At 66.5% G+C, this 54,153-nt stretch carries 59 protein-coding genes (1 of these 59 cut by a window edge); 25 read left to right on the forward strand and 34 right to left on the reverse strand.

Annotated features, from left to right (window positions below; translation table 11 throughout):
• Positions 1–88: 88 nt before the first annotated feature.
• Positions 89–754, reverse strand: a complete 666-nt coding sequence (locus KZX42_RS09695; protein ID WP_248118999.1) for a glycine zipper 2TM domain-containing protein — start codon at positions 752–754, stop codon at positions 89–91.
• A 201-nt stretch (positions 755–955) separates the two neighbouring features.
• On the opposite strand from KZX42_RS09695, the gene KZX42_RS09700 reads away from it, so the two are divergent.
• Together KZX42_RS09700 and KZX42_RS09705 are read left to right on the forward strand one after the other, a co-directional pair.
• Positions 956–2,200: a class I SAM-dependent RNA methyltransferase gene (locus KZX42_RS09700; RefSeq protein ID WP_248119000.1), complete on the forward strand. Its 1,245-nt coding sequence runs from the start codon at positions 956–958 to the stop codon at positions 2,198–2,200.
• A 7-nt stretch (positions 2,201–2,207) separates the two neighbouring features.
• Positions 2,208–2,621 carry a hypothetical protein gene (locus KZX42_RS09705; RefSeq protein ID WP_248119001.1) on the forward strand — a complete coding sequence of 138 codons (414 nt, stop codon included), beginning with the start codon at positions 2,208–2,210 and terminating at the stop codon, positions 2,619–2,621.
• Positions 2,622–2,735: 114 nt separating this feature from the next.
• Here the strand turns inward: KZX42_RS09705 and KZX42_RS09710 are convergent, their stop codons facing one another.
• The 3 genes from KZX42_RS09710 to KZX42_RS09720 all read right to left on the reverse strand — a co-directional run bounded on the left by KZX42_RS09710 (position 2,736) and on the right by KZX42_RS09720 (position 6,257).
• Positions 2,736–3,569 (reverse strand): alpha/beta fold hydrolase, encoded by an 834-nt coding sequence (locus KZX42_RS09710; protein ID WP_248119002.1) that lies wholly within the window; start codon positions 3,567–3,569, stop codon positions 2,736–2,738.
• 43 nt (positions 3,570–3,612) lie between these two features.
• A complete protein-coding gene (locus KZX42_RS09715; RefSeq protein WP_248119003.1) occupies positions 3,613–4,710 on the reverse strand; it encodes a PA0069 family radical SAM protein in 1,098 nt (365 codons plus the stop codon).
• 65 nt (positions 4,711–4,775) lie between these two features.
• The gene (locus tag KZX42_RS09720) at positions 4,776–6,257 is read right to left on the reverse strand and encodes a D-alanyl-D-alanine carboxypeptidase (RefSeq protein ID WP_248119004.1); all 1,482 of its coding nucleotides are present in this window, start codon (positions 6,255–6,257) and stop codon (positions 4,776–4,778) included.
• A 305-nt stretch (positions 6,258–6,562) separates the two neighbouring features.
• Between KZX42_RS09720 and phaP the strand changes: the two genes are divergently transcribed.
• The 4 genes from phaP to KZX42_RS09740 all read left to right on the forward strand — a co-directional run bounded on the left by phaP (position 6,563) and on the right by KZX42_RS09740 (position 10,782).
• Positions 6,563–7,054: a TIGR01841 family phasin gene (gene phaP, locus KZX42_RS09725; protein WP_248119005.1), complete on the forward strand. Its 492-nt coding sequence runs from the start codon at positions 6,563–6,565 to the stop codon at positions 7,052–7,054.
• A 168-nt stretch (positions 7,055–7,222) separates the two neighbouring features.
• Positions 7,223–7,552, forward strand: a complete 330-nt coding sequence (gene clpS / locus KZX42_RS09730; protein WP_017504641.1) for an ATP-dependent Clp protease adapter ClpS — start codon at positions 7,223–7,225, stop codon at positions 7,550–7,552.
• 13 nt (positions 7,553–7,565) lie between these two features.
• Positions 7,566–9,872 (forward strand): ATP-dependent Clp protease ATP-binding subunit ClpA, encoded by a 2,307-nt coding sequence (gene clpA, locus KZX42_RS09735; protein WP_248119006.1) that lies wholly within the window; start codon positions 7,566–7,568, stop codon positions 9,870–9,872.
• A 103-nt stretch (positions 9,873–9,975) separates the two neighbouring features.
• A complete protein-coding gene (locus KZX42_RS09740) occupies positions 9,976–10,782 on the forward strand; it encodes a hypothetical protein (RefSeq protein WP_248119007.1) in 807 nt (268 codons plus the stop codon).
• A gap of 3 nt (positions 10,783–10,785) precedes the next feature.
• On the opposite strand, the gene KZX42_RS09745 is transcribed toward KZX42_RS09740, so the two are convergent.
• On the reverse strand, positions 10,786–11,931 hold the full coding sequence (locus KZX42_RS09745; RefSeq protein ID WP_248119144.1) for a GNAT family N-acetyltransferase: 1,146 nt from the start codon (positions 11,929–11,931) through the stop codon (positions 10,786–10,788).
• Positions 11,928–12,386, reverse strand: coding sequence for a RidA family protein (locus tag KZX42_RS09750; protein WP_248119008.1), 459 nt, complete (start codon positions 12,384–12,386; stop codon positions 11,928–11,930). The genes KZX42_RS09745 and KZX42_RS09750 overlap by 4 nt, the downstream gene beginning before the upstream one ends.
• Positions 12,387–12,492: 106 nt before the next feature.
• Here KZX42_RS09750 and KZX42_RS09755 point away from each other — a divergent pair, with 106 nt between their 5' ends.
• Both KZX42_RS09755 and KZX42_RS09760 read left to right on the forward strand, forming a co-directional pair.
• Positions 12,493–13,398, forward strand: coding sequence for a hypothetical protein (locus KZX42_RS09755; protein WP_248119009.1), 906 nt, complete (start codon positions 12,493–12,495; stop codon positions 13,396–13,398).
• Positions 13,326–13,721, forward strand: a complete 396-nt coding sequence (locus KZX42_RS09760; protein ID WP_248119010.1) for a hypothetical protein — start codon at positions 13,326–13,328, stop codon at positions 13,719–13,721. The genes KZX42_RS09755 and KZX42_RS09760 overlap by 73 nt, the downstream gene beginning before the upstream one ends.
• A gap of 31 nt (positions 13,722–13,752) precedes the next feature.
• Here KZX42_RS09760 and KZX42_RS09765 read toward each other — a convergent pair whose 3' ends face one another.
• The 3 genes from KZX42_RS09765 to KZX42_RS09775 all read right to left on the reverse strand — a co-directional run bounded on the left by KZX42_RS09765 (position 13,753) and on the right by KZX42_RS09775 (position 17,265).
• Entirely contained in the window at positions 13,753–14,493 is a 741-nt protein-coding gene (locus KZX42_RS09765; RefSeq protein WP_248119011.1) for a polysaccharide deacetylase family protein, read from the reverse strand.
• Between the two features lie 37 nt (positions 14,494–14,530).
• Positions 14,531–15,826 carry a nicotinate phosphoribosyltransferase gene (gene pncB / locus KZX42_RS09770; RefSeq protein ID WP_248119012.1) on the reverse strand — a complete coding sequence of 432 codons (1,296 nt, stop codon included), beginning with the start codon at positions 15,824–15,826 and terminating at the stop codon, positions 14,531–14,533.
• 176 nt (positions 15,827–16,002) lie between these two features.
• Complete coding sequence (locus KZX42_RS09775) at positions 16,003–17,265, reverse strand: DNA polymerase IV (RefSeq protein WP_248119013.1); 1,263 nt, start codon at positions 17,263–17,265, stop codon at positions 16,003–16,005.
• Positions 17,266–17,377: 112 nt separating this feature from the next.
• Between KZX42_RS09775 and KZX42_RS09780 the strand changes: the two genes are divergently transcribed.
• Entirely contained in the window at positions 17,378–17,743 is a 366-nt protein-coding gene (locus tag KZX42_RS09780) for a response regulator (RefSeq protein WP_166622562.1), read from the forward strand.
• Positions 17,740–19,101 (forward strand): PleD family two-component system response regulator, encoded by a 1,362-nt coding sequence (locus KZX42_RS09785; protein WP_248119014.1) that lies wholly within the window; start codon positions 17,740–17,742, stop codon positions 19,099–19,101. Before KZX42_RS09780 ends, KZX42_RS09785 begins: the two co-directional genes overlap by 4 nt.
• Before the next feature lie 74 nt (positions 19,102–19,175).
• Here the strand turns inward: KZX42_RS09785 and rpmG are convergent, their stop codons facing one another.
• Entirely contained in the window at positions 19,176–19,343 is a 168-nt protein-coding gene (rpmG, locus tag KZX42_RS09790) for a 50S ribosomal protein L33 (RefSeq protein WP_003164451.1), read from the reverse strand.
• 126 nt (positions 19,344–19,469) lie between these two features.
• Between rpmG and KZX42_RS09795 the strand changes: the two genes are divergently transcribed.
• Complete coding sequence (locus tag KZX42_RS09795) at positions 19,470–20,036, forward strand: hypothetical protein (RefSeq protein WP_248119017.1); 567 nt, start codon at positions 19,470–19,472, stop codon at positions 20,034–20,036.
• A gap of 2 nt (positions 20,037–20,038) precedes the next feature.
• Here KZX42_RS09795 and KZX42_RS09800 read toward each other — a convergent pair whose 3' ends face one another.
• From KZX42_RS09800 to rnr, 4 genes are all read right to left on the reverse strand, one after another.
• Positions 20,039–20,386, reverse strand: a complete 348-nt coding sequence (locus KZX42_RS09800) for a DUF5990 family protein (protein WP_282438905.1) — start codon at positions 20,384–20,386, stop codon at positions 20,039–20,041.
• A gap of 9 nt (positions 20,387–20,395) precedes the next feature.
• A complete protein-coding gene (locus tag KZX42_RS09805; RefSeq protein WP_248119022.1) occupies positions 20,396–21,106 on the reverse strand; it encodes an NUDIX domain-containing protein in 711 nt (236 codons plus the stop codon).
• A 58-nt stretch (positions 21,107–21,164) separates the two neighbouring features.
• Entirely contained in the window at positions 21,165–21,959 is a 795-nt protein-coding gene (locus KZX42_RS09810; RefSeq protein WP_248119024.1) for a hypothetical protein, read from the reverse strand.
• A 139-nt stretch (positions 21,960–22,098) separates the two neighbouring features.
• Entirely contained in the window at positions 22,099–24,408 is a 2,310-nt protein-coding gene (gene rnr, locus KZX42_RS09815) for a ribonuclease R (RefSeq protein WP_248119026.1), read from the reverse strand.
• A gap of 105 nt (positions 24,409–24,513) precedes the next feature.
• Between rnr and KZX42_RS09820 the strand changes: the two genes are divergently transcribed.
• Together KZX42_RS09820 and KZX42_RS09825 are read left to right on the forward strand one after the other, a co-directional pair.
• Positions 24,514–25,914 (forward strand): cystathionine beta-synthase, encoded by a 1,401-nt coding sequence (locus KZX42_RS09820; protein ID WP_248119028.1) that lies wholly within the window; start codon positions 24,514–24,516, stop codon positions 25,912–25,914.
• 4 nt (positions 25,915–25,918) lie between these two features.
• The gene (locus KZX42_RS09825; RefSeq protein WP_248119030.1) at positions 25,919–27,082 is read left to right on the forward strand and encodes a cystathionine gamma-synthase; all 1,164 of its coding nucleotides are present in this window, start codon (positions 25,919–25,921) and stop codon (positions 27,080–27,082) included.
• Here KZX42_RS09825 and KZX42_RS09830 read toward each other — a convergent pair.
• From KZX42_RS09830 to KZX42_RS09845, 5 genes are all read right to left on the reverse strand, one after another.
• Entirely contained in the window at positions 27,067–27,537 is a 471-nt protein-coding gene (locus KZX42_RS09830; RefSeq protein WP_248119031.1) for a thioesterase domain-containing protein, read from the reverse strand. The two genes, KZX42_RS09825 and KZX42_RS09830, sit on opposite strands and share 16 nt — an antisense overlap.
• A gap of 195 nt (positions 27,538–27,732) precedes the next feature.
• Positions 27,733–27,867, reverse strand: coding sequence for a hypothetical protein (locus KZX42_RS17235; protein ID WP_282438885.1), 135 nt, complete (start codon positions 27,865–27,867; stop codon positions 27,733–27,735).
• 227 nt (positions 27,868–28,094) lie between these two features.
• Complete coding sequence (locus KZX42_RS09835) at positions 28,095–28,805, reverse strand: TorF family putative porin (RefSeq protein ID WP_248119033.1); 711 nt, start codon at positions 28,803–28,805, stop codon at positions 28,095–28,097.
• Positions 28,806–28,840: 35 nt separating this feature from the next.
• Positions 28,841–29,773 (reverse strand): nitronate monooxygenase, encoded by a 933-nt coding sequence (locus KZX42_RS09840; RefSeq protein ID WP_248119035.1) that lies wholly within the window; start codon positions 29,771–29,773, stop codon positions 28,841–28,843.
• 60 nt (positions 29,774–29,833) lie between these two features.
• Complete coding sequence (locus tag KZX42_RS09845) at positions 29,834–29,971, reverse strand: hypothetical protein (protein ID WP_248119037.1); 138 nt, start codon at positions 29,969–29,971, stop codon at positions 29,834–29,836.
• A gap of 372 nt (positions 29,972–30,343) precedes the next feature.
• Here KZX42_RS09845 and queF point away from each other — a divergent pair, with 372 nt between their 5' ends.
• Positions 30,344–30,805 carry a preQ(1) synthase gene (queF, locus tag KZX42_RS09850; RefSeq protein WP_248119039.1) on the forward strand — a complete coding sequence of 154 codons (462 nt, stop codon included), beginning with the start codon at positions 30,344–30,346 and terminating at the stop codon, positions 30,803–30,805.
• 4 nt (positions 30,806–30,809) lie between these two features.
• Here queF and KZX42_RS09855 read toward each other — a convergent pair whose 3' ends face one another.
• The 3 genes from KZX42_RS09855 to KZX42_RS09865 form a co-directional block, all read right to left on the reverse strand.
• Positions 30,810–31,931 (reverse strand): sensor histidine kinase, encoded by a 1,122-nt coding sequence (locus KZX42_RS09855; protein ID WP_248119042.1) that lies wholly within the window; start codon positions 31,929–31,931, stop codon positions 30,810–30,812.
• A 67-nt stretch (positions 31,932–31,998) separates the two neighbouring features.
• Positions 31,999–32,661 carry a DedA family protein gene (locus KZX42_RS09860; RefSeq protein WP_248119044.1) on the reverse strand — a complete coding sequence of 221 codons (663 nt, stop codon included), beginning with the start codon at positions 32,659–32,661 and terminating at the stop codon, positions 31,999–32,001.
• Positions 32,662–32,735: 74 nt separating this feature from the next.
• Entirely contained in the window at positions 32,736–33,329 is a 594-nt protein-coding gene (locus tag KZX42_RS09865) for a nitroreductase (RefSeq protein ID WP_248119046.1), read from the reverse strand.
• A 45-nt stretch (positions 33,330–33,374) separates the two neighbouring features.
• Between KZX42_RS09865 and KZX42_RS09870 the strand changes: the two genes are divergently transcribed.
• Both KZX42_RS09870 and cysE read left to right on the forward strand, forming a co-directional pair.
• A complete protein-coding gene (locus tag KZX42_RS09870; protein WP_248119047.1) occupies positions 33,375–34,004 on the forward strand; it encodes an NUDIX hydrolase in 630 nt (209 codons plus the stop codon).
• Between the two features lie 17 nt (positions 34,005–34,021).
• A complete protein-coding gene (gene cysE, locus KZX42_RS09875) occupies positions 34,022–34,849 on the forward strand; it encodes a serine O-acetyltransferase (protein WP_248119049.1) in 828 nt (275 codons plus the stop codon).
• A 7-nt stretch (positions 34,850–34,856) separates the two neighbouring features.
• Here the strand turns inward: cysE and KZX42_RS09880 are convergent, their stop codons facing one another.
• Positions 34,857–35,000 (reverse strand): hypothetical protein, encoded by a 144-nt coding sequence (locus KZX42_RS09880; RefSeq protein WP_248119051.1) that lies wholly within the window; start codon positions 34,998–35,000, stop codon positions 34,857–34,859.
• Between the two features lie 191 nt (positions 35,001–35,191).
• On the opposite strand from KZX42_RS09880, the gene KZX42_RS09885 reads away from it, so the two are divergent.
• Positions 35,192–35,401 carry a DUF3126 family protein gene (locus KZX42_RS09885; RefSeq protein ID WP_248119054.1) on the forward strand — a complete coding sequence of 70 codons (210 nt, stop codon included), beginning with the start codon at positions 35,192–35,194 and terminating at the stop codon, positions 35,399–35,401.
• 24 nt (positions 35,402–35,425) lie between these two features.
• Here KZX42_RS09885 and KZX42_RS09890 read toward each other — a convergent pair whose 3' ends face one another.
• Positions 35,426–36,226 carry a DUF4198 domain-containing protein gene (locus tag KZX42_RS09890; protein ID WP_248119056.1) on the reverse strand — a complete coding sequence of 267 codons (801 nt, stop codon included), beginning with the start codon at positions 36,224–36,226 and terminating at the stop codon, positions 35,426–35,428.
• Between the two features lie 122 nt (positions 36,227–36,348).
• Here KZX42_RS09890 and KZX42_RS09895 point away from each other — a divergent pair, with 122 nt between their 5' ends.
• Positions 36,349–37,050, forward strand: coding sequence for an AIM24 family protein (locus KZX42_RS09895; RefSeq protein WP_248119057.1), 702 nt, complete (start codon positions 36,349–36,351; stop codon positions 37,048–37,050).
• 35 nt (positions 37,051–37,085) lie between these two features.
• On the opposite strand, the gene KZX42_RS09900 is transcribed toward KZX42_RS09895, so the two are convergent.
• Both KZX42_RS09900 and KZX42_RS09905 read right to left on the reverse strand, forming a co-directional pair.
• Entirely contained in the window at positions 37,086–37,328 is a 243-nt protein-coding gene (locus KZX42_RS09900; RefSeq protein WP_248119060.1) for a DUF2164 domain-containing protein, read from the reverse strand.
• Positions 37,325–39,247, reverse strand: a complete 1,923-nt coding sequence (locus KZX42_RS09905) for an ABC-F family ATP-binding cassette domain-containing protein (RefSeq protein WP_248119145.1) — start codon at positions 39,245–39,247, stop codon at positions 37,325–37,327. Before KZX42_RS09905 ends, KZX42_RS09900 begins: the two co-directional genes overlap by 4 nt.
• Positions 39,248–39,293: 46 nt before the next feature.
• On the opposite strand from KZX42_RS09905, the gene KZX42_RS09910 reads away from it, so the two are divergent.
• The 4 genes from KZX42_RS09910 (at position 39,294) to KZX42_RS09925 (ending at position 40,880) form a co-directional block, all read left to right on the forward strand.
• Positions 39,294–39,635 (forward strand): type II toxin-antitoxin system Phd/YefM family antitoxin, encoded by a 342-nt coding sequence (locus KZX42_RS09910; protein WP_248119062.1) that lies wholly within the window; start codon positions 39,294–39,296, stop codon positions 39,633–39,635.
• Positions 39,632–40,051, forward strand: coding sequence for a type II toxin-antitoxin system VapC family toxin (locus KZX42_RS09915; RefSeq protein WP_248119064.1), 420 nt, complete (start codon positions 39,632–39,634; stop codon positions 40,049–40,051). The genes KZX42_RS09910 and KZX42_RS09915 overlap by 4 nt, the downstream gene beginning before the upstream one ends.
• A 77-nt stretch (positions 40,052–40,128) precedes the next feature.
• Positions 40,129–40,548 carry a nucleoside-diphosphate kinase gene (ndk, locus tag KZX42_RS09920; protein ID WP_248119067.1) on the forward strand — a complete coding sequence of 140 codons (420 nt, stop codon included), beginning with the start codon at positions 40,129–40,131 and terminating at the stop codon, positions 40,546–40,548.
• Positions 40,549–40,679: 131 nt separating this feature from the next.
• The gene (locus tag KZX42_RS09925; protein ID WP_248119069.1) at positions 40,680–40,880 is read left to right on the forward strand and encodes a glycine zipper 2TM domain-containing protein; all 201 of its coding nucleotides are present in this window, start codon (positions 40,680–40,682) and stop codon (positions 40,878–40,880) included.
• Between the two features lie 80 nt (positions 40,881–40,960).
• Here KZX42_RS09925 and KZX42_RS09930 read toward each other — a convergent pair whose 3' ends face one another.
• Together KZX42_RS09930 and purN are read right to left on the reverse strand one after the other, a co-directional pair.
• Entirely contained in the window at positions 40,961–43,015 is a 2,055-nt protein-coding gene (locus tag KZX42_RS09930) for a M13-type metalloendopeptidase (RefSeq protein ID WP_248119071.1), read from the reverse strand.
• A gap of 164 nt (positions 43,016–43,179) precedes the next feature.
• Positions 43,180–43,782 (reverse strand): phosphoribosylglycinamide formyltransferase, encoded by a 603-nt coding sequence (gene purN / locus KZX42_RS09935; protein ID WP_248119073.1) that lies wholly within the window; start codon positions 43,780–43,782, stop codon positions 43,180–43,182.
• Positions 43,783–43,922: 140 nt separating this feature from the next.
• On the opposite strand from purN, the gene KZX42_RS09940 reads away from it, so the two are divergent.
• Entirely contained in the window at positions 43,923–45,536 is a 1,614-nt protein-coding gene (locus KZX42_RS09940; RefSeq protein WP_248119076.1) for a peptidase S10, read from the forward strand.
• A 22-nt stretch (positions 45,537–45,558) separates the two neighbouring features.
• Here KZX42_RS09940 and purM read toward each other — a convergent pair whose 3' ends face one another.
• A complete protein-coding gene (gene purM / locus KZX42_RS09945; protein ID WP_248119078.1) occupies positions 45,559–46,596 on the reverse strand; it encodes a phosphoribosylformylglycinamidine cyclo-ligase in 1,038 nt (345 codons plus the stop codon).
• 79 nt (positions 46,597–46,675) lie between these two features.
• Here purM and rnd point away from each other — a divergent pair, with 79 nt between their 5' ends.
• On the forward strand, positions 46,676–47,824 hold the full coding sequence (rnd, locus tag KZX42_RS09950) for a ribonuclease D (protein ID WP_248119080.1): 1,149 nt from the start codon (positions 46,676–46,678) through the stop codon (positions 47,822–47,824).
• Positions 47,825–47,985: 161 nt separating this feature from the next.
• Here the strand turns inward: rnd and KZX42_RS09955 are convergent, their stop codons facing one another.
• From KZX42_RS09955 to KZX42_RS09975, 5 genes are all read right to left on the reverse strand, one after another.
• On the reverse strand, positions 47,986–49,473 hold the full coding sequence (locus tag KZX42_RS09955) for a Ppx/GppA phosphatase family protein (RefSeq protein WP_248119082.1): 1,488 nt from the start codon (positions 49,471–49,473) through the stop codon (positions 47,986–47,988).
• Entirely contained in the window at positions 49,473–51,689 is a 2,217-nt protein-coding gene (locus KZX42_RS09960; RefSeq protein ID WP_248119084.1) for an RNA degradosome polyphosphate kinase, read from the reverse strand. The genes KZX42_RS09955 and KZX42_RS09960 overlap by 1 nt, the downstream gene beginning before the upstream one ends.
• A gap of 96 nt (positions 51,690–51,785) precedes the next feature.
• Positions 51,786–52,286, reverse strand: a complete 501-nt coding sequence (locus tag KZX42_RS09965) for a DUF3617 family protein (protein ID WP_248119087.1) — start codon at positions 52,284–52,286, stop codon at positions 51,786–51,788.
• A gap of 126 nt (positions 52,287–52,412) precedes the next feature.
• Positions 52,413–53,087, reverse strand: coding sequence for a DnaA/Hda family protein (locus KZX42_RS09970; RefSeq protein ID WP_248119090.1), 675 nt, complete (start codon positions 53,085–53,087; stop codon positions 52,413–52,415).
• Between the two features lie 87 nt (positions 53,088–53,174).
• Complete coding sequence (locus tag KZX42_RS09975; protein WP_248119093.1) at positions 53,175–53,462, reverse strand: YciI family protein; 288 nt, start codon at positions 53,460–53,462, stop codon at positions 53,175–53,177.
• Positions 53,463–53,626: 164 nt separating this feature from the next.
• Here KZX42_RS09975 and aspS point away from each other — a divergent pair, with 164 nt between their 5' ends.
• Positions 53,627–54,153 carry the 5' portion of an aspartate--tRNA ligase gene (gene aspS, locus KZX42_RS09980; RefSeq protein WP_248119094.1) on the forward strand. Its footprint extends 1,306 nt past the window's final position, so the window shows 527 of its 1,833 coding nt (coding positions 1–527); the start codon lies at positions 53,627–53,629; the stop codon falls past the right edge of the window.

The following is a 54,153-nucleotide window of genomic DNA, read 5'->3' on the forward strand; positions in this document are numbered from 1 at the left end:
ACGCGCGTTTCCCCCAGAAGAGAAACCGCCGGAGGACTGATCCTCCGGCGGCTCCCGTCACATCGTCGATCGACAGGGGGGCTGAAAATTAATCGACGACGCGATAGCGGCCATACTGGTCGGGGCAGGTGCGGACGTAGCGCGTGTCCGTGCGACCATCGGGCAGACGGATCTGGCTTTCGGCCAGGCGGCATCCGTCGGAGTTGCGATAGGAGTCGACCGGCCGAGAGCGGTCGTCGTAGTAGCCGCCGCTGTCATAGGCGTAGTCCGAACGACGGTCGTAGTCGTCGTAGCGATAGCCCTGATCGCCCGTATAGCGGTTGTCATAGTAGCCGTAGGTCGGTTGGCTGTACCCCTGGTTGTAATAGCCGCTGGAGCCATAGCTGCTTTGATAGGTGCGGCAGGCGTCGGAGCTGGAACGGCCGACCTGAGAGCCAACCACGGCTCCGAGCACGCCGCCCAGAATGCTGCCCTCAGTGCGACGACCGCGCGCGGCCAACTGCGACCCGATAACGGCGCCCGCGCCGCCGCCGATCACCGCCCCGGCGCCCGTGCGGCCCTGACGCTCACGCGAGCAGGGGTCGTAGGAGGGGTAGCCGCGCCCGTAGTTATACGAAGGCGCATAGGCGCCGGTGCCGTAGTTCTGGCTGTAGCCATAGCCATAATAATTCTGAGCCGAAGCCGCCATCGGGGCGGCGGTGACGCCGAGCGCCAGGGCGGCTGCGGCGGCGAGCGAAGACTTGGAGAGACGCATTTTTCAACCCTTCCGAGGACCGAACGATTTCCGTCAACGGTTAACGGCAAGCCTCGTGTCTCGTTGCAGTCCGATTTAAGACAGCAAAGCTGAACGGCATTTGAGCGGTCTGTTCATCTTCGTTCATCTTTCAGGCGAGTGGACGGGCGTTGATCCTGGCGCGACTTGAGCGGTCTTTCGGCGGCGGCTAGAAGCCCTGCGATGGAGACTTTCACGATCGACCGCGTCGGCGGCCAGGGCGACGGCGTCGCCCGCACGCCCGCGGGCCCCGTGTTCGCCAGCCTGGCCTTGCCCGGTGAGACGGTGCGCGGCCAACTCGTGGACGGTCGGTTGGAAGGCGTGGAGATCGTCACCCCCAGCCCGGATCGGATTGCGCCGGTCTCGCCCCAGTACGGCGACTGCGGCGGCTGTTCGCTGCAGCATTGGGCCGAACAGCCCTATCTGAACTGGAAGCGCGATCAGGTCCGGCTGGCCTTGGCCCGCGAACGGATCGAGACGGAGGTCGAGGCGACCATCGCCACGCCGCCGGGCAGCCGCCGCCGCGTGGCCCTGCACGCCCGTCGCGATGCGGATGGCCGCGTCGTGCTGGGGTTCAAGGCGCGGCGGTCCTGGCGACTGGTCGAGGTCATGGCCTGTCCCGTGGCGGACGCCCGCATCGTTCAGGCCATTCCCGCCCTGACGCAGGTGGCGGCGGCCTTCTTCGAACATCCCAAATCCGCCCCGACGCTGCACGTCACCTGGACCCTTGCCGGGCTGGACGTCGATGTGACGGGGGTGGAGCGGCGATCGGGCGGCGGCCTGTCCGCCGACGCGCGCGCCCAGGCGGTTCAGGCCGCGCACCGGGCCGACCTGGCGCGACTGAGCCTGGCGGGCGAAACCCTGGTGATGGCGCGCCAGCCGATGGTGGCTTTCGGACCGGCGACGGTCGCCCTGCCGGCCGGCGGTTTCCTGCAGGCGGCGCCGCCGGCCGAACTGGCCATGACATCGCGCGCGGTCGCGGCGGTGAAGGGGGCCAAGAAGGTCGCGGACCTGTTCTGCGGGGCGGGAACCTTCACCTTCCCCCTGGCGACGGTCGCCCCGGTGATCGCCGCCGATGCGTCAAGGCCCGGCATCGACGCCCTGAAGTCCGCCGTGGGTTCGGCCAAGGGCATGAAGGCGATCACGGCAGAGGCGCGCGATCTGTTCCGCCGCCCGATGACGCCCTATGACCTGAAGGGGTGCGACGCCATCGTGTTCGACCCGCCCCGCGCCGGCGCCGTCGAACAGACAGCCCAGATCGCCACGACCAAGGCGGCCGTCGTCGTGGGGGTGTCGTGCAATCCCCAGACCTTCGCGCGCGACGCCCGCGTCCTGATCGACGCCGGGTTCCGGCTGGAGACGGTCACGCCCATCGACCAGTTCCTGTGGTCCGCCCACGTTGAACTGGTCGGCGTTTTCACCCGATAGGACGATCATGACCGAGATGACCGACGACCTTGTAGAGGAAGATGGCGGCGGCTTCGACGCCGACGACTGGGGACGGTTGAAGGCCTTCACCGGGGCGGTCGCGACGCTGGAGGACGTGCAGGCGCGCCGCGCCATCTTTGCGCTGGGCGACACCGACGATCCACGCCCCATCGCCATGGACCTGCCGCAGCCGGTGATCTGGTGGGACGAGGACGGCGAACAGGCGGCCGTCGCGGTCCAGGCCGAAAGCCACCTGGGCGCCGACGGTGAAGAGATGGAGGTCTTGGGCCTGATCCTGCCGGACGGGGAGGGGGCGGTGGCCCTGATGGAGGATGTCGATCTGGTCGACGACAGCGATCCCACCTGGCGCGATCTGGTGACCCGCGCCATCGATCTCTCGGACGCCGACGACCACGGCTAGGCGATATTCGGCCCTAAACCGTCAGTCCGGGGCGTCCGTAGGACGAACCTGGAATCAGCGGGGCACGCTACGGCGCTGAACGTGTCGAGCAACGACTCTGTAGTCCTATTGAACCTAGTTCAAAGCGGCCGCGACCCGACCGGCGAAGTCGGGCTGGTCGGGAATGTCGCCATGGTCGGCGCGCGGGAAGACCAGGCGCCGGACATCCACACCGCGCGCCTCCAAATCCCTGGCCAGGTTGCGGCTCAGCGCGGGCGGCAGGGTCTGGTCGCGCCCGGCCTCCAGCACCACGACCCGCCCCAGATAGCCGTCCAGCGTGGCCGGCACGTCGATGGCGGCCAGGGTGTCGGCCATCTGGACGCGGATCAGGGGCCGCCACAGCCCCAGCATCTGGTCCACGGCCGCGCGGTCGGTCGGCGTCGTGGCCTCCAGCACGACGGCGTCGGCGCGAATGAGGCGTGCGGCATCCGCGCACACCGGACCGCCCAGCGAGTGGCCCCAGGCGATCAGCCGGCGTCCCTCCGCATCAGCCTGGGCGCGGGCGCTGGCCGCGATGACCTCTCCGGCGGCGCGGTAGCTGGCGAAATCGGCTTGACCCGGCGTGTCGCCCGATCCGGGATAGTCGAACATCAGCACGTCGCCGAACGGCGCAAGTTCGCGCGAGACCGCCGCCCCGTTGACGCCGCGCCGAAACAGGTTGCCGCCGCAGTACAGAATCAAGGGCGCATCCGGCCGGCCGGTCCTGACCCGCGTCGCGGCGACCGCCCCGCCGGAATAGGGCAGGGACAGGGTCTCGCCGCCCGCCACCGCGGGGCCGGGCGTCAGAACCATCTTCTCGGCCCTCACACGCGCGTCAGGATAGAAGAACTGGCCCTCGGGCACCTCCACGGTGACGCAGCCGGCAAGAAGAGCGGCCGTGCCGACGAGCGTCGATAGACGTTTGATCATGCCATTCCCCAAGGACGAGGGACGCTAAACCCAAGCGTGGCCTTTAGGCAATCCTGACTTCGGGGGCGGCCTGCGGCAGGTCGAACAAATCCATCTGCGGGCGGGCGTCGGCGGGCACACGGAACTGCGTCTCGTCCAGCAGACGGTGAGGCGTATCCAGACCATAGCGTTTGACCGCCGCCTTGAAGCGCGCGCCGATCAGTTCGGCGACCGGGCCCGTGCCCTTCATCCGCTGAGACCAGTCGGCGTCATAATCCTTTCCGCCCCGCGTCTGCCGGATCAGCGACATGACCCGCGCGGCCCGATCCGGGCGGGCGTCGGCCAGCCATTCGCGGAACAGATCCTTGATCTCGAGCGGGAGGCGCAGCGTCACATACATGGCGCGCGTCGCGCCCGCCTTGGCGGCAGCTTCGAGAATCGATTCCAATTCGTGGTCGTTCAGGCCGGGAATGACCGGAGCGAACCCCACGCCGACCGGACAGCCCGCCTCGGCCAATCTGGAAATGGCCTCCAGCCGTTTGGCGGGGGTGGAGGCGCGCGGCTCCATCGCGCGGGCCAGTCCGCGATCCAGGGTGGTGATGGAGACGAAGGCCGAGGCCAGGCCCGCCTTGCCCATCGGTCCCAGGATGTCGGCGTCGCGCCCGATCAGCACCGACTTGGTGATGATGCTGAACGGATGGTTGAACCGCTGCATCACCTCCAGGATCGAACGGGTCGATCCCAGTTCACGCTCGATCGGCTGATAGGGGTCTGTGTTGCCGCCTATGTGGATTCGCTTGCATCGGTATCGGGGTGCGAGGAAGGCCTGTTCCAGCAGACGTGCGGCCTGGGGCTTGAAGAAGATGCGGCTCTCGAAATCCAGGCCCGGGGATAGGCCCATCCAGGCATGGGACGGACGGGCGTAACAGTAGATGCAGCCATGTTCGCAACCTTTGTACGGGTTGATGGAGCGGTCGAATCCGATGTCCGGGCTGTCGTTCCGGGCGATGATCGTGCGAGCGTGTTCCGGCGTGAGGGTGGTGCGCAGGGGCGCGGCCTCGGCGTCGTCGCGCGTCCAGCCGTCGTCGAACGACAGGTGCTGCTCAGGTTCGTAGCGGCCGGTGGCATTCGAACGCGCGCCTCTTCCCTTGGCGGTTTCCATGGGAAGGATGATGCTTCATCAATCGGAACAAAGCAAGAACATTTGTCCCTGCTCGTTCGTATGGATCAGTCGGGGCCGATGACCATGCAGGTCACGCGCCGTTCGGCCAGGGCCTCGCAGGCGCCCTTGGCGGCCGTCTCCGTCAGGCCGGTGAAGCGCGAACGATACCAGTCGCCGGCGGTCTGGACGTTGCGCTCGGCGCTGGCGAACTGGGCGCGGAAGCGACGATTCAGCTCAGTCAGCCAGTCGTTGGCGACTTTCTCGTCGCGAAAGGCGCCGACCTGAACGGCCCAGCGTCCGGCGGGCGCGCGGGCGGCCGTGCGCGCCGATTCCCGTGCAGGCGCCGGGGGCGTGGCGCGACGCGGCGTGGTCGAAGGGGCGATGGTCGCGCTCGCCGGCGCGCCGTTCAAGGAGGCGGTGACGTTATGCGGCGCGCGCGCATTCGTCGCGGCGGCCTGACCGGCGGCCTGGACGGTCGCCGCCGCGCGCTGGCTGGCCGCGCGTTCGGACGGCGCCGGCGTTACGCGGGTCGGCGGAACGGCCGGCGCTGGGGCGGCCGTATAGGCGACGGCGGTGGAGCCTGGGGCCTCGCCATCCTCGTCGTCGCGGATCGAGGCGTAAGCGATGGGCGCGTCGCCGGTCGCGGACTCCCCGCCCACGCCGAAGCCGCGCTGCTCGAAGAATGTCTGGGCGACCTGGATCCGTTCGCCCTGCGCCCGCCGGCGCTCGACCTCGAATCCGGTGTCCATCAGTTCGGCGACATGGGCGTTGCGGCTGGCCGTCGAACGACCGCCCAGGACGATGGTGATGAGGCGACGCCCGTCGCGCACCGCCGAGGCCGCCAGATTGTAGCCCGAGGCGTTGGTGTAGCCGGTCTTCATCCCGTCATAGCCGCGTCCCGTCGGCAGCAGGCCGTTGGTGTTGCGATAGTTGCGGCCGTTATAGGCCCAGTCGTGCAGACCGAAGTAGCTGTAATACTGAGGGAAGTCGCGCATGATGGCCCGCGCCAGGATGGCTTGGTCACGCGCCGAGGTCAGCTGGCGCGCATCGGGCAGGCCGTTGGCGGTGACATAGCGGGTCTGGGTCATGCCCAGCTGTTCCGCCTTCATCGTCATCATATTGGTGAAGCGCGCCTCGGACCCGCCGATATGCTCCCCGATGGCCAAGGCCATGTCGTTGGCCGATCGGACGGCGGTGGCGCGCATGGCGTTGTCCAGGGTGATGGTCTGACCCGCCGCCAGACCCAGTTTCGATGGCGGCTGGGATGCAGCGCGCGGCGAGATGGTCAATACGTCGTTCAGGTTCGCCTTGCCCTGCGACAGCGCTTCGAACGTCAGATACAGGGTCATCATCTTGGTCAGGGACGCCGGGTAGCGACGGCTGTCGGCATGACGCGCGAACAGCACCTCTCCGGTCGCCGCATCGATCACGATGGCGGCATAGCGACTGCTTTCCTGAGACTGGGCCACGATCGGGCGGACATTGACGCCCAGCACCAGCGAGGCGGCCAGGAGGGCGAAAAGGCCGCGGCGGAGGAAGGCGATCATGGGTGATACAACCCTTTGGTAATCAAGCCCTTGGCGAGCAGGGTGCGGCAGGCCCCCCGGCCGACGCGACGAAAGGGTTAGCATAGGAACCTGGGGTTTCATGGTGGTTAACCGCCCGTCAACGCGAATTTGAACCGTCTATCGGGGTTATGCCTATCAGCTTATCGGCGATCACATTGTGCAGCGCACAATGCGGCCTTGCATTCCTTTCGCACTTGCAGCATATTGTGGTTCTGCGAGGGTTCGCCTCGCGTCAGATTTTCCGCACCGCCGCCCCCGGGCGGGCAAACACCGGAGAGACGATCATGGCCGACGCCGCCGAGACGATGAAGAAGACCGCCGATCAAGCCGCCGCCGCCACCGCTTCGGCCGGCGCCAGGGTCAAGGCCCAGGCCGAGACCCTGCAGGCCGCCGGAACCCAGGCCTTCCGCGAAGGCATCGACAAGTCGGTCGCCTCGCTGGGCGAGCTGAACGCCCACGGCAAGAAGAACCTGGACGCCATGGTCGAGTCGGCCACCGTCGCCCAAAAGGGCGCCGAGGCCCTGTCGCAACAGGCTCTGGGCTTCGCCAAGACCTCCTGGGAAGACGGCGTCGCCGCCTCCAAGGAACTGTCGACCGCCCGCTCGGTGCAGGAGTTCTTCGAACTGCAGACCGCCTGGGCCAAGAAGTCCATGGAACGCTACGTCGCCGAAATGACCAAGACGAACGAGATCGTCGCCGCCACGGTCAAGGACAGCCTGAAGCCGCTCAACGAGCGCGTCACCGCCTCGGTCGAAAGCTTCCAGGCCGCACGCTAAGTCGCAGCGACCCTGTAGATCGAAAAGGCCCCGGAGTTCGCTCCGGGGCCTTTTTTCGTTCGGCATCCGTGATTTGCCATTCACGCAATCCGTGACTGGACGCCGCTTCAAATCAGGCCATCATTCCCTATCTGTTAGCCAAGACGACTCCCCGATTACGGAACACGAATGCCCATACAAAGGCCCGGCGAGACGGGCGGCGGTCAAGGAACCGCCGTCGTCACCGAAACCAAGCCGAAACTTCAGAAGCCCTCGCTGTATCGGGTGCTGATCCTGAACGACGATTATTCGCCGATGGAGTTCGTCGTCTATGTGCTGGAGCGGTTCTTCCAGAAGAGCCGCGAGGAAGCGACCCGCATCATGCTGCATGTGCACCAGCATGGCGTGGGGGTCTGCGGCGTCTTCACCTATGAGGTCGCCGAGACCAAGGTCGCGCAGGTCATCGAGACGGCGCGTCGCCACCAGCACCCTCTGCAATGCACGATGGAAAAGGACTGAGAGGAGCCTCCCGATGCCTTCATTTTCCCGTCCTCTCGAAGAAACCCTGCACCGCGCGGTGGGATACGCCAATGCGCGCAGGCATGAATACGCCACGCTGGAGCATCTGCTGCTGGCGCTGATCGACGACCCGGATGCGTCCGGCGTCATGGGCGCCTGCAATGTCGATCTGAACGCGCTCAAGGCGGCCCTGACCCTCTATGTCGACAACGACCTGGCCGCCCTGGCCACGGCCGATGGCGAGGACGCAAAGCCGACCGCCGGCTTCCAGCGCGTGATCCAGCGCGCGGTGATCCACGTCCAGTCGTCGGGCCGCGAAGAGGTGTCCGGCGCGAACGTGCTGGTCGCCATCTTCTCCGAGCGGGAAAGCCACGCCGCCTATTTCCTGCAGGAGCAGGACATGACGCGCTATGACGCGGTCAACTTCATCGCCCACGGCATCGCCAAGAAGGCCGGCGCCTCCGAGGCCAAACCTGCCAAGGGGGCCTCGCCCGAAGAGGCCGAGGACCAGTCGGCCGTCAAACAGGGCGGCGAGGCGCTGGAAGCCTATTGCGTCGACCTCAACGAGAAGTCGCGTCAGGGCAAGGTCGATCCGCTGATCGGTCGCCAGGCCGAGGTCGAACGCTCGATCCAGATCCTGTGCCGCCGGACCAAGAACAATCCGCTGCTGGTCGGCGATCCTGGCGTCGGCAAGACCGCCATCGCCGAAGGCCTGGCCCGCAAGATCGTCAACGGCGAGGTGCCGGACGTCCTGAAGGACGCCACCATCTATTCGCTCGACATGGGCGCGCTGCTGGCCGGCACTCGCTATCGCGGCGACTTCGAGGAGCGGCTTAAGCAGGTCGTCAAGGAGCTGGAGAACCACGAGAACGCGGTCCTGTTCATCGACGAGATCCACACGGTGATCGGCGCGGGCGCGACCTCGGGCGGGGCGATGGATGCGTCCAACCTGCTGAAGCCGGCCCTGGCGTCGGGCACGCTGCGCTGCATGGGGTCAACGACCTACAAGGAGTATCGCCAGCACTTCGAGAAGGACCGCGCCCTGGTGCGTCGCTTCCAGAAGATCGACGTCAACGAGCCGACGGTCGAGGATACGGTGAAGATCTTGAAGGGTCTGAAGACCTATTACGAGCAGCACCACAAGGTCCGCTACACTGACAGCGCGATCCGCACGGCGGTCGAGCTGTCGGCCCGCTACATGACCGACCGCAAACTGCCGGACAAGGCGATCGACGTGATCGACGAGGCGGGCGCCGGCCAGATGCTGCTGACCGAATCCAAGCGCAAGAAGGTCATCGGCCAGAAGGAGGTCGAGGCCGTCATCGCCAAGATGGCCCGCATCCCCGCCAAGTCGGTGTCCAAGTCCGACACCGAAAGCCTGCGCGAGCTGGAGACCGATCTGAAGCGCGTCGTCTTCGGTCAGGAACAGGCCATCGAACAGGTTTCGGCGGCGATGAAGCTGGCGCGGGCGGGTCTGCGCGACCCGAACAAGCCGATCGGCAGCTTCCTGTTCAGCGGCCCGACCGGCGTGGGCAAGACCGAGGTGGCCAAGCAACTCGCCGCCACTTTGGGCATCGAGATGCAGCGGTTCGACATGTCCGAATATATGGAGCGTCACACGGTCAGCCGCCTGATCGGCGCGCCTCCGGGCTATGTCGGTCATGACCAGGGCGGCCTGCTGACGGACGCCGTGGACCAGCATCCGCACGCCGTCATCCTGCTGGATGAGATCGAGAAGGCGCACCCGGACGTCTACAACATCCTGCTGCAGGTGATGGACAACGGGATGCTGACCGATGCGGTCGGCAAGAAGGTCGATTTCAGGAACGTCATCTTGATCATGACCACCAACGCCGGCGCCGCCGACAACGCTCGCGCCTCCATCGGCTTCGGTCGGGGCAAGGTCGAGGGCGAGGACGACAAGGCCATCCAGCGCCTATTCGCGCCGGAGTTCAGGAACCGCCTGGACGCGATCGTGGCCTTCAAGTCGCTGGGCGCCGATACGATCCGCTCGGTGGTGACCAAGTTCGTGCTGCAGCTGGAAGCCCAGCTGGCGGACCGCAACATCACCATCGAACTGACTGACGAGGCCGCCGACTGGCTGGCCAAGAACGGCTTCGACGAACTGTACGGCGCTCGTCCGCTGGCGCGGGTCATCCAGGACTCGATCAAGAAGCCGCTGGCCGACGACATCCTGTTCGGCCGCCTGACGCGCGGCGGACACGTCAAGGTCCAGCTCAAAGACGGCAAGATCGACTTCGACATCGCCAGCCCCTCGGGCGCCCCGGCGAAGTCTGAGGAGGAAGAAGAAACGGCCTGATCGCCAGCAGGCAACGAAAGGACAGGCCCGGACGTCGCCGTCCGGGCTTTTTTTGTTTCCCAGATTGTTGTGGAACTTGGTGGGTGGGGGTGGGGGGTGTGCAATGAACCTGAAGGTCGTGAGGGCCTTGATCGTGGCAGCGTCGGTCTTGGCCGTTCTTGTCATCGTCATAGCCGTCTGGTTTCAGGGTTTCCGATTTAATGGCGACGTGATCTTCCTGGTCATCTTCGCGATCTGCCTTTTGGCGGCAGACCGGACCTACGACTGGGTTTCGAAGCGATCTCCCAGCCGCATAGGCGCCTATTCGTCGGCGGCGACAGTCCTGATGATCTGCGCCTTCGTGTCTGCGGAGTTGATGATTCGTCTGAATATCGACAACCGCGCCTCGATCTATCGATGGATGGCCGGCTTGGGGCTGGTGACGACTGTCGCCTGGGTGGCTTTCGATCTGATGTGGCGGGGAAGGCTTGATTCGTCCGACAGGTGGATCAAGCCCACGGCCATTGCAGCAGCGATCTTGGTGGTTTTTGCGTCGCTCTGGGCGGGTTTCACCGTCCCGGTCGTCAGGGTAGGCCGTGTCACGGCTGATGACTGCGCCTTGATGGCTCAGGCTTTGAAGGAATTTTCGCCGGAGGGCGTGGCCGGCGGCATGCGTCTGGAGGCGAAGGCGAACTGCGATTGGCGCTCTTTTGGACTTCCTGAGCCGGGCGTCGATCAGGGGTATCCTATCGGAGATTTTCACCCGTGGTTTTCTGTCGAACCCCCGACCTATTCGCTGTTCAGAACACGCGCAGCGCTGTCGGTCGGTCAGGAGTGGATCATGCTGGGCGGCGGGGGCCAGACCTGCTTCTATACTCGAACGCTCAAGGGATGGCGAAATAGCCGCTGCGAAGAGAGCTGGATCAGCTGACCGCTAGGCCTGTTTGAACGGCGACAATTCGGCCGTCATCGCGACCCTCTGTTCCTCGACCGCCGGACCTTCGCGCTCCAGATAGCGGGCGACGGGGTCGCGCAGGGCGGGGTCGGCGATGAAATGGGCGGAATAGACGGGGGAGGGCAGATAGCCGCGCGCGATCTTGTGTTCGCCTTGCGCGCCCGCCTCGACGCGGGACAGGCCCCGTGAAATGGCGAAGTCGATGGCCTGATAGTAGCACAGCTCGAAATGCAGGAAGGGCACGTCCTCAAGCGCTCCCCACTGACGGCCATAGAGGGCGTCGCGACCGATGAAGTTCAGGGCGCCGGCGATGGGCGCGCCGTCGCGAAACGCCATGACCAGGGCGATCCGGTCGGCCATCGTCGCCCCGATGCGGTCGAAGAAGTCGCGCGTCAGATAGGGCCGACCCCATTTTCGCGAGCCGGTGTCCATATAGAAGGCGAAGAAGGCGTCCCAATGGGCAGGTTCGATCTGGGCGCCGGTCAGGATGCGGATATCGAGACACGCCTGGGCCTCGCGCCGCTCGCGCCGGATCGACTTGCGGCGATTGGACGACAGGGCGGCCAGGAAGTCGTCGAAGGTTTGATAGCCCTCGTTGCGCCAGATGAACTGGATGTCCTGGCGCGGCAGCAGGCCGGCTTGGGTCATGGCCTCCCACTCCGGCGCGGTGGGGAAGTTGACGTGCAGGGACGAGACGCCCAGCCTTTCCACCAGCGTCAGGGCGCCTTGCAGCAGGGCCTGGCGCACGGTCGCGGCGTCGGCGTCCGGGTGGTTCAGGAAGCGCGGTCCGGTCGCGGGCGTGAACGGCACGGCGCACAGCAGCTTGGGATAGTAACGGCCGCCGGCCCGCTCATAGGCGTCGGCCCAGCTGTGGTCGAAGACATATTCGCCCTGGCTGTCGCCCTTCAGATAGAGGGGCGTCACGCCCAGCACCGCGTTGTCGCCATCGCGCAGCGCCAGATGTCGCGGGGCCCAGCCCTGGCGCGGCGTGGCGCTGTCGGACGCCTCGCAGGCGTGCAGGAAGTCGTAGGACACGAAAGGATCGCCGGTCGGACGCGCGCAGGCGTCCCAGGCCTCGCGGCCGATGTCGGCGATCCCGTCGTGAACCGAGATTTGAAAGATCAGCGGATCTCCACGATCGCGTCGATCTCGACAGCGAAGCCCAGCGGCAGCTTATAGACCCCCACGGCCGAACGAGCGTGTTTGCCGGCCTCGCCAAAGACCTGGACCATCAGGTCCGAGCAGCCGTTGATGACGGCGGGGATGGCTTCGAACTCAGGACCCGCCTGCACGAAGGCGCCCAGTTTGACGATGCGGACGACGCGCTCCAGGTCGCCATCGACGGCGGCCTTGATCTGGGCGATCAGGTTGATGCCGCACAGGCGGGCGGCCACGACAGCCTGTTCCGGGGTCACATCGACGCCGACCGTGCCCTTGATCCCGCCATTGGCGTCGTTCGACAGCTGGCCCGAAATGGTGATCTGGTTGCCGGAGCGGACGAAGGACACATAGCTGGCGACCGGCTTGGCCGGTTCCGGAAGGGTAATGCCGAGTTCGGCGATGCGGGCTTCAACGGTCATGGGGGCTCCTTTTATCTGGTCGCGGGTTTAGCGTGCGGCAAGGGCGGCGTCACCCGTTCGGCGGGCTTTAAAGGTTCGCCAACTGCTGTGTGCGACGTTGGCGAACATGGATATGCACCTGACGCCCGATGTCGCCGCCTTCCAGGCCGTGCTGGACAGGCTCTCTCCCGAGGACCACGCCCGTGTGGACGCGGCCTTGGCGCCCGCCGCCGCCAAGGCCGCGGAGGCCGCGCCGCACTGGGATTTCGAGGCGCCAGCCAAGGCGGTCGATCAGGTGCTGGGGGCGGATGCGTCCAACGACGTGCGACGCGGGCTGGTGGCGGCGTGGACGCTGCAACTGCCCGACCGTGTGCGGACGATGAGCCTGCCTGCCGAGGTGATGGCCCTCTATCCGTATTGGGTCGACCAGTTGGCGGCCTTCCTTAGCAAGGCCGAGGGCGATTATGAGTTCGATCACTGGTCCAAGGATGTGCGGTTCTCGCTGGCGCTCAGCGTGCCTGCGGCCAAAAGTCAGGTGATCGACCTGAGCTCGCCGGTTGGGCCGGGCCAGATCATCACCCATGTGCGCCAGGGCTGGGGTCTGAAGCCGCTGTTCCGATATCTTGCGGCGGGGGCGAAGAGGGAGGCGTGGCTGGAGGTGCATACCGAAAGCCGCTGGCTGCGCGGCTTCAACGAGGAGGGCTGGAATGCGGCCTGGGCCACGGCGGCCGAACTGTGCCGCGCGCGCCCCGAACTCGCGGGCATGATCGGCTCCAGCTGGTTCTACGATCCGCCCCTGACCGAGATCAGCCCGCGTCTGGCCCACCTGCGACTGAACCCTCTGAACGGCGGCGCCTTCATGGTGCATCAGGGCCCGGCGCCGATCCACACCGAACGGGCAGGTACAGCTTCGCCGTCGAGGAAGGCGCTGATCGACAGTGGCGAATACACCGCGCGGTCGTGGTTGATGATCTGGCCGAGGAAAGAGCTGATCGCCTGGGCGGATCGGCGCAAGGCCGGAGGCGTCGCCTGACCCTGAAGCCACGACGCCCCAAGGTCCTGTCGGCCAATCTCTGGCTTATCGGCCCGCTGTTCGTCGGCGTCCTGCTGAACGCCGTCATAAGGCCGGTGATGGCCGACCGATTAGGGGGTGAACAGGTCGTGACCGGGGCCGGCGTGCGGGGCCGAGACGTGCATTGGGTGTTCGATGCGCCGACCCAAGGCGAACACCCGCTGGCCACGGTGTTTCTGGGATGGTCACACGGCCAGATTGCCTTGGTCGCGCTGGCGGCCGCTGTGGTGCTCGGACTGGGGGAATGGTCCATCGGGCTGTTGAGAAGGCGAGGAAAAGGCTGACCGGCCTGCGGCGCGGCCTCAGTTCAGCGATTCAGGTCGTCGCCAGCCGCCATGCCGCCGCAACCGGCTGAATGTCCAGGTTTGCCGCCTTGGCCAGGCGGATCAGACGATCGATGTCCTCTAGCCGGCATCCATAGGGCGTCGGGGCGTCGCTGACGTCATGGCCATAGGCGATCAGCCAACTCTTTGACTCCGCCGTCTGCTCTATCAGTTTCTCCAGATCATAGCCCGGCAGGCGGCGGCTCTCGAGACCGATGGCCTGCAACAGATTACGGTCCGCAGTTCCTGTGTTGACGCCATCGCGCACCCCGCGTCCGCACAGGAACCGGCGGTCGATCACTGGCTTGGCCGTCCGCGCGCAGTCGCCGAACGGATAGGCGAAGGTCTGCATTTCATAACCATTCAGCCGCTCGGCCACCCAGGCGGCGTTGCGCGCCAGGCTGGCGTCCAGTTCGGCCGGCGACAGGGTCAGGGTCGAGACGTGTTCGTAGGTATGGCAGCCGACCTCATGCCCCGCCGCGTGCAGGGCCTGCAGATGCTCGACCTCGAACTGAGGCAGGTCCAGGTTCCGCCCGCCCGCCAGACCGCCGCACACATAATAGGTCGCCTTGACGCCATGCTGGGCCAGAATGGGTCCGGCCTCTGTCCAGGCGCTGGCGGGGATGTCATCGAACGACAGGCTCAGAACCCCGCGCGCCGGTCGGATATCGACGGGGCGGACGTCCAGATAGCGGCCGGCGCGGCGGCGCATCTTGTCGATGAAGGCTCTCATGACCGGCCTTATCCCACAGCCGCCTTAAGGTCGGGTTTCAGACGGTGACAGGTTGCGCCGTTACGCCGCGCACGCCGAAGACGCGGCGATAGCGTTCGATCTCGGCCGGATCGCCCACGGCTTTTTCAGGATTGTCCGACAGTTTGACAGCGGGTCGCCCCCCGGCCTCGGCCACCTTGCAGACCAGAGAAATAGGCTCCAGTTCAGGCGCGAAGGCGGGCGAGCAGTCGCGGAAGTCATTGGTCAGATTGGTGCCCCAGCCGAAGCTGAGACGGGCGCGACCGTGGAAGTGCGCGTGGGTCGCCTCGATGCTGTCGATGTCCATGCCGTCCGAGAAGATCAGCAGCTTCTCCTTCGGATCGCGCCCATGCGCTGTCCACCAGCCGATCAACCGCTCGCCGGCGGGAATGGGCGGGGCGGAATCGGGACGGAAGCCGGTCCAGTCGGCCACCCATTCCGGCGCCTGATCCAGAAAGGCCTCGGTGCCGAAGGCGTCGGGCAGGACGATCAGCAGATTGCCCGCATAATGTCTGCGCCACTCGTCCAGCACGGCGTAAGGGACCTGGGCCAAGGCCGCGTCGTCGGGCGCCAGGGCGGCCAGCACCATCGGCAGCTCGTGGCCATTGGTGCCGATGGCCTCCAGATCGTTCTCCATGGCGTGCAGCACGTTCGATGTGCCGATGAAGGACCGGCCCAGACCCTCCTTCAGGGCCTGAATGCACCAGCGTTGCCACAGGAAACCGTGCCGTCGCCGGGTGCCGAAGTCCGAAAGGGCAAGATCGGGCAGGAGCCGCAACCGCTCCACCTTGGACCAAAGCCGGGTCTTGGCGCGCGAATACAGGATGTCCAGTTCGAAGCGACCCAGCCGCTGCATCCCGACCCGGCAGCGCAACTCGTTCAGGATGGCCAGCGCCGGGATTTCCCACAGCGTCACCTCGGCCCAGGCGCCGGAGAAGGTCAGCACATACTGACCATCCTGAACCGACAGATCGTATTCCGGCAATTGGTAGTCGGTCAGCCATGCGATGAAATCCGGCGAGAAGATCTGCTTCACCCCATAGAAGCTGTTGCCCGCCAGCCAGACCAACTCCTTGTTGGTGAAGCGCAGGGTGCGGGCGTGATCCAACTGTTCGCGCAGGGCCGCGATGTCGACTTCTTCGGCCAGACGCACGGTCTTGGTGCGGTTGATGACCTGGAAGGTGACCGGCCCGTCGCGATGCTCGCGCCAGATCATCTGCAGCATCAGCAGCTTGTAGAAGTCGGTGTCCAGCAGGCTGCGGACGATCGGGTCCAGGCGAAAGCCGTGGTCATAGGCGCGTTTGGCGAGATCCATGACGGCATTTGAGCCGATGGGACCGGGGAGTGCACGTTTTTTCCGCCTCTTCCTCCGTCATCCTCGGGCTTGACCCGAGGATCGGATGTTGGACGGACTGTGCGTCAGTTCGGGCGCAATGCGGCGGAAACCCCGGTCCTCGGGTCAAGCCCGAGAATGACGAGGCGGGGATCTCTTCACCCCTTCAGCGCCCGCCCCGCCACCACGGCGTCCTTGCCGAACTTCTCACGCAGCACGTCGATGGCGCGTTCGGTCTTCAGGGCGCGGGTCTCGGGTGTCTGGAACAGGCCGGCGGGCGCGTCCTCCGCGTCCTGAACATCGGCCATGCCGATGCCGATCAGGCGATAGGGGCGGCCCAGTTCCGGTTTCAACAGGTCCCGCCCGGCGGCGAACAGGGCGCGCGCGGTCTGGACCGGATCGGGCAGGGTGATGCGGCGGGTCACGATCTTGAAATCCGCGCGCCGCAGCTTCAGCACCAGGACACGACTGGCCACCCCGTCGCGGCGGGCCTTGGACGCCAGCTTCTCGCACAGCGGCCACAGCTCGGCCTCCAGCGCCTCGGCCGACGTCAGGTCTTCGTTGAAGGTGGTCTCGGCGCTCATCCCCTTGCGGTCCCGCTCGGGGTTCACGGCGCGGGCGTCGCGGGCGTAGGCCAGGTCGTGCAGGCGCAAACCCGATTCGCCGTAGCGTTTGACCAGATCGCGCACGTCCGCCCGCGCCAGGTCGCCGATGGTGGAATAGCCGTCGCTGCGCAACGCCTTGCCGAACACCGGGCCGACGCCGGGCAGGGCGGTGACGGGGCGGGGCGCCAGCAGGCTTTGCGCATTCGCCGTCCCCACGACGGAGAAGCCGCGCGGCTTATCCATCTCCGACGCCATCTTGGCCAGGAAGCGGTTGGGCGCCAGGCCGATGGACACGGTCAGGCCGGTCGCCTCCTCAATCCGCTTCTGAAACCGGATCAACTGCAGCGCGGGCGGCCCGCCGTTCAGTCGTTCGGTTCCCGACAGATCGACCCAGGCCTCGTCCAGCGACAGCGGCTGGATCAGCGGCGTCAGTTGTCCCAAGGCGCCCAGGATACGTTGGGATTCGAAGACGTATTTCGTGAAGTCGGGCCGGATGACCACGGCCTCCGGGCAGGCCTTCAGCGCCTTGAACATCGGCATGGCCGAGCCGACGCCGTACTGGCGCGCGACATAGCAGGCGGTGGACACAACGCCGCGCTTGCCTCCGCCGACGATAACCGGCTTGTCACGCAGTTCCGGCCGGTCGCGCTTCTCGACCGAGGCGTAGAAGGCGTCGCAATCCATGTGGGCGATGGACAGCTGGTCCAGTTCGGGATCGGCGACAATCCGTCGCGATCCGCACGCCGGACATCGGCCATCCGGCGGCCCGGCGGGGTCTTCGCCGGTCCAAAGGCAGTCGCGACATATGGCCTTCATGGCCACGCTTAAGGTCTCCGTAAGTTTGGCTTCACCCCAACTTAAGACTGCCCGCCTACGAATGCGACCAACGAGGCGTCCCGCGTCAGAGGGGCGCGCAGGTCAGGTGATGATGTCCAAGAAAGTCCTCATCGTCGAGGATAACGAGCTGAACATGAAGCTGTTTCATGATCTGCTCGATTCCCAGGGCTATGAGACCCTGCAGACCCGTGAAGGGCTGCAGGCGCTCGCCCTGGCCCGCGCCCATCACCCCGACCTGATCCTGATGGACATCCAGCTGCCGGAAATCTCGGGGCTGGAAGTCACCAAATGGCTGAAGGACGACGAGGAACTGAACCACATCCCCGTCATCGCCGTGACCGCCTTCGCTATGAAGGGCGATGAGGAGCGGATCCGCCAGGGCGGCTGCGAGGCCTATATCTCCAAGCCGATCTCGGTCATGCATTTCCTCGACACAATCCGGCAGCACCTGGGATGAGCGCGCGCATCCTCGTGGTCGACGACGTGGACGTGAACGTCCGCCTGCTGGAAGCCAAGCTGACGGTTGAATATTACGACGCCCTGACCTGCAACGACGGGGTCACGGCCTTGGCTCTGGCGGCTGAGCATCAGCCGGACCTGATCCTGCTGGACGTCATGATGCCCGGCATGGACGGGTTCGAGACCTGCCGACGGCTGAAGGCTGAGGCTGCGACCCGCCACATCCCGGTCGTGCTGGTCACCGCCCTGGACGGGCGTCAGGACCGTATTCGCGGGCTGGAGGCGGGCGCCGACGACTTCCTGACCAAACCCATCGACGACGTGATCCTGTTCGCGCGGGTCAAGTCGCTGACCCGGCTGAAACAGGTGATGGACGAACTGCGCGAGCGCGAGGAAAGCGGCCGGCGCCTGGGCGTCGATTCTGACGGAGCGACCCGGCTGCGCAGCGAGGGCGGCCGCGTGCTGATCGTGGACGATGACCTGCGACAGGCCGAGAAGATCGCACATGAACTGGGTTCGGAACACCGCGTCACCATCGAATCCAACCCGGATGCGGCCCTGGCGGCGGCGCGCGGCGTGTTGGACCTGATCATCGTCAATGTGGCGGCGACCAGCTTCGACGGTCTGCGGATCGTGGCCCAGGCCAAGTCGGGCGACGCCCGCCGAGCGCCGATCCTGGCCATAGTCGATGCAGCCGAACGGCCGCGCATGGTCAAGGCGTTGGAGCTGGGCGCCGCCGACATCCTGCCGCGCCCAATCGACACCGAGGAACTGTCGGCGCGGGTCCGCACCCAGATCCGCCGCAAACGCTACACCGACTTCCTGCGTCATAAGCTGGACAGCAGCATGGAGATGGCCGTCACGGACGCCCTGACCGGCCTGCATAACCGGCGCTACATGACCGGCCAGCTGCAGGCCCTGGTAGGCCGTGCGGCCCAGGGCGGCGCCCAGGTGGCGGTGCTGGTCCTGGACATCGACCACTTCAAGTCGGTCAACGACGGCTTCGGCCACGATGCCGGCGACGAGGTGCTGGTCGAGTTCGCCGTGCGCCTGGCCACCAACGTCCGCGCCGTGGATCTGCCGTGCCGCATGGGCGGCGAGGAGTTCGTCGTCGTCATGCCGGGCGCTAGTCTGGAGGACGCGGGCCGTGTCGCCGAACGCATCCGCCGCGATGTCGCCTCCGCCCCGTTCCGGGTCATGGGCGGCAAGGAGCAGATCACCATCACCATCTCGATCGGCGTGGCCGCCACGGTCGGCGACGGCGACACGCCCGAAGGTCTGCTGAAACGCGCCGATGAAGGGGTCTATGAGGCCAAGGCCGCCGGCCGCAATCGGGTGATCGCCCGCGCGGCCTGAGGTCAGGCCCCGACAACGAAAAACGCCCGGCTGGAGACCAGCCGGGCGTCCTCGATTTTCAGCCGATCAAGTGCTTACTTGATCTTGCCTTCCTTGAACTCGACGTGCTTACGCACGACGGGGTCGTACTTCTTGACGACCATCTTCTCGGTCATGGTGCGGGCGTTCTTCTTGGTGACGTAGAAGAAGCCGGTGTCGGCCGTGGAGTTCAGGCGGATCTTGATGGAAGCCGGTTTGGCCATCGGAATTACCTCTGCGACGGCGAAAGCCGCTTAAAATAAGAGGCGCGGAACATACTCAGGATCGCCCCAAAGTCAACGGGCGCGATGACGCGTTGATGGGGCGGGGCGCACATATAGTCTGACCGCATGAAAATCGCATCCCTGCTGGCCGCTGCGGCCCTGATCTCCCTCGCGTCCGCCGGCGTGGCGGCCGCGTCTCCCGCGCCGGCGCAGCACGATTTCCTGGCGCGGTTGAACGCCCTGTGCGGCCAGCGATTCGAAGGCCGTGTCGTCACCACCGACGCCGCCGACGCCAGGTTCGCCAGCGAGCGGCTGATCATGCACGTCCGCGACTGTTCGTCGGACGAGGTGCGCATTCCCTTCGCCGTGGGGGCGGATCGTTCGCGGACCTGGGTCGTGACGAAGATGGGCGCCGGTCTGCGGCTGAAGCACGACCATCGGCACGCCGACGGAACAACCGACGTGCTGCACTGGTACGGCGGCGACACGGCCAACGCCGGCACGGCCGAGCGGCAGGAGTTCCCGGTGGACGCCGAATCTGTCGCTCTGTTCAACGCCAATGACGCGGCGGTCTCGACCACCAATGTCTGGGCGATGGAGGTCTATCCCGACCGGATGTTCGCCTATGAACTGCGCCGCCCCAACCGCCATTTCCGCGTCGAGTTCGACCTGAGCAAGCCGATCGCGGACTAAGGTCAGATGGCGCGCCAGGCCTGAAGCGGCCGCACCGTGGCGCAGGCCGGGCCGCCGTTCCGGGCGCGGCCGGGCAGGATGATCTCCAGCACACGTCCCTGACGCGCCTGGGTCAGCATATCGGCGGAAATGTCGTGAACGTCGATCTTGGCGCGGCGGCTCCATTCGCTGGCGTGCTGACCAGCCGAGGTTCCGATGGCGATATAGACGAACCGCCGCGTCGACCCCTCGCGCCGCACGAAGGGGCCGGTCAGGCGGCCGTCGTCGGACAGGGTGATCGGCGCGTCGAAACTGATCGGGCCGTCGCCGGCGATGCGCGCCCCCACCGGCATATTGGCCTTGTCTTGCAGGCTGTAGGGTCAGTCCCTGTGTTCGACGCGGTGCTGTCCGTGCGCCATACGCACGAAGGGCAGGGGACGGTTCGGCTGCGTCAATCGTTCGGCCAACTCTCCCAGCACGAATCGGGTGATGGCCGGCAGGTCCAGCGCGCGCGCCTGATCCAGCGGCAGCCAGGCGATCTCGTCCAGTTCGCCCGATCCCGCCGTCGGCTCGGGCGTCAGCAGGGCCTCGGCCTGCGCCATGAAGAAACGCGCGTCGAACCGACGTGCGCGGCCAGGCGGGGTGATGGCGCGCGCGATATAGGACAGGACCGACAGATCGGGCAGGGCGCCCGCCTGCCGATACTCGCGCCACGGTCCGGCGACGCTGGCTGACGGCGCGGGCCGACCCAGGATCAGACCCGTCTCCTCGAATGTCTCGCGCACGGCGGTCAGGGCCAGGGCTCGCGCGCGGCGCGCGGGCAACTCGATCTCCAGCCTCCGCGCGACGTCGGACGACAGATCGCCCGTCGAGGCGGCGGTGAAGTCGCTGCGGTCGATCCGCCCGCCCGGAAACACCCATTTCGACGCCATGAACACATGACCGGGCGCGCGACGCCCCATCAGCACCTCGGGCCGCGACCCGCCCCGCGTCAGGATCAGGGTCGCAGCGTCCTTGGGCCTCTGCCGCACGCCTGTCACGCGCGGCGCGTCGGCCAGGTCCTGAGTGGCGTCGAAGGGGGCGGCAGACATGCCCGATCAATGAACCGGGACGAAAGATGGGGCAAGCCGCCTGACCTCCCGGCGGACGTCAGTCTCTGCGCCGCCAGTACGCGACATAGGTCCCCGCTTCCTGCTCGTCGGGCCGGTAGCCGAAGCGATGAGTGACCGATGTCAGGCGAATCTTTTCGTCCGACGGTCGCAGTGTCAGGAAGGCGGCCATCAGTCGGTCGCGGTCCGCGTTCGAAAGGTTCGGACGGGTTTCGCCCGACACCTCGCAGAGGGTAGACGCGCAGGTGACCTTTACGGACGTAATGTCTTCGTCGAAGGCGGATACATCGTGATAGCCCTGTGAAAGCGCCTGTTCGGCTCGTGGCGACCAGGCTGCGTCTCGAGGGCCGTTCGCCACCTCGGCCTCAAGGACTTCCGGATCAGGGCGCGTCTGGCGTTCCGGCGCGTTCTGGGCAGACAAGGTTGTCGGCGCCGGATTCGGCTCAGTGGGCGACTTCGCGGTCTCATAAGACAGCAGGCTGGCGGCGAGCAGGGCGGCGGTGATCATGATCGGTCTCCAACGTCGGGTGAGGAACGCGCGGCCCAGAGGCGGCGCGTCGGGACGCGGAGGCTTTGAGGCGTCTGTCGGGAGCGGCGCCAGATCGATTAAATCGTCACGATTTTCTTGGGCGACCAACAGGCGGGCGATTTCACGACTGGAGCCGATGCCGGTCTTGCGTCGTGCGGACCGGAAACGTTCGTTCACCGCCAGTTCGGACAGCCCCTTCAGGACGGCGATGGACTTGGCCGTGTGGCCCTGCCCAAGAAGGATCAGCAGTTCGCGCTCGGCTGCGTTCAGGCGAGCGAGTGCGGCGTCGAAAGGCTGATCCTTCATCCCGCTCATCCCGGCGAAACCCGGGACCCAGTGCTTTCGTTCGCACCGGCGGTCGGGATTGGCGTTTGTGTCTCGCGACCAGCGCTCTTCGCCCGCAGACCTGGGTCCCGGCTTTCGCCGGGATGAGCGGATGTTGGGGTCACTTCCGCTTGCCCTTGCGGACGCCTTTCAGGCCGCCGGACGGCTTGGCGCCGTTGCGGGGCTTGGGGCCGCCGGGGCGGTTCTTGCCGCGCATCGGCGGGCCGTCGCCGCCCCGCCCGCGCACGCCATAGCGCGGGGCCGCAGCGTTGGGATCGCGAGGTTCCGGTTCGCTGAGCATCTCGAAGACCAGACCGCCGGTGACGGGCGTGGCCTCGCGCAGCTTGACCTCGACCATCCGGCCCAGGGTGAAGCGCTTGCCGGTGCGTTCGCCGACCAGGGCGTGGGCGCGGTCGTCGTGGGTGAAATATTCGCTGCCCAACGTCGAGACCGGGACCAGACCATCCGCGCCCGTGTCCTCCAGTCGGATGAACAGGCCGAAGCGGGTGACGCCGGTGATGCGCCCGGCGAAGGTCGCGCCGATATGCTCCTCAAGGAAGGCGGCGATATAGCGGTCCATGGCGTCGCGTTCGGCGGCCATCGAGCGGCGCTCGGTCGTCGTCACCTGTTCGGCGATGGCGGGCAGTTCGGCGATTTCGCGGTCGGTCAGCCCATCCTTGCCCAGGTTCAGAGCGCGGATCAGGCCCCGGTGCACGATCAGATCGGAGTAACGTCGGATCGGCGAGGTGAAGTGGGCGTAGCGGTCCAGGTTCAGGCCGAAGTGGCCCACGTTCTCGGGGCTGTAGATCGCCTGCATCTGGGTGCGCAGCACGACCTCGTTGACGACATCGGCGTGTTCGGTGTCGCGCGTCTCGTCCAGCAGCTTGTTGAACCGTTTGGTCGTGCCCGGCTCGCCCTTGTTCCACGGCTTGCCGATGGTCGACAGGAAGTCGGCCAGATTGAAGATCTTCTCCTGACTGGGCGCGTCGTGGATGCGGTAAATGAGCGGGGTCTTCTTCTGCTCCAGCGTCTCGGCGGCGCAGACGTTGGCCTGGATCATCATCTCCTCGATCAGCCGGTGCGCCTCCAGCGAGGTGCGCTTCTCGATAGAGGCGATGCCGCCGTCCGGCGCCATGCGGATGCGGCGTTCGGCGGATTCGATCTGCAGGGGGCTGCGCTTGAGGCGACCCTTCAGCATGGCGTGATAGGCGTTCCACAGCGGATAGAGGATGGCCTCCATGATCGGGCCGGTCGTGTCGTCGGTCTGGCCATCAATGGCGGCCTGGGCCTGTTCGTAAGACAGTTTGGCGTGCGACCGCATCAGGCCGCGCACGAACCTGTGGCCCGTCTTGCGGCCATCCTTGTCGAAGACCATCCGCACGGCCAGGCAGGCGCGGTTCTCGCCCTCCTTCAGGCTGCACAGGCCGTTCGACAGCACCTCCGGCAGCATCGGCTCCACGCGGTCGGGGAAATAGGTCGAGTTGCCTTTTTCGCGCGCCTCGCGGTCCAGTTGAGAGCCGGGGCGGACATAGGCGGCGACGTCTGCGATGGCGACCCAGACGATCCAGCCGCTAGGGTTCTTTGGATCTTCGTCGCGCACCGCATAGACCGCGTCGTCATGGTCGCGCGCATCGGCGGGGTCGATGGTGATGAAGGGAACCTCGCGCAGGTCCTCGCGGCCCTTCAGCGTCGGCAGTTCCTGATCCTCGGCTTCGCGCTCGACCGCCTCGGAGAAGCCGGTGGGGATGCTGTGGGCGTAGATGGCGATCAGTGAGGCGGCGCGAGGATCGTCCTCCTTGCCGATATGCTCCAGGATCTTGCCGCGCTTGGGGCCATAGCGGTGGTCGCCCTTTTCGATGGCGGCCAGGACCAGATCGCCGTCGCGTAAGCTCCCGGACTGGGCCTGGGGCACCAGCAGGACGTCCTTGGAGCGGCGGTCGACCGGCTCCACGCGGGTTTCGCGCGCCGATTTGCGGATGACGCCCAGGACGCGGTTTATGCCGATATCCAACTTCTTGATCAGGCGGGCTTCCCAGCCTTCGGCGCCGCGCTGGAACTTGACCAGCAGTCGGTCGCCCAGGCCGGGGGCGGCCTTGGTCTTGTCGGGGATCAGCAGGGCGTGGGGGGCGTCGGGGCTGGCCTCGACCAGGCGCACGTGCAGTTCGCCGTCGCCGTCACGCTCGATCACATCGGCGACGCCGACGGGGGGCAGGGCGCCGGCTTCGGAAAAGCCCTTGCGGCCGCGCTTGCCCAGCCGGCCTTCGGCTTCAAGCTCGCGGATCATTTCGCGCAGGGCCCGGCGGTCGCCGCCCTTCAGTCCGAAGTGGCGCGCGATATCGGTCTTCTCGGCCGATCCGGCCTCGCGCAGGAAGGCGACGAGGGTGTCTTTGTCGGGGAGACCGGCGGGCGGTCTCTTGGATGATTTGGTCATTAGGTCTTTACGTAGCGCGGAACCGCGCGTTTGGGTCAAATCTTGCGTGATTTGACCGGGTGGATGTGGGGCTTCAGCTTCCGCCGATCCCGAATGGAGTCTTCGATGTCCCTCAACGCCCCCGCCCTGAGCGCGACCGTATCGTCGCCGCTGGATCTGATCGGCAAGACGCCGATGGTGGAGGTGACGAAGATCGACACCGGGAAATGCCGCCTGCTGCTCAAGCTGGAGTCCCAGAACCCCGGCGGCTCGATCAAGGACCGGATCGCGATCGAGATGCTGGACGCCGCCGAACGGGAAGGCTGGCTGAAGGAAGGTGGAACCATCGTCGAGGCGACGGCCGGCAATACGGGCCTGGCTCTGACGCTGGTCGGCCGCGCAAGGGGATATAAGGTGCTTCTGGTCATCCCGGACAAGATGTCCAAGGAAAAGATCCAGCATCTCAGGGCTATGGGCGCCGATGTTCGCCTGACGCGTTCGGATGTCCCGCACGGCCACCCGGAATATTACACCGATATGGCCGAGCGCCTGTCGCAGGCCATCCCCGGCGCCTATTACGTCAATCAGTTCGCCAACCAATCGAACGCCGAGGCCCATGTGAAGACGACAGGGCCGGAGATTTGGGAACAGACGGGCGGCGACATCGACGCCTTCGTCGCCGGCATCGGTTCGGGCGGCACCATCACCGGCACGGCCCGGTATCTGAAAAGCGTCGGCTCCAAGGCCGAGATCATCCTGGCCGATCCGGTCGGTTCGACCCTGGCGGGCATCGTCAACGACGGCGTGCCGGGGCCGGAGGGCGGCTATACCGTTGAAGGCATTGGTCAGAATTTCGTGCCCGACACGGCGGACATGAGCTTGATCGACAGGGCCTATTCCATCCCTGACGTCGAGGCCATCGCCACGGCGCGCGAACTGTTGCTGAAGGAAGGGATTCTGGCGGGGTCGTCGTCGGGCACCCTGATCGCCGCCGCCGTGCGCTGGTGCCGAGAGCAGACCGAGGCCAAGACCTGCGTCACATTCGTCTGCGACACAGGCGCCAAATATCTGTCCAAGGTCTATAACGACGCCTGGCTGGCGGATCAGGGTCTGGGCGAGCGGGAAATCCACGGCGACCTGTCGGACCTGATCAACCGCAAATACGACAAGGGCGACGTGGTCGTCGCCGGCCCCGGCGACACCCTGGACACCGCCTTCAAGCGGATGAAGGGCGCGGACGTGTCGCAACTGCCGATCATAGAGGACGGCCGTCTGGTCGGCATCCTGGACGAAAGCGATCTGATCCAGGTCATGAACACCGACGAGATCACGCGCAAGGAGCGGTTCGCCAAGCCGGTGTCCTCGGCCATGACGCGCGATCTGGACACGGTTCAGGTGAAGGAGCCGCTGGACGCCCTGATCCCCGTCTTCGACCGCGACCGCGTGGCCATCGTGCTGGACGGCGAAAAGTTCGTCGGCCTGATCACGCGCACCGACCTGATCAACCACCTCAGCCTGAATCGCTAAGCCCATGTCTGACAAGAAGAACAGCAAAGGGTTTTCGACCCGCGCCATCCATGCCGGACAGCATCCCGACCCGACGACGGGCGCGGTGATGACGCCGATCTACGCCACCTCGACCTATGCCCAGGAAAGCCCAGGCGTGAACAAGGGTTACGAATACGCGCGCGGGAAGAATCCGACGCGCGAGGCGTTCGAGGCCTGTATCGCGGACCTGGAGGGCGGCACGCACGGGTTCGGCTTCGGCTCGGGCATGGCGGCGACGTCGACGGCGCTGGAACTGCTGGACGCGGGCGATCATATCGTTACAGGCGACGACCTGTACGGCGGTTCGTGGCGGCTGTTCGAGCGGGTGCGGCGGCGCACCATGGGTCTGGATTTCGCCTATGTGGACCTGAGCGACATCGCGGCGGTCGAGGCGGCGATCACGCCCAGGACGAAGATGCTGTGGGTCGAGACGCCCACCAATCCGCTGATGAAGCTGGCCGACATCGCCGCCCTGTCGAAAGTGGCCAAGGCGCACGGGCTGCTGCTGATCGTGGACAACACCTTCGCCACCCCCTTCTGCCAGCAGCCGCTGAGCCTGGGGGCCGATGTGGTGATGCATTCGGCGACCAAATATCTGAACGGCCATTCGGACATCATCGGCGGGGTGCTGGCGACCGCAGACGCTGAGCTGGCGACGCGGATCAAGTTCCTGCAGAACTCTGTCGGCGGGATCATGGGGCCGTTCGACGCCTTCCTGGCCAATCGCGGCCTGAAGACCCTGGCGCTCAGGATGAAGGCGCATTGCGAAAACGCCCTGACCGTGGCGCGCTGGCTGGAGACGCGGGCGGGCATCGCCAGGGTCATCTATCCCGGCCTGATCGCCCACCCGCAGCATGAACTGGCCGCGCGCCAGATGCACGGCGGCTTCGGCGGCATGGTGACGGTCATCCTGGATGGCGATCTGGAGCGCACCAAGCGCGTGCTGGAGCGGGTTCAGGTGTTCACCCTGGCGGAATCGCTGGGCGGCGTCGAAAGCCTGGTGAACCACCCGGCGATCATGACCCACGCCTCGGTCCCCAAGGAGGTCCGCGAGGCGGGGGGCGTGAGCGACAACCTGTTCCGCCTGTCAGTCGGCGTGGAGAACGTCGAGGACCTGATCGCGGACCTGGATCAAGCGCTGGGCTGACCCCCGGCGTCGTCCATCCTGAGGGCGACGAATCTGCCTTCGAAACGGCCCGCGGCCTGACCGTTCTCGGTCAAGGTCGCGGCGACTGTGATCCGCGCCTTGCCCTTGCGGTTGAACAGGGCGAGGAAGCGCGACCAGTTGTCGGGATCGGCCAGCACGGCGGTGGACTGGAACGCGCTTGCGATAGGCTGGTCATAGTGGACGGTGTTGGATTGGATCACCAGTCGCGCCGTCAGCCCCTCGGCCTTCAGTTTCGTATGTACCAGCGACCAAGCCGACAGGATGGCCAGGGCCGAGGCGCTGCCGCCGAAGACCGTGTCACGATGGTTGATGTTGGGGGCCAGCGGCGCCTGCAGCGTCAGAGCGTCGGCATCGACCGTCATGACCTCGACCTGCATCGCCTGGGACAGCGGGATATGATCGCGGAGGTAGGATTGAAGGGCGTCATTGGTCATGACGCCTTCCTTAGCAACTGCCTTCGGGACGCGGCCAGCCCTCAGCCCGCCAGGACGGTCTGGTGGCCGGTGACGGGCGGCAGCTTCTTCTCGGGGGCGGGGCGTTTCACTGGCGCCTTTGCGGGCTTGGGCAGGGCGGCACGGCGATCTCGACGTCAATGATCGGGGGGATGTCGCTGGCGGCCATCACCTGGGTCAAGGGGCCGTGTTCCACCAGGCGGCGTTGGCGCGCAGGTTGGTGAGCTCGCCGTCGAAGGCGATGACGCCGGCCTTTTCGGGGCTAGGCGCGTTCGCGTTGGACGCCTGGAGCGTGTCCGTGGACAAAGACATCCTGCCGCCGTCATGTGGCGCGATGAAGCCGCAGCCTTTGGTGGGATTGCAACATTTAGCAGAGCCGGTAGCCATCTCGACACGTCCGTCTGGCGTTGGCCGCAGGCAGGGAACCCTGGTCGGCCGGTCGGGTCTGAATTGGATCGGCTTTGGGACCTCGGTGCGTGACAAGAGCAGCGGCGTTACGCTGAGAGGGATCGACACGCCCCCGTTCTGCAAGGGTGGCGTCAGAAGTCGTAGGACACCTTGGCGACCAGGGCCTGTTTGTACTGTTCGCCAAAGGTGTCGGCGTCGGTGTCGTGATAGCGGACATCGAGCGACAGGGCGTTGGTCAGGGCGTAGGTCACGCCGGCGTTCCAGCCGGTGTAGTCGGGTCCGCCCGTCTGGTCGCGCCGCCCCACCGCCGCCGCGCCGTTCAGCCGGGGGGTGAAGTCCCAGCCGATCTGGCCCTCGATCCAGGTGAAGGATTGGGTCGAGCCGGCGGCGTCGGGCGAATATTGGACCTGCAGTCGGGCGCTGGCCGGGCCGATGGAGCGGCTGATGTTGCCGGTCAACTCCCAGGCGTCCTCGTCATAGCCGCGCTCGGCGCCCAGGCGGTTCTTGTAGGCCAGGTTGACGTCGAACTGATAGCCGAAGGCCTCGGGCTGATAGCCGATGACGAACTCGGCCTCGACATTCGAGCCGCCCGACTGGACGGTCTCGAAGCCGGGGCCGGCGTAGAACAGGCCGTCCGCGCTCTGCCACGTCGCCGAGCCGAAGGCGTAGCCGTCATTGCCGGACTTCGACGCATTTTTGGACCGATTGTCCGTGCCGGCGCCCAGTTCGAACGACCAGGCGTCCCTCCACGACGGAGCCGAGGCGGTTTGGGCCGCCGCCGGTGCAGCCAGCGCGGCGGTGACGGCGACGGCGGCGAACATGGGGGCGGCGGTGCGGATCATGACGGCTCCAACGCGCGAAATGCGGTTCGGCGCCTTTAACGTGCTCCGGTCTTGATGGCGAATTGATCCGTGGCCTGAGCGAACTCTTGTCGCAGGCGCGCCACCAGTTCGGCGGTCGGCAGGACGTCGTGGATGGCGCCCGCCCCCTGGCCCGCCGACCAGACGGTTTTCCAGGCCTTGGCCTCGGCGCCCATGTCCAGCTTGTGGTCCGGCAGTTGCTTGGGGTCGACGCCGTTCTCGATCAGCGACTTGCTCATGAAGTTGGCCGGAATGCCGGAGACGGCGGGCGTATGGACGATGTCGGTCGAGCCGCTGTCGATGATCATCTGCTTGTAGGCAGGGACGGCCATCGCCTCGTTCGTATTGATGAAGCGGGTGCCCATATAGGCGAAGTCGGCGCCCAGCATCAGGGCGGCGGCCACGTCCTGACCCGTCGACAGGGCGCCCGAGAGAATGATCGTGCCCTCGAAGAAGCTGCGGACCTCATTAACCAGGGCGAACGGGTTGATGATGCCCGCGTGGCCGCCGGCGCCGTTGGCCACCAGGATCAGGCCGTCAACGCCCGCCTCGGCCGCCTTTCGCGCATGGCGGATGTTGGCGATGTCGTGGAAGACCTGACCGCCATAGCCATGCACCGCATCGACCACGTCGCGCACGGCGCCCAAGGAGGTGATGATCAGCGGCACCTTCTCCTCGACCGACACCTCCAGATCGGCCATCAGCCGGGGATTGGTCTGGTGCACGATGTGGTTGACGCCGAAGGCGGCGGCCTCTGGCCTCAGCCGCGATTTGATGTCCTGGACCCACTCGCGATAGCCCTCGGTCGTGCGCTGGTTCAGCGAGGGGAAGGTGCCGATCACCCCGGCGTTGCACGCCTCGACCACCAGGTCCGGCCCCGAGACCAGGAACATGGGCGCCGAGATGATCGGCAGGGTCAGACCTTTTTGCAGCGAGGTGGGAATGGCCACGGGCATCTCCTTGGTTTTCTTTCGCTACGCTTAGCGGGCTATTGCGGGGGAAGGCAATCGTCAGCGCGGCGGTGCGTTGAAAGGCACGCCGACCGTGAAGGTCCGGTCCTCGTCGCTTGGGCCGAGACTTGCCGGATCCAGCCGGCCGCGCTGCACGACGTGGATGCCGGCCTGTCCAAGACCGAGCCCTGCTGTCATCGGTGGTCCAATCTAGATTTGAGACATGAGCGCGAAAAACAGGGTCTCAATCGTCTGAAGTCGGGTGGTCGTGAAATTGCACTGCACTCGGGAAGGGCGTGCAAAGTCCAAGGGCGTGCAATTGTGCGGGTGAAGTTGGACTTGGAAAAAAACAGTCCAGCGAGTTCAAGTGGGTCCAACCCTTCGTCCTGCTGTTCGAAACGGCGCATTATACGGGCGTTTGCGGGGGCGGTCGGTCGATTGACGCTGCCTGGCATAAAGACGTTGAAACGGCGACTGAAGTTGTCGAGAGATAGGATGGATGGGGTGTCTTTAGTCTTCGCTAGATGCGGGAGGATTTTCAGACGCGCCGCAAGGGCCTAAATGCCCGGCATGACCCACTACACCGACAATCTGAGCCAGCTCGGCGCCCAGACCGCCGCACCGACCAGCCCCGAGACCGCCGTGCTGGAGCGGGTGCCGAACCCGCACGCGGACACGCTCTATCTGGCCCGGTTCACGGCGCCCGAGTTCACCAGCCTGTGCCCGGTGACCGGCCAGCCGGACTTCGCCCACATCGTCATCGACTATGCGCCGGGCGACTGGCTGGTCGAATCCAAGAGCCTGAAGCTGTACCTGACCAGTTTCCGCAACCACGGCGCCTTCCACGAGGATTGCACCGTCGCCATCGGCCGCAGGCTGGCGGACCTGCTCGCTCCGAAATGGCTGCGGATCGGCGGATACTGGTATCCGCGCGGCGGCATTCCCATCGACGTCTTCTGGCAGACGGGGGCGGCGCCTGAGGGACTGTGGCTGCCGGATCAGGGCGTGCCGACCTATCGCGGCCGAGGCTGACCGATCAGGACGGCTGAGAGCCGGGCGCGAGCCTGTCGGCGCAGGCGGTGAATGTGGCTAGAAGCCCCTGCGGCGTATAGCGCACATCGGCGCCTCCGGTGCCGAACAGCCCGCGTTCGATCAGTTTGGACCCGAAGCCGCGCCGGGCGGGCGGTTCGGCCGCCGGTCCGCCGACTTCGCGCCAGTTCAGCACGACATGGTCGCCATCCAACCGCCAGTCGATTTCGACCCGGCCGTTAGGGGTGGAGGCCGCGCCGTGCTTCAGGGCATTGGTGGCCATCTCGTGCATCAGCATGGTGATCGACTGAGCCGAGCGGTCGGACACCGAAAAGGCCGGACCGTTCAGGCTGAAGCTTTCTCCCGGCAACACATTGGCCAGGGCGTTCGAGACCAGGACGGACAGATCGGCGCTCTGCCAGTTCTGTTCGGTCAGGGCGCTGTGGGCGGCGCCCAGGGCCATCAGGCGATCCTCGAACACCTGGATGCGGTCGCGATCCAGCCCCTTCAGGCTTTGCCGGCCGATGGCCTGAACCATGGCCAGGGTGTTCTTCAGCCGGTGGGTCGTCTCGGCCGCAAGGATGGCGTTGTGATCCTCGGCCTGCAGGCGGGCGGCGTCGGCCAAAACCCGGCTGGTAGTCTCATTGGTGAAGATGAACAGGCCGTCGATGCCGCCTTCGGCGTTCAGCACGCGCGAATAGGAGAAGGTCCACCAGGTGTCGGCCAGACCCCGGTCTGTGGCCAGTTTCCACGGCAGGTCGATGAACCGGCGGCTGCGGCCGGCGAAGGCCTCGTCGATGATCGGCTTGGCCTGTTCCCATCCGTCGGCCCAGACCTCGATGAAGGCCGATCCCATGGCCCAGCCGAGGCGCGGACCCAGCAAGGGAAAATAGGTTTCGTTGAAGAAGAACCATAGTTCCGTCTCGCCCCAGGCCAGGATCATCGATTCGGGCGAATTCAGCACCAGGCTGAGCGCGGTCTTGAGCGCCGGCGGCCAGTCCTGAGGCGGGCCCAGGGGGTGGTCGGACCAGTCGCGATCAAGGATCAACCGCGTCGCCGCCCCTCCGCCCGCGAGAAACCGCAGCGAAGGCTCCAGAGGCGCGGCGGTCGGGGGCTCGGCTGGCGACATGTCTTTGTGACTTATGGAGGAAACCGTCGCCTTAGCAAGGACTTCCGCGCGCGCCGGACCGGCGGCCCTAACGGCTCTCCAGAGCCCCGCGCATCACGGCGGACTTGCGGCTCATGCGGGCCTTGAGCAGGCGGTAGGCGACGGCCACGATCAGGATGGCCAGGGCGACGGCGCCGATCAGCAGGGTGGGGCCGTGGGCCTCGCTGAGCAGTTCCATCCGCGCCAGCCCCTGCGCGGCCAGATACCCCGGCGCCAGCATGGCCAGCACCCAGACGACGCCAGAGGTGACATTGCCGAACTGAAAGGCGCGCTGACGCATCCTGAGCATCCCCAACGTCAGCGGCACGAAGGCGCGCAAGGGGCCGAAGAAACGGCCCACGAAGATCGACATGACGCCGTAGCGACGGCAGTAAAGGCGCGTCCAGGCGATGCGGCGACGGTGGGCCTTGAACATCGGGCGCTGCAGGAACCGCACGCCAAGGCGCCGTCCGGCCCAGTAGGAGACGGCGTCGCCGATCACCGCGCCGATGACGCAGCCGACGATGACATTGACGGGGTCCAGCACCCCGGCCGCGATCAGGCCGCCCGCCGCGACCAGAAGGCCGGTGGCGGGCACGAAGGCGCCGATGACGGCCAGCGACTCGAAGAAGGTGACCAGGCCCAACAGGACGCCGGCCCACATATGGTTGCGGGCGATGAAGTCGCCCACGGCTTGCAACAGGGAATCCATACGAAGGCCTTGGGGGAGAAAGGCGGGGTCGGTCGAGAGGTCGAACCGACGCAGGGCGACCTTATGTCACCGGCTTACGGCAGGCGTGTGACCTTGGTCGACATATCCGGGCGCGGTCGCTCCAGCGCCGGTTCGTCCAGCGTGCCGATGTGGATGAAGCCCGCGACGCTCTCGTTCTCGCTGACCCCGAACAGGGGCAGGGCCTGCGGATCGTAGCTGTACCAGTCGGTGATCCAGCTGGCGCAATAGCCGAAGCCGCCGGCCGCGTGCTCCAGGTTCATGCACACCGCCCCGGCCGACAACTGCTGCTCCCAGATCGGCTTGGCGTTGGGGACGGGGGTGGAGACGACTAGGATGGTGACGGGCGCGGCGGTCAGCTTGGCCAGCACCGCCTGGTCCTTGGCCGGGCCGTTCCTCAGCTCGACCAGCACCGCCAGCTTGCCCGCGATCTCGGCGCGCGACTGAGGCCCCAGGACCACGAAGCGCCAGGGAAACAGCTTGCCGTGATCGGGCGTGCGGGCGCCCAGGGCCAGGATGTGATCCAGTTCGGCCGGCGACGGGCCGGGCGCGACCAGCGCCTGGGCCGGGGCCGAGCGGCGCTGGGCCAGCCGATCCAGGAAAGCCTTGGACGGAACGGGCGGGGGAAGGGGCTCGTTTAGCGCGGTCATGCCGTCTAGCTAGGCTTTCGACCGCCCATCCGCCATAGGTCGTCCATGCGCAATTCCGATGAACCGAAATGGGCCGAGGGTCTGGCCAAGCCGCCGGCCTGGCGCAGCGACGGAACCGAGACGGTGTTCGACAGCCCGTGGATGGCCCTGACGCGGCACCCGGCGACGGCGCCGACGGGGATGAAGGCCGACTACGCCGTGGTGCGGTTCAAGAATGTGGGGACCGGCGTCCTGCCCGTGCATGACGACGGGACCGTGACCCTGGTGGGCCAGCAGCGGTTCGCCCTGGCCAACTATAGCTGGGAAATGCCCGAGGGCGGAGCGCCGCTTGACGAAGACCCGTTCGACGGCGTGCGGCGCGAACTGGCCGAGGAGGCAGGGCTGCGCGCCGAACACTGGGCGCCGGCGCTGAAGGTCGAGATGTCCAACTCCATCACCGATGAGATCGGCATGACCTGGATCGCCTGGGGCCTGTCGCCCGCCCCGACGGCGCCCGATCCGACCGAAGTGATCGCCGTGGTTCGCGTGCCGTTCCAGGATCTGCTGGACGAGATCGGGCGGGGGACGGTGCGCGACGGGCTGACGGTGGCGACGGCCTACAGGGCCTACCATATGGCGATGGTCGGCGAACTGCCCCAGGCGCTGGCGCAGGCCATGCTGAGGCGGGTAGGATGAGCGCGAAGGAGCCGGTCATGGCCAAGCTTGAAGTCGTCGCGGAAAACGAAACCGAAAGCGTGTGGCGCCAGCTGCGCGCCTCGGCCGAGGCCGCCTCGCGCGAGGAACCGCAACTCGGTTCGCAGATGAATGCGGTGATCCTGTCGCACGACGACCTAGCCGGCGCGCTCAGCTTCCAGATCGCACGCAAGCTGGCGGACGGCGAAATGAGCGCCATGTCGGTGCGCGAGGTCTGCCTGTCGGCGTTCAAGGCCGATCCGTCGATCGTCGAGGCGGCGGAAGCGGACCTGCAGGCCGTGGCCGAACGCGACCCGGCGATCCGCAACCTGTTGCAGCCGTTCCTGTATTTCAAGGGTTTCCAGGCCTTGCAGGGCTGGCGCGTGGCGCACTGGCTTTGGGGGCAGGGACGCGAGACCTTGGCCTTCCACTTCCAGAGCCGGATTTCGGAGCTGTTCCAGTTGGACATCCACCCGGCCGCGCGGCTGGGCAAGGGGCTGTTCCTGGACCATGGCACCGGCATCGTCATCGGCGAGACGGCGGTGGTCGGCGACGACGTATCCATGCTGCACAACGTCACCTTGGGCGGGACGGGGGCCGAGCGCGGCGACCGCCACCCCAAGATCGGCAAGGGCGTGCTGCTGGGCGCGGGGGCCAAGGTGCTGGGCAATATACACATCGGCGACTACGCCAAGGTGGCGTCCGGCTCGGTGGTGCTGAAGGCGGTGCCCACCGGCTGCACCGTGGCGGGCGTGCCCGCGCGTCTGGTCAACTGCCCCACCGGGGCCGAGCCGGCGCGGACCATGGATCACACCCTGGCCGACGTGGTCTATGACTTCGTGATCTGAGCGGGCGTCAGCCGTGCGGCGACGCCGGCCCGTGATGGAACAGGGCCATGGCCGTCATGGCGCAGGCCAGGACGACCGGCGAGGCCAGAAGCGCCCGCCGACAGCGGTGAGCGATATAAAGCGCTTCGCCGACCATGATCGACAACAGCATCTGCGTTTCCCCCGAAACGAACGGTGACACTTATCTGACGTCGCCGCGCGTCGGGGGCCGTAAAGGAAAATGAACGACGCCGCACATTTTCCGTTCAGCCGGTCGCGGGTGTGGAAAATGACGGGCGGCGGTTCCCCTGACCCCCGGACTTCTCTAGGGTCCGCCGCCAATCCAAGACCATGAGGCCATCCGTGAAAGACACCGACCTGAAGCGCATCGAGGGCCACCTCAAGCGCACCTTCAACACCGGCGGCATCATCGTGAAGGCCCGCCCCAAGCAAAACGATTCGGCCGAGGTCTATGTCGGCGATGAGTTCATCGGCATCGTCTTCGAGGACGAGGACGAGGAAGGCTCCTTCATGTTCGAAATGGCCATCCTGGCCGAAGACCTCCCGGACTGAGACGACGATAGGCTCGCCTGACCTTCAGCCCGCGTGGGCGATGAAGGTCAGGGTGTGGGTGTAGCTGCGATAGGGCGTCGGCGCGCCCGCCGGGGCGGCGATGCGGTGACGCACCTGGGTCATATAGGCGCCCGGTTCGGCGACCCTGAGCGTGATCCGGCCCGAGGCGTCGGTGCGGGTTTCGGTCTCGATCTTGCGGCCGTCGTACTGGCCCGCCTCGCGAAAGACGGTCACGTCGCCGCCCGCGACCGGCTGGCCGTCGAACAGCAGGCGGAAGGGCGCGTCCTCGCCCGCCACGATGTCGCCGGGCTGTATCAGGGGCTGAAGCTCCAGCCCATGGCCCGAGGGTTTCAGCGCCGCGTCGTCGGGCGCGCCGCGCACCACATAGACGTCGGCGACCGTGATGCTCTGCACATCGACCAGTTCGGCCCCGGGCGGGGGCGGCGCGTCCTCCTCGCCCACCATCTTCCAGCCGGATGGCGTCTGATACATCTTGGCGGCCCGCCCCTCGCGCGCGCCGGACGACAGGCGATACAGACCGTCCACCGGCGTCGGCGCCTCGAACACCGTCAGGTCGCGCAGATAGGTGACGGTGGTGATCGGCGTGTCGCCGTTCGGCCCGACCACGTGGAAATGGTCGGAGCGCATGACAACCTCGGCGTTGAACACATCCTCGGTAAAGGCCGCCTCGACCGTTACATGGTCGCGGTTGGTCGCGTCGAAGACGTTCGGCCGCAGATAGGGCGAGTGGGCCTGGGCGGCGCCGGCGCCCCATGCGGCGAGCAGGCTGGCCAGCAGGCTGGCGTGAAGGATGGGTCTTGTCATGCTCGGCCTCTTGCGTCCGTTCAATCATATAATATTGCGAGGCGTTTGCAATATTATGGCCTTGCGTGAAACGACGATGTGCGGCCAGGCTGAGCGTCCGTGAAACACCGATCGAGGTCGCCATGCCCGTGAAAACCGTCGCCGAATTCGTCGCCGCCTACAGAGAGAAGGACGTCAGCCCGGACGCCTTTGAACTGGAAAACGCCTATCTGCTTGAGGTTCGGCTGAACGGATCTGTCTGGGCCAAGTCCGGCGCCATGGTCGCGCGCACGGGCCAGGTGAAGTTCACGCGCCAGGGTCTGATGGAGCAGGGCCTGGGCAACCTGCTGAAGAAGGCCGTCAGCGGCGAGGGCATGGTCCTGATGAAGATGGAGGGCCAGGGCCGCGTCTATCTGGCCGACACGGGCAAGAAGATCACTCTGCTGCGGCTGGATAACGAGACCATCTTCGTCAACGGCAACGACGTGCTGGCGCTGGAGACGGGGATCAGCAACCAGATCACCATGATGAAGCGGGTCGCGGGGATGATGTCCGGGGGTCTGTTCAACGTGAAGTTGAGCGGAAGCGGGATCGTGGCCATCACCTCCCACTACGACCCGCTGATCCTGAAGGTCAGCGCGGCGACCGGCCCGGTCTTCACCGACCCCAACGCCACCGTGGCCTGGTCAGGCAGCCTGTCGCCGGAAATCGCCACCGACATCTCGCTGAAGACCCTGGTCGGACGCGGCTCGGGCGAGAGCATCCAAATGAAGTTCGCCGGCGAGGGCTGGGTCGTGGTCCAGCCCTACGAGGAAACCTATATGCAGGCCAACAGCGGCGGCTGAGGCGATGGGGCGGGGTGGCGTGACGCGCCCCGCCGTCACTCCGCGCGTTCCAGCCCCGCGATGGCTTCGCCGATGTCGTCGGCCTTCTTCTTCAGCACGGCCTGGGCGTCATAGAGGGCGCGGTTGTAGAAGAAGGGGCCGATCTCGCGGGCGAGGAAGTCGATCAGCATCTCGGCTGGAAGATCGCGCAGTTCGACGTCCAACTCGTCCCGGAAATAGGGGCGCAGCTTCGCCGTGACGGCGGCGACCTCCTCGCGGCTGAAGCGGATGGGCGTCATGCGACCTCGGCCAGGGCTTCCTCCGCCGCGACCCAGGCGGCCTCGGCGGCGGCCAGATCGGCCTCGGTCTTGGCGCGGGCGCGGGTCAGGCCTTCCAGGGCTTTTGGATTGCTGACCGAGGCGGAAGCCATGTCGTCGTCGATGCGGGCGATCTCGGCGGTCAGGCGGGTCATGGTCTCCTCGGCCTTCTTCACCGCATGACGCAGCGTCGAGGGGGAAGGGCCTGATCGTTTTTTGTTGCTCCTATCGCTCGCGCCGCCGCCTTTCGAAGAATTGGCGCTCGCTGCTTGAGGGGCGCCCGCGGCGGATTTGGCTTCGTCCTTCTTGATCTGGCTGGGCTTGGCGATGGCCTGTTTGGCGCGGTCCAGGACGAACTTGGCGTAGTCGTCCATGTCGCCGTCGAACGGCTTCACCGTGCCGTCGGCGGCCAGCCACAGCCGGTCGGCCACCATTTCCATCAATGAACGGTCGTGGGTGATCAGGATGACGGCGCCGGTGTAGTCGTTCAGCGCATCCAGCAGGGCGCGGCGGCTGTCGATGTCCAGGTGGTTGGTCGGTTCGTCGAGGATCAGGACGTGAGGCGCGTCCATCGCCACCATGTTCAGCAGCAGGCGCGCGCGTTCGCCGCCCGACAGGCTGTCGACCGTGGTCTCCTGCTTCTCATAGCCCAGGCCGAACTGGGCCAGTTTGGAGCGGCGGGCGCTTTCGGGCGCGTCCGGCATGGCGCGGCGGACGATCTCCAGCGGCGTGTCGGTGGGGTCCATCGCCTCGATCTGGTGCTGGTGGAACCAGCCGACCTTCATCTTCTTGTCGCGGTGCAGTTCCCCCTCCGACACGTTCAGGGCGCCGGCGATCATCTTGGCGAAGGTCGACTTGCCCGCGCCGTTGACGCCCAGCAGGCCGATCCGGTCGTCCAGATCCATCCGCAGGTTCAGGTTCCGCAGGATCGGCTTGCCGGTCTCATAGCCGACATTGGCCCGCTCCAGCCGGATCAGGGGCGGGGCCAGCGGGCGCGGCGGCGAGGGCAGGGTGAAGGGGGCGACCCGTTCCTCGATGGTGGTGGCGACCGGCTGCATCTTCTCCAGCCGCTTCATGCGCGACTGGGCCTGAGCGGCCTTGGAGGCCTTGGCCTTGAACCGATCCACGAAGGCCTGAAGGTGGGCGCGTTCGGCGTCCTGCTTGGCCTTGGCCGACAGCTGCAACCGGGCCTTTTCCGCCCGGGCCTTTTCGAAGGCGTCGTAGTTGCCGGTGTAGAGGGTCAGGGTGTGGTTCGCGAGGTGCAGAATATGGGTGCAGACCTCGTTCAGCATTTCCCGGTCGTGGGAGATGATCAGGGCCGTGTGCGGGTATTTCTTCAGCCGCGCCTCCAGCCACAGGGCGCCTTCCAGATCGAGGTAGTTGGTCGGTTCGTCCAGCAGCAGCATGTCCGGTTCGGCGAACAGGGCGGCGGCCAGGGCCACGCGCATCCGCCAACCGCCCGAGAACTCCGACATCGGCCGGGCCTGGTTCTCCTGATCGAAGCCCAGGCCGACCAGGATTTCGGCGGCGCGGGCGGGCGCGGCGTCGGCGTCGATCTCGATCAGGCGCGACCAGATCTCGCCCATCTCCTCCGGTTCCGCCGTCTCCAGCCGACCCAGCAGGGTGTGGCGCTCGACGTCGGCCTCCAGAATGGTGTCGATGACGCTGACGGGGGTGGCCGGGTGTTCCTGATCGACGGAGCCGATCCGTGCGGTCTTGGGCAGGCTGATCTCGTCGCCATTGGCGTTCAATTCGCCCAGGATCAGCTTGAACAGCGTGGATTTGCCGATGCCGTTGCGCCCCACCAGACCGACCTTGGCGCCGGGCGGCAGGCTGACGGAGGCGTCGACGAGGAATTTGCGGCCCCAGGCGTTGAAGGTCAGGTCGGTGATCTGGAGCATGGTCGGCGCATGGACTTTCTGACTGGTCATCTCTATATGACCAGTCATGACGTATGATCTTGTAAGCGGCGAGGTCGTCATAACGGCGACGGAGTTCAAGGCCAAGTGTCTGGACCTTTTGGACCGCGTGAACTCGGGCGCTGTGAAGAAGGTTCACATCACTAAACGGGGCAAGGAGGCTGCCGTTCTGGTTGCTCCAGAAGCAGCGGCCGAAGAGCCTTGGAATCCCCACAGCATGTTCGGGAGCATGAAGGGCTCGCTCGTGATCGACCCAAGCATCGATTTGGCGAAACCCATTTACGAACAGGTGTTTGGAACGACGGTCGAGGCCGATATGGGGGTGGACGATCCTGAACACGACCTCAAGCTCGGACTACGCGAGGAATGAGCGACGGTGTGCTGCTCGACACCCATGCTCTGATCTGGATCGTTTTGGGGGCGTCCATTCGTGAAGAAGCTGCCGCTGCGGTTGTGGCGGCCAGCACCAACGGCGGTGTCCACGTGTCCGCTGCGACGGCATGGGAGTTGGGAATAATCCGCCAGAAACGGTCGTTGGAGGTCGTGATCGGTGGAGACGTCAGGGGCTGGCTGTCCAAGGCGGTAAGGGCCACGCGCGCGCATCTGCTGTCTCTTGACGTTGATCTGATGCTTGATGTGAACGAGTTGCCTGATCTAACCCATCGAGACCCGACCGATCGAATGCTGATCGCCACAGCACGCGCTCATGATTTGACGCTCATCACCCGCGACCGCGCCATCCTAGCCTATGCGGCGGCGGGTCACGTGCGCGCCGTCGCCTGCTGAAACGGCGGCTTGGCGCGGGCACGGCGCGTCGCTATAAGCCCGCGACCTTCAATCGACTGAACAAGAAGTCACATCCCATGACCGAACGCACCTTCTCGATCATCAAGCCCGACGCCACGCGCCGCAACCTGACCGGCGCGATCAACGCCGTGATCGAAGGCGCCGGCCTGCGCATCGTGGCCCAGCGCCGCGTCAAGCTGTCGACCGACCAGGCCAAGAAATTCTACGAAGTCCACGCCGAGCGTCCGTTCTACGGCGAACTGGTCGAGCAGATGACGGCCGAGCCGGTCGTGGTTCAGGTGCTGGAAGGCGACAACGCCGTGGCCGCCTATCGCGAAGTCATGGGCGCCACCAACCCGGAACAGGCCGCCGAAGGGACCATTCGCAAGCAGTTCGCCCTGTCGATCGGCGAAAACTCGGTCCACGGTTCGGACAGCCAGGACAACGCCAAGATCGAGATCGCTCAGTTCTTCACCGACGACCAGATCGTCGGCTAAGGCCCGAGGCCGCGCGAGGGACCGCGTCCCGAGCATAGCGACACCTAGAATGAAAGGCCCGCGTTCGGAACCGGACGCGGGCCTTTTCCGTTCGGTCAGCATCGTCCCCCTCGCTGTCTCGGAGAAGACTTATGAAGACCCTCATCAAACTGGCCCCCGTCGTCGGCGTCGTGGCCCTGCTGGCCGCCTGCGGCCAGACCATGGAACAACGCGCCGCCACCGGCGCCCTGGGCGGCGCGGTCGCCGGCCAGGCCATCGGCGGCAATACCGGCTCGACCGTGGCGGGCGCCGCCATCGGGGCCGTCGCCGGCGCGGCGACGAAGCCCCGCTAAATCCAGGGCCTCAGGGCCGGATGACAAAAAGGCCCGGAGCGTACGCTCTGGGCCTTTTCTGCGTCTGACGTCGAGCGCGCTTACCAGATGCGCGCGCGGGCGTCCGGCGCGATATATTCCTTCTGGTCCGGCGAGACGCCGAAGGCGGCGTACCAGGCGTCGATGTTGCGCGGAGACGTGGCCGCACGCACCGGCCCGGGCGAGTGGGGATCGGTGGTCAACTGCTCCTTCAGCGCGGCCTCGCGCGATTTCTCGCGCCACACCTGCGCCCAGCCCAGGAAGACGCGCTGATCCCCCGTCAGCCCGTCAATGACCGGCGCCGGCTGGCCGTTCAGCGACTTGTGATAGGCGTCCAGCGCCAGCAGCAGGCCGCCCAGGTCGGCGATGTTCTCGCCCATGGTCAGCTCGCCGTTGACGTGCACGCCGGGGATCGGCTCCAGCTTGTCGTAGATGGCGCCCAGCACCTTGGCGCGCTCCTCGAAGCGGGCGGCGTCCTCCGGCGTCCACCAGTCGCGCAGCACCCCGTCGCCGTCGGACTTGCGGCCCTGGTCGTCGAAGCCGTGGGTGATTTCGTGACCGATCACCGCGCCGATGCCGCCATAGTTGACGGCCGGGTCCGCGTTCGGATCGAAGAAGGGCGCCTGCAGTATGGCGGCGGGGAAGACGATCTCGTTGCGCGGCGGGTTGTAATAGGCGTTCACCGTCTGGGGCGTCATGCCCCATTCCAGCGGATCGACGGGCTTGCCGATCTTGCCGCGCTTGTAATCCCATTCGAAGGCGGCCGAGCGTTCGACGTTGCCGTACAGATCGTCAGGCTTCAGCTCCAGCCCGTCATAGCTGCGCCATTTGTCGGGATAGCCGATCTTCACCCCGAACTTGGACATCTTGTACAGCGCCTGTTCGCGCGTCGGCTCGCTCATCCAGTCGACGTGCTTCAGCCGCTCGGTCATGGCGTCGCGGATATTGCCGACCAGGGCCTCCATCTGCGCCTTGGACGAGGCGGGGAAGTGCAGGCGGACGTATTCCTGGGCCAAGACCTCGCCCAGCTGACCGTCGACCAGGGCCACGCCCCGGTTCCAGCGCGGGCGGTTCTCGGGCTGGCCGCGCAGCGTCTTGCCCCGGAACTCGAAGCGGCTGTCGACGAAGGCCTGCGACAGATAGGGGCTGGCCTGATCGACCACGTTGAACGCCTGCCAGGCCTTCAGCGTCTCGATCGGGGTGTCGGCGAACACCTGGGCGATGCCGGGGATGGCGGTGTTCTCCATCAGCACCAGGGTCTCGACGTCCGTCACCTTGGCGCCCGACAGGAAGGCGGCCCAGTCGACGCCGGGGGCCAGGGTCGGCAGGTCCGCCGCCTTGGCGGGATTGTACAGCTTGTCGATCTGGCGGCGCTCGACCGTGGTCCAGTGCTTTTCGGCCACCTTGGTTTCGAAGGCCAGGATGTCGGCGGCGGACTTGGCCGGATCGGTCCAGCCGATGGCCGTCAGTGTCCGGGTCAGATAGGCCAGATAGGCTTCGCGCTGAGCGGCGAAGTCCGGCTTCAGATAGTAGTCGCGATCCGGCAGCCCCAGGCCGCCCTGACCCAGATAGGCCGAGTTCATGTCCGGCTTCTGCAGGTCCTCGAACACGTCGAGGCCGAACAGGGAGGCGCCGAAGCCTTCGTGGCTCTGCCCCATCAGGCGGGCCATGCCGGCGTGGTCCGTGACGGCCTTGACCGCCGCCAGGTCGGCGGCAAGCGGAGTCGCCGCCAACTGATTGACGCGGGCCTCGTCCATGAAGCTGGCGTAAAGGGCGCCGACCTTCTGGGCGTTGGCGTTGGCCGGATTGGCGGCGCTGGCCTCGATGATGGCCTTCAACTGCGCCTGGGCGTTTTCGTACAGCACGTCGAACGGGCCGAAGCGGGCCTTGTCCGCCGGAATCTCGGTGGTGCGCAGATAGGTCCCGTTGGCGTATTCGTTGAAGTCGTCGCCTGGCTTCACGGTCGTGTCACGCCCGGTCAGGTCGAAGCCCCAGGTTCCGAACGGAGAAGGCGCGCCCGGCAGACCGTGCGAATGCTCCTGGGCCGAGGCCGCGCCGCCGGTCAGGGCGACGACGATACAGGCCGAACAGGCGGCCATCAGACGAATGCGATTCATGGAAGACAGGGTCCCGATTTTGATCGGCGGCACCATCGCGCCGGTGCGGCGGTCTGTCGCATGACGTTTTTGTAATCTTCGGGGCGGTTCGGTCGGGAAGCGAAGGCTGCTCTTGAGCCCGTCATCCCAGGTCTCGTGCCCAGGATGACGAATGGGGGCGGGGCCTAACCCCGCCCCAAATCTCTGCAGAACGCGCCCAGCACGCGCGGATACAGCTCATGCTCGGCCGTCTTGACCCGTTCGGCTAAGGCCTCCGGCGTATCGTCCGCGACGATCGGCACGCGGGCCTGACCCAGGATCGGGCCTTCATCGACGCCTTCGGTCACCAGATGCACGGTGCAGCCCGCCTCGGCGTCGCTGGCGGCTATGGCGCGGGCGTGGGTGTCTAGACCTGGATACAGCGGCAGAAGGCTGGGGTGGATGTTCAGCATCCGTCCGCGCCAGCCGCCGACCAGCCAGGGCGTCAGCACCCGCATATAGCCGGCCAGGGCCACGACCTCGATCCCGGCGCTTCGCAGCACGCCGTCCACCGCCCGCTCATGCGCCTCGCGGTCCTTGCTGAACGGCTTGTGGGCCACGGTCGCCGTGGTCACGCCCTTGGCCGCCGCGATGGCCAAACCGCCCGCGCCCTCGATGTTGGACACCACCAGCGCCACTTCGTAGCCGCTGTCCGTCCGCTGCCCCGCATCGATCAACGCGGCCATGTTGGACCCGGCGCCGGAAATCAGGACGGCGACGCGGACGGGCGGTAGGGGGGAGGACGACATGGCCTCGCATTGGCCGGGCGGGCGGCGGTTGGCAAGACGAAACGCGAATGACCCTTGTGGTCGGCTCCACCGGGACGTTAGCCTGTAACGTCGGCCGCGCGGCGAGGGGTTGCGGGTCGGCGCGTACAGGGGACTATCGTATGAACAGACTGATCTGCCTCGCGGCCATCGCCGCGATGTTGGGCGCGCCCGTGGCGGCGCTGGCGCAGGAGAGCGGCGCCAACAACAGCAGCAGCAACAACGGCGGGGGCGCGTCGATGCGCTCCGCGACCGACCGATTCCGCAACGCCAACGCTGAGGCCATCGAGAAGGACTGGGCCCGCGCCCCGGTGCAGGAGACCGAGGTGGTCACCGCCCATTCGGTCAACGCCCACGGCAAGACCCTGCGCTATCACGCGACGGCGGGCACCCTGACGATCCGCGACGATGCGGGGATGCCGACCGCCAGCCTGTTCTACACCGCCTATACGCTGGACGGTCAGCCGGTCGGAACGCGGCCAGTGACCTATCTCTACAACGGCGGGCCGGGCTCGCCGACCGTGTGGCTGCACATGGGCTCGTTCGGGCCGATGCGGGTTCAGACCGACGGGCCGACCGTGGTCCGCCCCGCGCCGTTCGCCTTCGGCCCCAACGACCAGACCCTGCTGGACCAGACCGATCTGGTCTTCATCGATATGGTCGGTGCCGGCTTCTCGCGGCCGCTGGGCGAGACGCCCGGTTCGACCTTCTGGGGCGTGGACGGCGACGCCGACGCCTTCGCCCGCGCCATCATGCGATACACGACCAAGTTCAGCCGCTGGTCCAGTCCGAAATACATCATCGGCGAATCCTATGGCACGCTGCGCACCGGGGCCGTGGCCTTCCAGTTGGAAGATCGGGGGATGTCGCTGAACGGGGTCGTTCTGCTGTCGTCGATCATGAACTATGGCGTGCGCCAACCGGGCTATCCGCAGAACTTCGTCACCCTGCTGCCGACCTATGCGGCGACGGCCTGGTATCACAGGAAGCTGGCCAATCCGGCCGCCACGGTCGATGAGCAGGTTCAGCGTGCCCGCGACTTCGCGCTGGGGCCCTACGCCTCGGCCCTGGCCAAGGGGCATATGATCTCTCAGGCCGAGCGCGCCGACATCGTGCGCCAGATGAGCGAACTGACCGGCCTGTCGACCACCTTCATCGACAACGCCAATATGCGCGTGGACCTGAGTAGCTTCCGCAAGGAGCTGCTGCGCGACCGGCGCCAGACCATCGGCCGGCTGGACACCCGCTACCTGGGTCTGGACGAGGACGCTTCAGGCGGGGAGCCCGAGGATGATCCGTCCAGCTCGGCCGTCACCGGGGCCTATTTCGGCGTCTTCCGCGATTATGTGGCCAATCAGCTGAACTACAAGACCGACGTCGAATACCGGATGTCGGCGCGGGGCCTGCCGGGCTTCAACTGGAACTGGAGCCACCGTCCGCCGGTGGGCGGGCCGCAGACCACGCCGAACACCGCCGTCGACCTGGCCACGGCGATGCGGCGCAACCCGTATCTCAAGGTCATGTCGCTGAACGGCTATTACGACGCCGCCACGCCCTTCTTCTCGACAGAGTTCGACCTGGCGCAGATGATGCTGGAGCCCAGCATCCGGCCGAACCTTGAGTTCACCTACTACGAGGGCGGGCACATGATGTATCTGAGCCACGACGCCCTGGTGAAGCTTCACACCGATCTATCGCGCTTCTACGCCCAGACGGCGAACGGCGGCGCGCGGTAGATGCAAAGGCGTTGGAAGCGGCTCAGGCCGCTTCCAACTGTCCGCAGACGAAGGCGACTTCGCCGGCGTTGAGCAGGGCGGCAAGGACCGGCTCGGCGTTTTCGGGCGAGACAATCAGGATGAAGCCGACGCCGCAGTTGAAGGTGCGGCGCATCTCGTGGTCGCTTATGCCGCCGGTTTCGGCCAACCACTGGAACACGGCGGGCATGGGCCAGGCGTCCCAGTCGAACTTGGCCTGCAGACCCTCGGCGATGCAGCGGGCCGGGTTTTCGATTAGGCCGCCGCCGGTGATGTGGGCCGCGCCCTTGACCAGGCCCGCCTTCATGATCGGCAGGACCGGCTTCACATAGATGCGGGTCGGCTCCATCAGGGCCTGGGCCAGCGAGCGGTCCTTGGCGAAGGGGGCGTCGTCGCCCCAGGCCAGGCCGGACTTCTCGACCACCTTACGCACCAGCGAATAGCCGTTGGAGTGCGGGCCGGTGGAGGCCAGGCCGATGATGATGTCGCCCGCCGCCTGACGATCCAGATAGGGCAGGGCGTGGCCGCGCTCGACGGCGCCCAGGCTGAAGCCCGCCAGGTCATAGTCGCCGTCGGTGTACATGCCCGGCATTTCGGCGGTCTCGCCGCCGACCAGGGCCGCGCCAGCCTGACGGCAGCCTTCGGCGATGCCGGCGACGACGCGGCGGGCGGCGTCGATCTCGAGCCGGCCCGTGGCGTAATAGTCGAGGAACAGCAGCGGTTCGGCGCCCTGGGCCAATAGGTCATTGACGCACATGGCGACCAGATCGACGCCCACGCCGTCATGGCGGCCCGTTTCGATGGCGATCTTCAGCTTGGTGCCCACGCCATCGGTGGTGGAGACGATCAGCGGATCCTCGAACCCGGCGGCCTTCAGGTCGAACAGGGCGCCGAAACCGCCCAGCGAAGGCTCCGATCCGGGGCGGGCCGTGGACTTGGCCAAGGGCTTGATGTGTTCGACCAGCATTTCGCCGGCGTCGATGTCCACGCCCGCATCGGCGTAGGTCAGGCCGTTTTCGAGAGGCTTTTGGGTGTCGCTCATGGATCTTGGGCCTGGAATCGGGGCGGAAATGCAGCGCGGGTCTTGCCACACATGGGTTGCGGGGGGCTATAGCACCGGAATGACGCCGATCACCACCAATGAGGCGCTGGCCGAGTTCTGCGCCCGCGTATCCTCCGCCCCCTTCATCACGGTCGATACCGAGTTCATGCGGGAAACGACCTATTGGCCCCGGCTGTGCCTGATCCAGGCCGCGTCGGCCGACCATGCCGCGATCATCGACCCGATGGCCGAGGGGCTGGACCTGGAGCCGTTCCTTGACCTGTTGCGCGACGAGAGGATCATCAAGGTCTTCCACGCCTGTCGCCAGGATGTGGAAATCTTCGTGCGGCTGGGCGCCATGCCCAAACCCCTGTTCGACACCCAGGTCGCGGCCATGGCGGCGGGCTTTGGCGAGCAGGTGGCCTATGATTCGCTGGTCCGGCAGACGCTGCGGATCGAGGTGGACAAGGGCAGCCGCTTCACCGACTGGGCGCGTCGGCCGCTGTCCGACAGCCAGCTGGTCTATGCGCTGGGCGACGTGACCCATCTGGCGGCCCTGTATCCCAAGCTGCGCGACCGGCTGCAGAAGGAAGGGCGGCTGGACTGGGTGATGTCGGAGATGGAGGGGCTGACCGATCCGGCCCTTTACGACACCAATCCCGAGAACGCCTGGAAGCGGCTGAAGCCCAAGAAGTTCTCGGCCAAATATCTGGCCGCCTTCAAGGCCGTGGCCGTCTGGCGCGAGCGCGCGGCGCAGGAGCGGGACCAGCCGCGCGGCCGCATCCTGAAGGACGAGGGCGTGGACGAGATCGCCCAGCAGACCCCCACCGACCCGGACGCCTTCAACCGTCTGCGTTCGGTGCCCAAGGGATTCGGCGGTTCGCGCCTGGGGCTGGAGCTGGCCGAGGAGCTGAAGCGCGTCCTGGCCGATCCTGAAGCCTTCGCGCCCGAAATGGAGCGCCCGGCCCACCGTCAGCCCGCCCCGCCATCGGTGGTCGAACTGCTGAAGGTGCTGCTGAAGGCCAAGAGCGACAACGCCGGCGTGGCCTCCAAACTGATCGCCACGGTCGCGGACCTGGAGAAGATCGCCATCAGCGACGACGCCGACATCGACGCCATGAAGGGCTGGCGTCGCCAGATCTTCGGTGAGGATGCACTGAAGCTGAAACGCGGCGAGATCGCCCTGGTGCTGAATGGCGCGCGGGTGGAAGTCGTCGAGATCGAGTAGCCTGAACGTCTCCTACCCGCCTTGCGGGGAGGGGGACCGCGAGGCGATGGAAGGGCTCTTGAAGTCCCACAGGCGCCCGTGACGCGGCTTAGAGCCCCTCCGTCACGGCGCGGAAGGCGCGCCGCCCCACCTCCCCACTCAGTGGGGAGGAGCCTTTGGCCTCAAATCCTCAGCCCCAGCTCCATCGCCTCGGCCAAGGCCTTGGCGCGCTTCTTCGTCTGTTCGCCCAGCAGGACGTCGGCGTAGCCTTCCGTCGCGGTCAGGCGCAGGTCGCCGCCCTTCACGCGCGCCGTGGCGTTGGCCAGCAGTTGCGGCGATCGGCCGGACAGGTCGCAGGCCAGCCGGATGGCCAGGCCCAGGGCGCGGGCGCGTTTGGCCGCGTCGCCGTCCAGCAGCCGGTCGATGACCTCGGGCTGGGGCGTGGCGGGCGCGCCGCCGTAGCGGGCGTTCAGGGCGCTGGCCAGGAAGGCGCGCTCCACATGGCTGATGCCGGCGACCGGCGCGCGCAGCACCTGGTCGAACACAAGCTCCAGCCGGTGGTCCGGGTGCAGACGAGCGCCCAGGTCCGCCAGCCGACAGGCGGCGCCGACCAGGACCGCGTCACGTTCCTTTCCGAACACCTCGGGCAAGGCGGCGACGATCTCGGAAATCCAGCCGTTCAGCGCGCCGGGCAGGGCGGGGGCCACGCCTTGGCGGCCGCCCAGCGCCGAACAGCCCGCCAGCAGCGGATCGGCGGTGCGCGTCGCCTCGTCCAGTGTCTCGAACAACAGGCCCTCGCGCACGCCCCAGGCCGACATCTCGATCTGTTTCAGGCCCAGATGTTTGATCAGCGCCTCCAGGACCAGGCCGGCGTAGGGCAGGGTCTCGGCGCGCTTCTTGGACACGCCGGGCAGTTTGGCCAGGCCGGCGACGGACTGTTGCGCCACCAGACGCGCCGTCTCCAGGGCGTCTTCGGCCGACATCTGATACTGATGCACGACCCGCAGCGGATAGGATTTCAGCGTCATCTGCACCTGCGCCAGGGTGCGCCACGCGCCGCCCACGGCATAGAGGCGATCGCTCTTGAACTGGGCCGCGACGGGCTTCAGCGCCTGGTCGATGCGGGTCTTGATCCGGTCGGCGTCGAATCCCTTGCCCTCGGCCAGGGCGAAGGGCCCCAGCGGCAGGGTCAGTCCGTGCTCCACCCCGTCTCCGTTCAATCGGGTCAGCTCCAGGCTGGCGCCGCCCATGTCGGCCGAGACGCCGTGCGCCATGGGCGCGCCGGCCAGCACGCCCATGGCGGCGTATTTTGCCTCTTCCCCGCCCGACAGGACGCGGATGTTCAGACCGGTCTCGGCGGCGACACGCTCGCAGAACTCAGGCCCGTCCAGGGCTTCGCGCACGGCGGCGGTGGCGGCGATCAGGGTCGCGTCCGGCCGCACGCCCTCCAGCACGGCGGCGAAGCGGCGCAGCGCCGTCATGGCCATGACCACGCCCTCCGGCGACAGTTTGCGCGTCGTCGGCAGGTCGCGGCCCAAGCCGGCCAGCACCTTCTCGTTATAGACGGTCCAGATCGCCCGGCCCTCCAGCCGGTACAGCACCAGCCGCACCGAGTTGGAGCCGATGTCGATGGCCGCGATGTCGCGGTCGGTCAGCACGGCGTCGGGCATCAGCGGCCGGGACGCTCGTATCGAAGCACGGCGGGCAGGCTCTTGGCCTTGCGGCCACGTCCCGAAAGGCTGGGATTGGTCATGAAATATTTGTGGGCCGAGAAGGGCCGCTCAGGATCGGCGGGCGCGACGCGGGTATAGCGCCCCTCGGCGTCCAGCACCCAACTTTGTGCGTCGTCCTTCAGGTTGGCCACCATGATCTGGTCCAGCACCTGGTCGTGGACCGTAGCGTTGCGGATCGGCGTCATCAGCTCGACCCGGCGATCCAGGTTGCGCGTCATCCAGTCGGCGGACGAAATGAAGACCTTGGCCTTGTCGTGCGGCAGGTCCTTGCCGTTGGCGAAACAGACGATGCGGCTGTGTTCCAGGAAGCGGCCGACGATGGACTTGACCCGGATGTTCTCCGACAGGCCCGTCACGCCGGGCCGCAGGCAGCAGATGCCGCGCACCACCAGGTCGATCCGCACCCCCCACTGGCTGGCGCGATAGAGGGCGTCGATGATCTCCACGTCCACCAGCGAGTTCAGCTTGACCCAGATGGCGGCGGGCTTGCCCATGGCGGCGGCCGACATCTCCTTGCCGATCAGTTCGATCAGCGTGGACTTCATGTTCAGCGGCGACACCACCAAGGCTTCCAGATGGTCGGGCGTCGCATAGCCGGTGATGTAGTTGAACACCTTTGTCGCATCGCGCCCCAGGACGGGATCGCAAGAGAACAGCGACAGGTCTGTGTAAACCTTGGCCGTGACCGGGTGATAGTTGCCGGTGCCGAAGTGGCAATAGGTCTTCAGCGCATCGCCTTCGCGGCGGACAACCACGCTGACCTTCGCGTGGGTCTTGTATTCGACGAAGCCGAAGACGACGTGGACGCCGGCCCGCTCCATCGCCCGCGCCCAGCGCAGATTGGCCTCTTCGTCGAACCGGGCCTTCAGTTCGACCAGGGCGGTGACGTTCTTGCCGTTCTCGGCCGCCTCGATCAGGGCGGCGACGATGGGGCTGTCCTTGGAGGTGCGGTACAGGGTTTGTTTGATCGCGATCACGTTCGGATCGCGCGCCGCCTGACGCAGGAACTGAACCACCACGTCGAAACTCTCGAACGGGTGGTGGATCAGCATGTCCTTTTCGCGGATGGCGGCGAAGACGTCGCCGCCGTTGTCGCGCACCCGTTCCGGATAGCGCGGCTCATAGCCCTTGAACTTCAGATCCGGGTGGCCGCCGCCGATCAGGTCCGACAGCTGGGCCAGACCCAGCATACCGTCCACCAGAACCACGTCCTGAGGCGCCGCCTCCAGTTCGCCCACGATGAAGTCGCGCAGATCGGCGGGCATGGAGGCCTCGATCTTGACCCGCACGACCGAGCCCAGGCGACGCTGCTTCAGCGCCTCCTCGAACTCCAGCACCAGATCCTCGGCCTCTTCCTCGATCTCGATGTCTGAATCGCGGATCAGGCGCAGCACGCCCTTTTCCTGGACCTCGCAGCCGGGGAACAGGTGGTCGATGAACAGCAGCAGCACGTTTTCCAGCGTGATGAACCGCTTGTGCCCCGGCGTGGAACGGCCGTCGGTGGGCAACTCCCAGAACCGGCGGACCTGGGTCGGCACGGGCACCAGGGCGTAGAAGGTCTTGGTCTCGCCCTTGCGCTTCAGCTTAAGCGCCAGAGAGAAGCCCAGGTTCGGCAGGAAGGGGAAGGGGTGCGCCGGGTCGATGGCCAGGGGCGTCAGCACCGCGAACAGCTGGTTCAGGAACTCGGGCTCCAGCCGCTCGCGCTCGGTCTTGGTGATGCGCTGGCGATCGACGACCTCGATGCCGGCGACGGTCAGCTCCTTCTCCAGCTGACGCCAGCGCAACTGCTGCTCGGCCATCAGTTCGCCGGCGGCGACATTGATCCGCTCCAGCTGTTCGGCGGGCGTCAGACCATCGGAAGACAGAACCCGCACCCGCTCGCGCAACTGCCCCTTCAGGCCGGCGACGCGGGTCATGAAGAACTCGTCCAGATTATTGGCCGAGATGGACAGGAAACGCAGCCGCTCCAGCAGCGGATGGTTGGCGTTGGCCGCTTCCTCCAGCACCCGCTCGTTGAAGGCCAGCCAAGAGGTCTCGCGATTGAAGAACCGGCTGGGCGAGGCCAACAGCTCTTCGCTGAGGGCCAGCTGGGGGGCGCGAGAGGCGGGAACCTCTTCGCCTCGGGTGTCGTCGTGGATCGCGGCGTCGGTCATGACCCGGTTCTCGCGCGCGTCTGTGACGGCCGCAAGCGGGCGCGGCGAAAATCGTGAAGCGCCGGGGCGACGCAGCGGCCGCCCCGGCTGTGTGGCTTATTGAACGATGGTGTTGGGCGCCGTGCCGGCCGGGCAGTCCCCCAAGCGCTTGGCGTCGATGGTCATCTTCATCTCGGCGATGGCCGGCGGAACGTTGGGGCCGGTGGTCTTGGTGGTGATGTCCACCTTATAGGCCGTGCGCATGTCGCCGGACACCTTGCCGTCCGACGTCACCGTCATGCCCTGGGCGTTGCAGACGGCGTGGAACTCGGCGCCGCCGGGAACCGATTTGACGCTGTTCTCGCTGCAGGTCACGCCTTGCTGGGGGGCGTTGAAGGGGTTGGAGCCGGGCGCGGTCTCGCCGATGCAGATCTTCATCGTCGTCGGCTGCGGCATCTGCGGGCCCGAAACGGTCTGCTGCCACAGGCCCGGCTGCGGCGCGGGCATGGAGGCGGTTGCCGGCGCGGTGGTTTCGCCCTTGGCCGTCTTGGCGTCGTCGCCGTTGGAACAGGCCGCGAGCAGGGCGACGGCGGAGATCATGACAAGCTGAACACGCATTTGGACGTTTCCCGTTTGCTGGAGCGCATGGTCGCTCCGGCGGCTCAACGCCAAGGCAAAGCTAAGCGTTCAAAATTCAGCCACGATTCCAAATGCGATGTTGTGCATATCCCGGATGTCGGGATGTCAGCCGGCGTCCATCGCGTCCAGCACCTGTCGGGCCAGGACGCGCGTGACCGGACGATGCAGGGCGTCCAGCCGCTCCACCACCGTTGCGGCGGCGTCGCCGGATCGGTCCAGACGGCGCACCAGATAGTCGATCACCTCGTCGGCCGGGGTGATGCTGCGTTCCGAAAAGCGGGCGCGCAGAATGGCCGACAGCACCGCGTCGTCGGGCGCCTGGACCGCCACGGTCCGCATCGCGTCCAGCCGTGAGCGCAGGTCGGGCAGGGCGACCGACCACTGGCGCGGCGCCAGGCGCGACGCCATCAGCAACGCCCCTCCGACCGAACCGGCCAGGTTGATCAGGTGAAACAGGCTCTCGTCGTCGGCCTGATCTGCGTCGTCCAGCAGAACCGGGCGGCCTTCCAACTCCCGCGGATCGATCAGGGCCGCCTCCGCGCCGGTCAGCGGCGCGGCCCCGACCCGTTCGGCCCAGTCGGCGGCCAGGCGGCTCTTGCCCGATCCGGCCGGGCCATGCAGCGCCAGCACGGGCGCGACCCCGTCCGGCCAGCGGCCCAGCAAGGCGACCGCCTCGACGTTGCTGTCCGACACCACGAAGGCCTCGCCCACGGCGTGGCGCTCCAGCGGCAGACGCAGCTGTTCGGCGGTCGGACGGGACGGGGCGCTCAGCGCGGTCATGCCCCCGTCATAGCAGAGGCCGGGATTAACCGCGTCGGCGCCCCTCTGTTGGTTCCGGGGAGGGAAGCCGCGTCGCTGTGGATGAAATCAGGCGAACGGAACCATGGCGGGGTTCAGCTTGCCCGCCTTGAACTCCGTCACTGAATAGTCGGCCAGACCATGAACGTGGAACGGGTCGTCCTTCAGCAGGGTTTCCAGCTCTTCCTTGGCGACCCGGCTGGCCACGACCAGCACCCCGCCGGTGCGCGGAACCATCGGCCCTGCGGCGATCACCAGTCCGCTGGCCACGTGCTGGTCCAGCCATTCGCGATGCTCGACCGTCCGCGCCTCGATGGCTTCGATCGGCTGGGTGTAGGTGATGATGACGATGAACATGGCGGCCTCTACAACGCGATGGGCGCCAGATATCGTTCGCCGCGCGGGGCTTTGCAACGGCTGAAACCTTGACTTTCCGGGGCGATGATGCGCCCTACGCCGCTTCGATTTCCGGCGCCGACGGCGACGGATTCCACCGCCAAAGTCTCCAGACGGTTCGTTCCATGCACGCCTATCGCTCTCACACCTGCGGCGCGCTTCGCGCCTCCGACGCCGGTTCCGCCGTCCGCCTGTCCGGCTGGGTGCACAGGAAGCGCGATCACGGCGGCCTGCTGTTCATCGACCTGCGCGACCACTACGGCCTGACGCAGCTGGTGCTGCACCCCGAGACGCCCGGCTTCGCCGCCGTCGAACGCCTGCGCGCCGAGAGCGTCATCAAGGTGGACGGCGAGGTCGTGGCCCGCGACGCCTCGGTGGTGAACCCCAATCTGCCGACTGGCGAGATCGAAGTCCGCGTTCAGGGCGTCGAGGTGCTGTCCGAGGCCGCCGAACTGCCGATGCCGGTCTTTGGCGATCAGGAGTATCCCGAGGACATCCGCCTGGCCAACCGCTTCCTGGACCTGCGCCGCGAGCGTCTGCACAAGAACATCGTCCTGCGTTCGCGTGTGATCTCCTCGATCCGTCAGCGCATGGTCGGCCAAGGCTTCCTGGAATATCAGACGCCGATCCTGACGGCCTCGTCGCCGGAAGG

The organism is Brevundimonas sp. EYE_349, assembly GCF_023147505.1.
In the GTDB taxonomy this organism is placed as follows: Bacteria; Pseudomonadota; Alphaproteobacteria; order Caulobacterales; family Caulobacteraceae; genus Brevundimonas.

Excerpts from the sequence above, each read along its gene's own strand:
- KZX42_RS09695 (WP_248118999.1), bottom strand. The coding sequence starts at position 754 with ATGCGTCTCTCCAAGTCTTCGCTCGCCGCCGCAGCCGCCCTGGCGCTC.
- KZX42_RS09700 (WP_248119000.1), top strand. The coding sequence starts at position 956 with ATGGAGACTTTCACGATCGACCGCGTCGGCGGCCAGGGCGACGGCGTC.
- KZX42_RS09705 (WP_248119001.1), top strand. The coding sequence starts at position 2,208 with ATGACCGAGATGACCGACGACCTTGTAGAGGAAGATGGCGGCGGCTTC.
- KZX42_RS09710 (WP_248119002.1), bottom strand. The coding sequence starts at position 3,569 with ATGATCAAACGTCTATCGACGCTCGTCGGCACGGCCGCTCTTCTTGCC.
- KZX42_RS09715 (WP_248119003.1), bottom strand. The coding sequence starts at position 4,710 with ATGGAAACCGCCAAGGGAAGAGGCGCGCGTTCGAATGCCACCGGCCGC.
- KZX42_RS09720 (WP_248119004.1), bottom strand. The coding sequence starts at position 6,257 with ATGATCGCCTTCCTCCGCCGCGGCCTTTTCGCCCTCCTGGCCGCCTCG.
- phaP (WP_248119005.1), top strand. The coding sequence starts at position 6,563 with ATGGCCGACGCCGCCGAGACGATGAAGAAGACCGCCGATCAAGCCGCC.
- clpS (WP_017504641.1), top strand. The coding sequence starts at position 7,223 with ATGCCCATACAAAGGCCCGGCGAGACGGGCGGCGGTCAAGGAACCGCC.
- clpA (WP_248119006.1), top strand. The coding sequence starts at position 7,566 with ATGCCTTCATTTTCCCGTCCTCTCGAAGAAACCCTGCACCGCGCGGTG.
- KZX42_RS09740 (WP_248119007.1), top strand. The coding sequence starts at position 9,976 with ATGAACCTGAAGGTCGTGAGGGCCTTGATCGTGGCAGCGTCGGTCTTG.
- KZX42_RS09750 (WP_248119008.1), bottom strand. The coding sequence starts at position 12,386 with ATGACCGTTGAAGCCCGCATCGCCGAACTCGGCATTACCCTTCCGGAA.
- KZX42_RS09755 (WP_248119009.1), top strand. The coding sequence starts at position 12,493 with ATGGATATGCACCTGACGCCCGATGTCGCCGCCTTCCAGGCCGTGCTG.
- KZX42_RS09765 (WP_248119011.1), bottom strand. The coding sequence starts at position 14,493 with ATGAGAGCCTTCATCGACAAGATGCGCCGCCGCGCCGGCCGCTATCTG.
- pncB (WP_248119012.1), bottom strand. The coding sequence starts at position 15,826 with ATGGATCTCGCCAAACGCGCCTATGACCACGGCTTTCGCCTGGACCCG.
- KZX42_RS09775 (WP_248119013.1), bottom strand. The coding sequence starts at position 17,265 with ATGAAGGCCATATGTCGCGACTGCCTTTGGACCGGCGAAGACCCCGCC.
- KZX42_RS09780 (WP_166622562.1), top strand. The coding sequence starts at position 17,378 with ATGTCCAAGAAAGTCCTCATCGTCGAGGATAACGAGCTGAACATGAAG.
- KZX42_RS09785 (WP_248119014.1), top strand. The coding sequence starts at position 17,740 with ATGAGCGCGCGCATCCTCGTGGTCGACGACGTGGACGTGAACGTCCGC.
- rpmG (WP_003164451.1), bottom strand. The coding sequence starts at position 19,343 with ATGGCCAAACCGGCTTCCATCAAGATCCGCCTGAACTCCACGGCCGAC.
- KZX42_RS09795 (WP_248119017.1), top strand. The coding sequence starts at position 19,470 with ATGAAAATCGCATCCCTGCTGGCCGCTGCGGCCCTGATCTCCCTCGCG.
- KZX42_RS09805 (WP_248119022.1), bottom strand. The coding sequence starts at position 21,106 with ATGTCTGCCGCCCCCTTCGACGCCACTCAGGACCTGGCCGACGCGCCG.
- KZX42_RS09810 (WP_248119024.1), bottom strand. The coding sequence starts at position 21,959 with ATGAAGGATCAGCCTTTCGACGCCGCACTCGCTCGCCTGAACGCAGCC.
- rnr (WP_248119026.1), bottom strand. The coding sequence starts at position 24,408 with ATGACCAAATCATCCAAGAGACCGCCCGCCGGTCTCCCCGACAAAGAC.
- KZX42_RS09820 (WP_248119028.1), top strand. The coding sequence starts at position 24,514 with ATGTCCCTCAACGCCCCCGCCCTGAGCGCGACCGTATCGTCGCCGCTG.
- KZX42_RS09825 (WP_248119030.1), top strand. The coding sequence starts at position 25,919 with ATGTCTGACAAGAAGAACAGCAAAGGGTTTTCGACCCGCGCCATCCAT.
- KZX42_RS09830 (WP_248119031.1), bottom strand. The coding sequence starts at position 27,537 with ATGACCAATGACGCCCTTCAATCCTACCTCCGCGATCATATCCCGCTG.
- KZX42_RS17235 (WP_282438885.1), bottom strand. The coding sequence starts at position 27,867 with ATGTCTTTGTCCACGGACACGCTCCAGGCGTCCAACGCGAACGCGCCT.
- KZX42_RS09835 (WP_248119033.1), bottom strand. The coding sequence starts at position 28,805 with ATGATCCGCACCGCCGCCCCCATGTTCGCCGCCGTCGCCGTCACCGCC.
- KZX42_RS09845 (WP_248119037.1), bottom strand. The coding sequence starts at position 29,971 with ATGACAGCAGGGCTCGGTCTTGGACAGGCCGGCATCCACGTCGTGCAG.
- queF (WP_248119039.1), top strand. The coding sequence starts at position 30,344 with ATGACCCACTACACCGACAATCTGAGCCAGCTCGGCGCCCAGACCGCC.
- KZX42_RS09855 (WP_248119042.1), bottom strand. The coding sequence starts at position 31,931 with ATGTCGCCAGCCGAGCCCCCGACCGCCGCGCCTCTGGAGCCTTCGCTG.
- KZX42_RS09860 (WP_248119044.1), bottom strand. The coding sequence starts at position 32,661 with ATGGATTCCCTGTTGCAAGCCGTGGGCGACTTCATCGCCCGCAACCAT.
- KZX42_RS09865 (WP_248119046.1), bottom strand. The coding sequence starts at position 33,329 with ATGACCGCGCTAAACGAGCCCCTTCCCCCGCCCGTTCCGTCCAAGGCT.
- KZX42_RS09870 (WP_248119047.1), top strand. The coding sequence starts at position 33,375 with ATGCGCAATTCCGATGAACCGAAATGGGCCGAGGGTCTGGCCAAGCCG.
- cysE (WP_248119049.1), top strand. The coding sequence starts at position 34,022 with ATGGCCAAGCTTGAAGTCGTCGCGGAAAACGAAACCGAAAGCGTGTGG.
- KZX42_RS09880 (WP_248119051.1), bottom strand. The coding sequence starts at position 35,000 with ATGCTGTTGTCGATCATGGTCGGCGAAGCGCTTTATATCGCTCACCGC.
- KZX42_RS09890 (WP_248119056.1), bottom strand. The coding sequence starts at position 36,226 with ATGACAAGACCCATCCTTCACGCCAGCCTGCTGGCCAGCCTGCTCGCC.
- KZX42_RS09895 (WP_248119057.1), top strand. The coding sequence starts at position 36,349 with ATGCCCGTGAAAACCGTCGCCGAATTCGTCGCCGCCTACAGAGAGAAG.
- KZX42_RS09900 (WP_248119060.1), bottom strand. The coding sequence starts at position 37,328 with ATGACGCCCATCCGCTTCAGCCGCGAGGAGGTCGCCGCCGTCACGGCG.
- KZX42_RS09905 (WP_248119145.1), bottom strand. The coding sequence starts at position 39,247 with ATGCTCCAGATCACCGACCTGACCTTCAACGCCTGGGGCCGCAAATTC.
- KZX42_RS09910 (WP_248119062.1), top strand. The coding sequence starts at position 39,294 with ATGACGTATGATCTTGTAAGCGGCGAGGTCGTCATAACGGCGACGGAG.
- KZX42_RS09915 (WP_248119064.1), top strand. The coding sequence starts at position 39,632 with ATGAGCGACGGTGTGCTGCTCGACACCCATGCTCTGATCTGGATCGTT.
- ndk (WP_248119067.1), top strand. The coding sequence starts at position 40,129 with ATGACCGAACGCACCTTCTCGATCATCAAGCCCGACGCCACGCGCCGC.
- KZX42_RS09925 (WP_248119069.1), top strand. The coding sequence starts at position 40,680 with ATGAAGACCCTCATCAAACTGGCCCCCGTCGTCGGCGTCGTGGCCCTG.
- KZX42_RS09930 (WP_248119071.1), bottom strand. The coding sequence starts at position 43,015 with ATGAATCGCATTCGTCTGATGGCCGCCTGTTCGGCCTGTATCGTCGTC.
- purN (WP_248119073.1), bottom strand. The coding sequence starts at position 43,782 with ATGTCGTCCTCCCCCCTACCGCCCGTCCGCGTCGCCGTCCTGATTTCC.
- KZX42_RS09940 (WP_248119076.1), top strand. The coding sequence starts at position 43,923 with ATGAACAGACTGATCTGCCTCGCGGCCATCGCCGCGATGTTGGGCGCG.
- purM (WP_248119078.1), bottom strand. The coding sequence starts at position 46,596 with ATGAGCGACACCCAAAAGCCTCTCGAAAACGGCCTGACCTACGCCGAT.
- rnd (WP_248119080.1), top strand. The coding sequence starts at position 46,676 with ATGACGCCGATCACCACCAATGAGGCGCTGGCCGAGTTCTGCGCCCGC.
- KZX42_RS09955 (WP_248119082.1), bottom strand. The coding sequence starts at position 49,473 with ATGCCCGACGCCGTGCTGACCGACCGCGACATCGCGGCCATCGACATC.
- KZX42_RS09960 (WP_248119084.1), bottom strand. The coding sequence starts at position 51,689 with ATGACCGACGCCGCGATCCACGACGACACCCGAGGCGAAGAGGTTCCC.
- KZX42_RS09965 (WP_248119087.1), bottom strand. The coding sequence starts at position 52,286 with ATGCGTGTTCAGCTTGTCATGATCTCCGCCGTCGCCCTGCTCGCGGCC.
- KZX42_RS09970 (WP_248119090.1), bottom strand. The coding sequence starts at position 53,087 with ATGACCGCGCTGAGCGCCCCGTCCCGTCCGACCGCCGAACAGCTGCGT.
- KZX42_RS09975 (WP_248119093.1), bottom strand. The coding sequence starts at position 53,462 with ATGTTCATCGTCATCATCACCTACACCCAGCCGATCGAAGCCATCGAG.